This is a genomic window from Lachnobacterium bovis DSM 14045, from assembly GCF_900107245.1.
In the GTDB taxonomy this organism is placed as follows: domain Bacteria; phylum Bacillota; class Clostridia; order Lachnospirales; family Lachnospiraceae; genus Roseburia; species Roseburia bovis.
Map to the genome: position 1 here is coordinate 1 of NZ_FNPG01000004.1, position 57,671 is coordinate 57,671.

Consider the following 57,671-nt stretch of genomic DNA (forward strand, 5'->3'; position numbering starts at 1 on the left):
CTTTAATTACATCATAAAAAGGTGTAATACAGTTATTACATTTACGGGTTTTTGATTTTTCAAATCCATTAATATATTTATCTACGGTTCTACGATCTATACCTAATTCTCTGCTTATTTGGCTTTTATTTACTTTCAAAATGCCTTCCTCCATAAATGGTTTTAATTTATATAAATCATTAACTGATTCAATCTTTAAATCTGATATGATATCTGATTTTATAATCATTGTGAGTTCCTCCTGTTTAACTCATATATCATATCATTTGTACATTTTTATTTAATATTTTTTGTACATAAATAAGTATAACTTTATACGCTGCAACGAGAGGATGGATATCAGTCTTGCGTAACGGGCGTTATAGCCCAAGGGTGTCCCCGATAAACCATTTACCCTCTCATTTTAGCTTAATAATGAAGTTGGAAAACTGAATGATAAATATTTTATATATCCAACAATTACATTGTAGTAGGGTGTCCATCGTGAGGTGGAATCTGAAGGAAGGTGGAGGCAAATCTCTGGTCTGACGAACAGAAATCACATCAGGCTATAGTTAAGGATAAGGTTGCATTACAAACTGAAGTCCAATAACTACTCGGAATTAACTGTAGTAAATGTGGCAGATATATGGAGAGAAAGAAATGTGTGGTACCAAGGGAGGTCTTGTCAGCAAGTGGAAACAGAGTATGAAACTTGTAGTAACAACGAATGGCAAGAAGTCAGCAGAGGTCATAGTACCATTGTGGTTGCAAACACGGTGGGAAGGACTGAACTTTAGGAGATGTGAGTAAATGAATGTAACCAATGATGGATTTAAGGACAGACAACTTCATATTGAGGACTATCTGCAAATGGTATCTGCGGAACAGGGAGAGTATGCAGAAGTGTCCGCCCATCAGAGGATTACTGAAAACAACGACATCATCACAGATTTTCAAACGGACAAGCTGTTGGAAAAGATTTTATCTAACGACAATCTAAATCAAGCATTTAAGAAGGTAAAATCAAACAAAGGAGCAGGAGGAGTTGATGGGATGAAAGTAGATGAACTTCTGTCTTTTCTCAAAAACAATGGAAAGCAACTTAAACAACAGTTATTGGAAGGGAAATATAAACCTAATCCTGTCCGAAGGGTAGAAATACCAAAAGAAACAAAAGGCGAGTTCAGAAAACTTGGAGTACCAACAGTTGTAGACCGCGTCTTTCAACAGGCAATTACACAGGTACTTTCACCTATTTATGAGGAGCAGTTTTCAGAAAATAGTTTTGGCTTTAGCCCACGTAGAGGTGCTCATGATGCACTAAAGCAATGCCAGGCAAATGTTAATGACGGATATGTATACGTGGTAGATATGGATTTGGAGAAATTCTTTGATACAGTATGTCAGAGTAAACTTATTGAAGTATTATCACGAACCATCAAGGATGGAAGAGTCATTTCACTAATCCACAAATATCTCAATGCTGGAGTGATTAGCAGAGGGATATTTGAAAAGACAGAAGTAGGAATGCCACAAGGTGGACCGCTAAGCCCATTGCTCAGTAACATAATGCTGAATGAATTAGACAAGGAATTAAAGCATAGGGGACACCGATTTGTTCGTTATGCAGACGACTGTATGATTTTCTGCAAAAGCAAGAAAAGTGCAGAAAGAACCTTGGAAAACATCATACCATTTATTGAAGGGAAACTTTTCTTGAAGGTGAACAGAAATAAAACGTGTGTGGAACATATCAGCAGAGTTAAGTACCTTGGTTATAGCTTTTATAGGTATCGAGGCAAATGCAGATTTAGAGTTCATCCAAAATCTATCGTAAAGATGGATGAAGGAAAAAATCCGAGAATTAACAAAACGTAGCAATGGATGGGGAAATGAATATCGTGCATTAAAACTAACTCAATTTATAAGAGGATGGGTAAACTACTTTGGATTGGCGGATATGAAGAAGCTACTTCAAGAAACAGATGAATGGCTAAGGCATAAGATAAGGACAATCTACTGGAAACAATGGAAGAAGGTTAAAACAAAATTCAAGGAACTCAAAAAGTTAGGCGTGGAAGAAGAAAAAGCGTGGATATGCGCAAACATGCGAAATGGCAACTGGTATTGTGGTAGTTATTTTATATTACAGACTGCGTTTAACAACAAGAAACTCCATGAACTAGGATACCCAACATTCACGGAGTTTTATTTGAAAATATGTGAAAACTAGAGAAGCGCCGTATACGGAACCGTACGTACGGTGCTGTGGGAGGTCGGTAGATAAAATAATTATCTACCTCCTACCCGATTAATTATTTATTAAGAAAAAATATAAGCTATAAAACAATGCTGGTTGGTTATTCTTAACAAATAAAAGGTGGTATACAATGGAAATTGGTTAAAAAATCAATTCGATGATGCAAATGTAAAAATTATAGTTGCTAAAATGATGTAAATGCACACAAAAATGTTGACATAATAGTGCAAATGCACTATTATATATTTAAGGTAAATGGAAAGGTAATAAAAAGAAATCAAAAAGGTTTAAGGAAGGGGAAAATGAAATGAGTAAAAAAATTATGAAGGCTGTTTTGTCATTAGGGCTTGCATCATCTTTTATCATTACAGGAAGCTTTAATATAGTTAAAGCTTCACAGGCTAATGACTTCGCTCAAATGACACCAGATCAACAAGAGGCAAATTATGGAAATAAGATGTTTTTTAAACCAGTGGATCAAAATGGAATTAAATCATTTGTCGGAGATCCAATGCCTTATTATGAGAATGGAAAGTACTATATGTACTACTTAAAAGATGGAGGAGATAGTTTTAGACACTCAATTTATTTAGCTACTACTAAGGATTTTGTGAATTATGAGGAATATAAAAAACCAATTATTGAAACAGAGGGAATAGGACAGGAAGAATGGATTGGCACAGGATCAATGGTAAAAGTTAAAAATGAGTATTTATACTTTTATACAGCACATGCTAATACAGATGCAACAGGCTTTAAAGAGACAATACGTGTTGCAAAAGGAAATAATCTTACAGATTTAAAGAAAGATAAAAAGTTTGAAGTTACACCACCAGAAGATATTCATCAAAAGAATGATTTCAGAGATCCTCAGGTGTATTACGATAAAAAAACTAAAAAATTATCGATGACAGTTACAGCATCAAAAGACGGTGTTGCGAGAATTTTGAAATATTCAATTAGCGAAAACTTGAAAGAAGTTAAATATGATGGAATTATATTTACAGAACCTACTGGAGTATTTTGGAATCTAGAATGTACAGATACATTCAAATTGGGTAATCGTTGGTATATTACTTATTCTGCACAGGATGATACATTGTGGTATGCTTCATCAGATTCTCAATTTGGACCATATAGTGAGCCAAAGAGATTAGAAGGTAAACTATTCTACGCAGCAAAACATGTTGAAGATGGTAAGAATACATACATGGTTGGTTGGTCAAGACGTTCAGATCAAACAACATCAATGGATGTAAATGCATGGGCTGGCAATCTTGTTGTGCAGCAGTTGAAGGTAAATTCAGATGGAAGTTTATATTTAGCACCAGTAAAAAATTATGTTAGTACATTAAAAGCTGGACAAAGAAGTAAATTTAATCATTTTACACAGACATCAGAAACATATATGATAAGAGGATCATTTTCATATAAATCACTTGGTAATTTTGGCTTGAGTTTTGGATATAGCGACGATGCAAATCAAAATAAGTTAATTACAATTAATCCAAAGGATAATACATTAGAGTTGAATTATGAAAATGGTAAGAAGCTTATAACTAAAGTAAATGCTCCATTAAAACCAGGCAAAAAATATTCATTCACATATATTAATGATGGTTCAACAGGCGTATTTTATATTGATAAAATAGCAGCGTTAACAGTTAGATTACACGGAGTAACAGGAAAAAATGTATATCTCTACACAAAAAATGATTCTGTGAAATTTAGTGGTATGGAAATATATAGAAAAAATTAAGGTATAGATAAGATACAAGCAAGTAATACAATACATCGCAAAACTTCCCCAACGTCAGAATAAAATGGCGTTGGGGTTTTTATAGTGTGCGCCTTGCGGCGCACGTTTCTAATGCAATGTCATTAACTTTAGAGTATTTCTTACAAAAATCAAAGTTTTTAATGATGGTAAGGAAGATGATTGTATGGAAAAAATATTTTTGGGCATGCAAAATAGGCAGGAATATACTCCCTGCCTGTTGCAGATATGTATTAGTTGAATTAAGACAATCTATAATTAAAACTCATAACAGAACGATTTTTCTTCTTGCGTCGGATTGCCTTTCTGTTTGGACGAATAGGTGTCAAATATTTAGACAAAAGATTTTTGATTGTTTTGCAACTAATCTTTCTCTTGATAAATAGTCTAGATGCATGAATTGCTATTGAAAAACTAGATTTATAATTATGTTTTCGTGTCAAGCATTCTAGTTTATGACTACTCATTATTAAAGATACAAAATTATAAAGCAAAAGGTGTGCATATATTTCTTGATAGATTAAATCTGTCTTGCGGGCGTGAAAATTTAATAGACCAAGTGGATATTTAAGGTCTCTAAAAGAAGTTTCTATTCCCCAGCGCATAGAGTATAGCTTTTTAATTTCAGAAAGCGAAAATGTTTCGGCAGGTAAATTTGTAATGATTGTTTCATAGGTATCTTCGCCGAGCTTAATTTTTAGAATTCTAAAAGGAAGATGATAAAACATAAGAACATTGCGCTCACCTGTAGGATTGATGAAAAAATCAAGGTTTTCGGGATGAGATATACGTTTATAGGTGTTTTTATTTTGTAAAGTTTCCAGTGATCTTTAGTTCTTCCAGCAGACAAATGTAGATTGATAAAAATGTCGTATTCATTGTCTTGTGGCAAATCAAGACCATTAGCTATACCGCCGCTACTAGTAGCATCTTTGACTCGAAAAAGGAATTTCCCCCCTTTTTCTTGTATGTGAGCAAGTGCATTATAGGATTCGTATCCTCTATCAGCAATAATAAGAGTATCCATAGTGCCTGCATTACGATCAACCATGTCAATGAGAGCCTGGTTTTCATTTGAATTACGACTTTTCTGAATGATGGTATCAACATATATTTTGCCACATACATCGTATAGGGCATTTAAATGTAAAAGGTTATAAGGCCTTTGATCATTTATTCTAGGAAAATAAGAATTTTTGTCTTTAGGATTAGTTGGTACGTGTAAATCAGAACCATCAATAGCTAAAACGCGGTAGCTCTTGTATGTTGCATTAGGATTTGAACTGTTGGTAAAGAATTTGAAGATATCCTCAAAAGCAGTTGGAGTAGTATCTGAACAGTTGAAAAAGGATAAGAGTTCGTTGTTTATACTACCTCCAGACATTTGGAGAATTGAGTTAATAGTAGCTTTAAAAGAAAGCTTACGCGTTCTAGAGTGGTCAGTAGGATTTTTTACATAAGATGCTTTGTTAAGTAAAACTTGATCAATAGAATCAAATAAATTTCTACGTAGTGTGTTAGGTTTTAAATATTTCATGCGGTTCCTCCTGTGAAAAAAAGAATGTACTTAATCACAAGGGATTTTTTGCTAAGTAATTAGCAAAAAATCCGCACACTATGAAATATTTGTCAAGCATATTATATGCAGATGATGGTGTGGTACACTGCAAAACAAAAGAAGCGGCTCTTTACATAAAAGAGTGTCTGGCTAAAAGATTTGCAGAATGTAAACTTGAATTACATCCGACCAAAACTAGAATTGTGTATTGTAAAGATAAGGACAGAACAAAGGATGAAGACGTAACAGAGTTTGATTTTCTTGGCTATACTTTCAAGGCTGTACACATCATGTGTAAGGATGGGAAAATGCGTTCAAACTTTATCGCATCAGTCAGCAAAGTGTCAGCTAAGACATTCAGAGACAAAATTAAATCTCTAGAAATTCATAAGAGAACTGGATGCAAAATCGACATAATTGCGGAAATCCTAAACCCTATGCGAAGAGGCTGGATTAATTATTTTGGGAAATTCAATCCATCAGCCATGAAATATACACTTCAATGTATAGAACGTAGGCTAGTAAAATGGGCAATGTGTAAATATAAGAACCTTCGTGGGCATAGAAGACGGGCAGAAAAATGGCTCACGTCTGTAAGAAAACGAGAGCCAAGATTGTTTGCACACTGGAGCAAAATGTATTCGTATTGTTAAATGATAAGAGCCGTATGAAGGGAGACCTTCACGTACGGTTCTGTGAGAAGTTTGAGGTGAAAATCCTCTTACTTACTCGACTGGGAGGTCGGTAGATAAAATAATTATCTACCTCCTACCCGATTATCTCTTTATAAATTGCCAGAAATTATCGAAAAACATATATATTGTAAAATGGTTAAAAGGAAGGAGTATATCATGGGGGATTTATATAGGGAGTTAGAATTAATTGAAAAAATTAAGGGATTAAAAGAAGCAGGTGTAGATTTAGATAAAAATGATAATGAAAAACAACAAACAGCTCTGCATATTTTAGTAAAAAAAGATAATTTGGTAGGAATTAGGGTTATGCTTAGAGAAGGTGCAAATCCAGAAAAACAAGATATATATGGATGCACACCTTTGTGTATTGCAGCAATAGATGGGAATTTAAATGCTGTAAAAATATTGATTGATCATGGAGCTAATCCTAATATTATTTGTAAACGTCTAGTAAGGGATGAAAATTGTGAAAAAAAATCAGACACATTAGAGGGATTAGAAACAAAAGAGGAATATATAGAAGACAATCTCTTTTGTCATGTAATAAGTTTAGCAAAACAAAAAGACAATTCACCAATTGTTCGTAGCAGGTACTTATCTATTGCAAAAATAATGGTTTTTAATGGCTTAGATTTAAAAGATTTAAAAAACAAAGAAGCTGCTAAAGGTTACAAAAGCATACAAGGACTGTTTGTATGATTTAGCAGCAATATGCAATAAAAAGTATTCAATATAGAGTGTTATTGAATTTGATGGAGGATAAAATGATTCCTAGAGGATGTCAAAATTCCTTCGTTTTGTAGCTTGCTTATTTCGTTTGAGAGAGCACTCCTGTCAACAGAAAGATAATCAGCCAACTGTTGACGATTAAATGGAATGGTGAAAGATGGATTTTTTGCTTTATTCGATTCTACAGACAAATAAGCAAGCAATTTTTCTCTTATAGTTTTTTTTGACATAAAATCGATTTTTTGTGTAAGATTAATATTTTTTTTAGCAATAGTCGTAAGCATGTTTTGAATAAGTCTTGAGTGATATGAACATACAGATGAACAAACAGTAATAATTTTTTTAATATTCAAAAACATAATTTGACATTCTTCATTTGCAACGACACTTGATTCGGCTGGCATATAAGATATAGCTGCATAAGATTCTCCAAAAATTATTCCTGGAGTCAATTCTGTTATAATTGTGCGATTTCCCCAATAATCTTCTCGTATTACCATTGCCGTTCCGCTTAATATGATACCGATCTGATGTATATTATCACCAGAACGTAAAATAAATTCATTTTTTGAATATTTAGCTATTCTAGCTGATAAACAACCTAACATATTTTTTATTTCATCTACTGAAATACCTGAAAAAAGTGTTGTATTTTTTAACAAAGGTAAGTATTTTTCCATTTGATTCTCCTTTTGATATTTATTTTTTCAATCGATATACTATATGATATTATCGGCTGAAGAACTAATTGTTTGTTGTACTTACAACAGAAATGTTATAAAAAAAATAATACACTACATTGAGAGCTTAAACAAGTTACAAAAATTATTAAAGGAGATTAAAAAATGGATAATAAAATGTTTTGTTTTCAATGTGAACAAACTGCAAGATGCTCTGGATGTACGAGTAGTGTAGGAGTATGTGGAAAATCATCAAAGACAGCTGAACTACAAGATAATTTAGTAGGTGATTTAATAGCATTAGCTTTGACAGTAAATCAAGGTAAAGATTTAGAAGATAATATCTCAGACGAAGTTATAAAAACAGTTTTAGAGGGACTTTTTACTACTATTACAAATGTTAATTTTAATGATGAAACATTGGAAATAATGATAGAAAAAGTAAAAAATTTAAGAAAAGAAGTTGCAAGAGAGAGTAAAGTAGAAGAAGCACAAGCCTATGATATGAAGAAAATCTGGTATGCTAATGAAGATATTAGATCACTTAAATCACTTATTTTATTTGGAATAAAGGGTATGGCTGCATATGCTTATCATGCTTGGGTAATTAATTATAGAGATGATGAAGTGAATAAATTCTTTATAGAAGCATTATGTGAATTAAGTAAAGATAATTCGCTAGATAATCTTTTAAAAACTGTTATGAAAACAGGAGAAATCAATTTAAAATGTATGGCATTGTTGGATAAGGCAAATACATCTACTTTTGGTAAACCTCAACCGGCAAAAGTGTCATTAACAGTGGAAAAAGGACCATTTATTGTAGTTACAGGTCATGATTTAAACGATTTAAAACTTCTTTTGGAACAAACAAAAGACAAAGGAATCAATATTTATACGCATGGAGAGATGCTTCCAGCACATGGTTATCCTGAATTAAGAAAATATGAACATCTTAAAGGAAATTTCGGAACTGCTTGGCAAAATCAGCAAAAAGAATTTGCAAATGTACCAGGAGCATTTCTTTTTACAACAAACTGTTTGATGCCAGTTAAAGATAGTTATGCTGATCGAGTATTTACGACAGAAGTTGTATCATATCCTCAAATGATTCATATTGGAGAGGAGAAAGATTTTACTCCAGTAATCAATAAAGCTCTTGAGTTGGGTGGATATGAAAAAGATATGGAGTTTACTGGTATTAATGGTGGACATGAGGTGATTACAGGCTTTGGTCATGATACTGTCATATCTGTCGTAGATAAGGTTATTGATGCTGTTAAAGCAGGGAAAATTAAACATTTCTTCTTAGTAGGAGGATGTGACGGGGCAAAAGTCGGCAGAAATTATTATACCGAATTTGTTAAAGCTACTCCAAAAGATACAGTAATTTTGACACTCGCTTGTGGAAAATATCGATTTAATGATTTAAATTTAGGCGAAATTGAAGGGCTCCCAAGAATTATGGATATGGGACAGTGTAATGATGCTTATAGTGCAATTCAAGTGGCGGTAGCTCTTGCAAATGCATTTGGCTGTGGTGTAAATGAACTGCCGTTAACTTTAAATATTTCTTGGTATGAACAAAAAGCTGTGTGCATATTATTAAGTTTATTGCATCTTGGAATAAAGAATATTTTATTAGGACCAACTATTCCAGCATTTATTTCAAAGAATGTATTGAATATATTAGTTGAAAATTATAATATTGCACCAATTAGTACTCCAGAAGAGGACTTACGAAAAGCATTAACTAAATAAGAAAAAATATAGAATCAATAGCCGTTCTCAACGTTCTAGTGTCGGGCTATTTGATAGTGCTGTGGATTGTTGAACTCCTCCTACCACTTTGATGGTTAAAATAAGGTTACAACCACAGCATTTTTTGTTTTTATGAGGTGGATTATATGGTATATGTAGGAATTGATGTAGCAAAAGATAAACATGATTGCTTTATAAAAAAAACAAATGGTGAATATATAGAAGTTTTTACCATATCAAACAATTTAGAAGGTTTTAGAAAGCTTTATACGACAATTCTAAAATTTAACATTCAAAACGAAGATATACAGGTTGGACTTGAAGCTACTGGACATTATGGGTACAATCTAATTTCATTTTTGCTCAAACAGAATATGGTTGTGTATGTTATAAATCCATTGCATACGAATTTGTATAGGAAAAGTATGAGCCTTAGACTAACAAAAACGGATAAAGTAGACGCTTGTACGATAGTTTCTATGCTTATGTCTAATGTGAATTTAAAATCATATACGGATTTGAATTTTATAAATGATGATCTTAAATTATTAACACGTTATAGATATGAAAAGGTAAAGGAAAGAGCAAAATTAAAAACATCAGTTTCAAGATTGATTTGTATCTTATTTCCTGAATTAGAAAAAATAGTTCCAACGATTCATAGTGCTTCAATATATGCAATGCTTTTGCAATATCCAGATGTATCATCAATTGCTAATGCTCATATCACTAAATTAACGAATATTCTTTCTACAAATTCAAGAGGACATTATGAAAAAGAAACAGCACTAAAAATAAGAGAAACAGCAAGAAAATCTATTGGATTAAATATGCCTGTAAAATCTTTAGAACTTCAACACACAATAAAATTAATTGAAGAACTTGAAATGCATATAAAAGAAACAGAAGAAAAAATTAAAATCATTATGGATAAATTAAACTCTCCGATTTTAACAATCCCAGGAATTAATTACAGATTAGGAGCTATGATTTTGGCTGAAATAGGGGATTTTTCGAGATTTAGTTCATCAGATAAAATTTTGGCTTATGCAGGTTTATCACCATCTACGTATCAATCGGGACAAATAGAACAATCTTCTTATGCTCATATGGAAAAAAGAGGCTCAAAATATCTTAGATATGCAATCTTTAATTCAACGAAATTTGTTTGTCAATGGGATCCTGTTTTTAGTGAATATTTAGCAAAAAAGAGAGCAGAAGGAAAGCATTATAATGTTGCAATATCTCATGCCGCAAAAAAATTAGTAAGAATAATATATCATTTAGAAAGAAATAATGAAGAGTATATGAGAAGAATTAAAAAATAATAAAAACAACGAATGACAAATTTTAGTTAAAATCATATAAAAAAATTATATTAACTTACATCGTGTTAAATATATTTATAAAATATTATACATATATATACTAAGTAAAGAATATATAAGTTTAAGGAAAGATAGACGAAAAAAATAATAAAAATATTCTAAATGTCATTGACATATTACAAATATTAGATTATACTAACAGCAGATAAAAACTTATAACACAAATTAGAATCAATAGAAAAGAGGGATGAGTATGCCTTTAACGATGGTTGATGTAGGTTCGGAATATGAAATAGTTCGAATTGGTGGAAAAAATGAAACTAAAAAATTCTTAAACAAGCTTGGATTTGTTCAAGGAGGAAAAGTTTCGGTTGTTTCTAAAATAGAGGGCAATCTTATAGTAAATGTTAAGGATGCGAGAGTTGCATTGGGTAAAGACATGGCAAATAAAATTATTGTTTAATTAATTTAAATATAAAAAGGAGCTTTTAAATGAGAACATTAAGAGATGTTGGCATTGGAGAAAATGTCAAAGTAAAGAGAATTACTGGAGAAGGCCCAGTGAAGAGAAGAATTATGGACATGGGGTTAACAAAAGGCACTGGCATATATGTAAGAAAAGTTGCACCACTTGGAGATCCTATTGAAATAACTATTAGAGGTTATGAGTTATCAGTTAGAAAAAATGACGCTGAAATGGTACTGTTAGAAGACTAATTGTATAATTTTTTGAATTTTAGATGAGGCAAAGATAAAATAATTTTTTTTGCCATATTAAGATGACAATTATAGTGGGAATAAAAGTAAAATATATAAATATAAATAAAACACAAGACAAATTATACAACAGATAATAATTTATTAAAATAAAATGTAAGGAGATTAGTAGGATGGCTTTAAAAATTGCATTAGCAGGAAATCCTAACTGTGGTAAGACCACATTATTCAATTTATTAACAGGCTCAAATCAGTATGTTGGAAACTGGCCAGGTGTTACAGTTGAAAAAAAAGAAGGAAAGCTTAAGAGACACAAGGACGTAGAGATAATTGATTTACCAGGTATTTATTCCTTGTCACCATATACTCTTGAAGAAGTTGTGGCTCGAAATTATTTGATTAATGAGAAACCAGATGCAATCCTTAATATCATTGATGGAGCTAACATTGAACGTAACTTGTATTTAACAACACAGCTTATTGAATTAGGAATTCCTGTTGTTATGGCAGTTAATATGATGGACGTTGTAGAGAAAAAAGGCGATATAATCAATGTAGATAATTTATCTAAAAATTTAGGTTGTGAAGTAGTTACCATTTCAGCTTTGAAAAATGAGGGAATTAAAGAAGCAGCAGATGTGGTAGTTAAAATTGCTGAAAAACAACAAAAAAATACTTTGACGCATAGATTTGCAGATGATGTTGAAAAAGAAATAGATGAAGTTATTAACAAACTTCCAAATGGAGTAGCACAAGAACAAAAAAGATTCTTTGCTATTAAATTACTAGAAAGAGATAGTAAGATAAATGATTTAATTTCTAGTACTCCGAATGTGGAAAAAGAAATTAGTACCTTAGAGGAAAAGTTTGACGATGATACAGAAAGTATTATTACTAATGAAAGATATGAATATATTTCATCTATAATTGGAAGTTGTGTAAAAAAATCTAACAGTAGAAAAGAATCTGTTTCTGACAAAATAGATAGAATTGTAACGAATAGATTTTTGGCGTTACCAATTTTTGCAGTAATTATGTACATTGTATATGGAGTTTCCGTAACTAAGTTTGGCTCACCAATGACGGATTGGACAAATGATTGCTTTTTAGGAGATGATGGTTGGAATTTGTTACACTTTGGACCACATATTCCTGGTGTACATGGCTTTATAGGAGAACTTTTAGATAAATCAGGTTGTGCTTCTTGGTTAGCAGGTCTTATAAATGACGGTATTGTACAAGGTGTTTGTTCAGTATTAGGTTTTGTGCCTCAAATTATGCTATTGTTCTTCTTCCTAGCATTATTAGAATCATGTGGATATATGTCAAGAGTCGCATTTATTATGGATAGAATTTTCAGAAAATTTGGTTTATCTGGTAAATCATTTATTCCAATGTTAATTGGCTCAGGTTGTGGTGTCCCTGCTGTTATGGCGTCAAGAACAATCGAAAATGAAAGAGATCGTCGTATGACAATTATGACTACAACATTTATTCCATGTAGTGCCAAGTTGCCAATTATAGCTTTAATCGCTGGAGCATTTTTCCATAATAGTGCACTTGTTTCAGTAAGTGCGTACTTTATTGGAATTGCTGCTATTGTTTGCTCAGGTATTATACTTAAAAAGACAAAAATGTTTGCAGGTGATCCAGCACCATTCGTAATGGAATTACCAGCGTATCATATGCCAACTGTAGGAAATGTGTTTAGATCAATGGGAGAAAGAGGATGGTCATTCATTAAAAAGGCTGGGACAATTATTCTTCTTTCAACAATTTTTATTTGGTTTACTCAGTCATTTGGTTGGGATTCAAAAGGTCATTGGGGAATGCTTGAAGCAGAACAAATTGATGGGTCGATTTTAGCAAGAATTGGTTCAGTATTTGCTTTTATTTTCAAACCACTTGGATTTGGTAATTGGAGAATGGCTGTAGCCGCACTTACAGGTTTGGTAGCTAAAGAGAATGTTATCGCAACTATTGGTATGACATATGGAATTGCAGATTTAAAGAGTGAAGCAGGTGCAGATTATTGGAACCAGTTAGCTGCTTCAATTCCAGCAGTTGCAGGTTTTGCATATTTAGTATTTAACTTATTATGTGCTCCATGTTTTGCAGCTATGGGTGCTATAAAACGTGAGATGAACAACACAAAGTGGTTCTTCTTTGCAATTGGTTATCAGTGTTGTTTAGCATATGCTGTCGCATTAGTAATCTATCAGTTAGGTGGAATTTTCACAGGTAATGTAAGCTTTGGATTTGGAACAGTTGTAGCAGTTGCTTTAGTAGCTTGTTTCATTTACTTATTATTTAGACCATATAAAGAAAGTAACGAACTTACAGTAAAAACAAAATCACTTGCTAAATAAAACATTTTTCTTGCAATATATTATTAAGCTATAAATTATATATTTTCATAACAAGAGTTCTTATCTTGAGTTTTATCAAGGATAAGAACTCTTATTTTTTAAAACAATATAAATGCAATGGTTGAAATTACGAAAAAATTATTATATTTACAGCAAATTGACTATCAATATGTGTATTTCGTCACATTGACAAAGAAAATTAATAATCTTTGTTAGTTTGCCTATGGAAAATAGAGTGATAAATGTTTATCATATTATTTGTAAAGGAAAACGCAATATAAGTTGCAAAAGAAAATTAACTATAGGTTTAGGGAGGAATTAAGGAATGGCAAGTTTATCACTAAAAAATATTTACAAGGTATATCCAAATGGATTTGAGGCAGTTAAGGATTTTAACCTAGAGGTTGAAGATAAAGAGTTTATCATTTTCGTAGGACCATCTGGTTGTGGTAAATCTACAACATTAAGAATGATAGCAGGTCTTGAAGATATTTCATCAGGTGAATTAAGAATCGATGGAAAAATCGTAAATGATGTTGAACCAAAAGATAGAGATATCGCAATGGTATTCCAGAACTACGCTTTATATCCACATATGACAGTATTTGATAACATGGCATTTGGTCTTAAATTAAGAAAAGTACCAAAGGATGAGATTAAGAAAAAAGTTGAGGATGCAGCAAGAATCCTTGATCTTGAGAAATTATTAGATCGTAAACCAAAGGCTTTATCAGGTGGACAAAGACAACGTGTTGCTATGGGTCGTGCAATCGTTCGTAATCCAAAAGTATTCTTAATGGATGAGCCACTTTCAAACTTGGATGCTAAACTTCGTGTTCAGATGAGATCAGAAATTGCTTCATTACATAACAGATTAGGTGCAACAATTATCTACGTTACACATGATCAGACAGAAGCTATGACATTAGGAACAAGAATTGTTGTATTAAAAGATGGTGTTGTTCAACAAGTAGATTCACCACAAAAATTATATAATGAGCCAGATAACTTATTCGTAGCTGGTTTCATAGGTTCACCACAGATGAACTTTGTTGAAGCAGCTGTTTCAGTTAATGGAGATAAAGTTACAGTTTCAACTGGTGATTGCAAATTCGAATTACCACAAGAGAAAGCTAAAAAAGTTATCGCTGGAGGATACGCAGGTAAGAACGTTATCATAGGTATCAGACCAGAAGATATTTATGAAGATGAAGAATCACTTGTAAAATATGCGGACAGCAAATTCACTGTCGATGTTACAGGATATGAATTATTAGGTGCTGAAGTATTATTATACTTCACATTAGCAGGTGCTAACATGTCTGCTAGAGTAGGCTCTGATACTAAAGCAAGAATGGGAAGTAAAATTCAGTTAGCTATCAATCCAGAAAAAGTTCATATTTTTGACAAAGATTCTGAATTGACAATTACTAACTAGTTATGTAAAATTAAATAGTTGTAAATTATTAGACTGGGTGTGATATTTACACCCAGTTTTATTTTATAGCGCGTAAAGCTAATAATAGGCTTCATTTGAAGCCCTTTCCCAAGAAGTTCATTTCATAAAGAGATGTTCAGTGGTATTCGGATACAAAGGAGTTTTTATATGTTTACAAACCAAAAATTACAAAATACATTAGATGAAATTAAAGAAATAACAAAAAAAGACGTGGCATTATATACACCTAAAGGAAAATTAATTGCTTATACAACTAAATTTTTAAATGAAGTTGAAGATATGGTTAATGAGTTTTCACATTCTATGGCTGAAAGTCAGACAGCAAAAGAATATCATTTTTTTAAGGTAATTGTAGAAGGTGAAACAGATTATATTTTAATTATGGCAGGTGGAGGAGAAGACACATATATGGTTGGTCGTCTTGCAGTTTGTCAAATTAGAAACTTGGTTGTAAGTGCTGCTGGACAGTACGATAGAAATAATTTCATTCAAAATGTCTTATTAGGTAACATGTTAATTGTGGATATTTTTAGTAAGGCAAGAAAGCTTCACATAGATCAGGTTCCTAGAGTAGTTTTTGTTATTGATACAAAAGATAAAGGCATTGATGATGCAATGGAATTAGTGAAGAATTTATCTAATGTTAAAACAAAAGATTTTGTGACAAGTGTAGATGAACATAATATTGTTTTAGTTAAAGATGTTTCAGATATTAAAGAAAGTAAATTAGAGGATGAGTTAAGAAACATTGCTAATCTTTTAGTTGACACCTTACAAATGGAAGCGATGATAGATGTTCGTGTTGGTTACGGAAATGTAATCAATCAGATTCCAGAAATCACAGATTCTTATCAGGAAGCTAAGATGGCACTTGAAGTAGGAAGAGTATTCTTCTTTAAAGAACCAACTATTTCTTATGGTAAATTAGGAATCGGTAGATTAATTCACCAATTACCAATGAGCTTATGTGATATGTTTATTAAAGAAGTTTTTGGCAATAAGATTCCAGAAATCTTAGATGATGAAGAATCAATGTCAACAATTATGAATTTCTTCTCTAATAATCTTAATATTTCAGAAACTGCAAGACAATTGTATGTACATAGAAATACATTAGTTTATAGACTTGAACGAATTGAGAAAGCAATAGGGCTTGATATTAGAAAATTTGATGATGCTATGACTTTTAGAATAGCTGTAATGGTTATAGCTCATATCAAAGATCAAAAAAGGAGTTAATGTAAAGTATGGCAAGAAAACAATCATACGATGCAAGTAGTATTTCGGTCTTAGAAGGTCTTGAAGCTGTTCGTAAACGTCCAGGAATGTACATTGGTAGTGTTTCAAGAAAAGGATTAAATCATTTGATTTATGAAATAGTGGACAATTCTGTTGATGAACACTTAGCTGGAGCGTGTGATACAATAAAAGTCACATTGGAAAAAGATGGTTCATGTACAGTAGAAGATAACGGTAGAGGTATACCGGTTGGAATGCATGCTAAAGGCGTGTCTGCTGCAAGGGTGGTTTTTTCTACATTGCATGCAGGTGGTAAATTTGACAATAATGCATACAAGACATCAGGTGGTTTACACGGTGTTGGTTCGTCAGTTGTTAATGCATTATCAACACATATGGATGTGTGGATTAAAAGAGAAGGATCAATTCATCATGATGGCTATGAAAAAGGACATCCTGTTGTAGAATTAGAAAACGGTTTATTACCAATTGTAGGTAAAACTAAAGAAACCGGTACTAAGATTAATTTTTTACCAGATGGTACAATTTTTGAAAAAACAGAATTTAAAGCTGAAGATGTAAAAAACAGAATGCATGAAACAGCGTATTTAAATCCTAATTTGACTATAATTTTTGAAGATAAGAGAAAAGATGATGTTGAACATATAGAATTTCATGAGCCAGAAGGTATTGTTGGTTTTGTAAAAGAATTGAATAAAAATGGCGAGAAATTGCATGATATCATTTATTATAAAGGTGAAAGCGATGGAATTATGGTAGAAGTAGCTTTTCAGTATACTAGTGAATTCCATGAAAATATATTAGGTTTTTGTAATAATATTTATAATGCAGAGGGTGGTACACATATTACAGGCTTTAAGAGTATGTTTACTACAGTAATTAATAATTATGCGCGTGAACTTGGTATTTTAAAAGATAAGGATCCTAATTTTACAGGAGTAGATGTGAGAAATGGAATGACTGCTGTAGTTTCAGTTAAACATCCTGCTCCAAGATTTGAAGGACAAACTAAAACAAAACTAGATAATCAAGATGCATCAAAGGCAACTAGCAAAGTTACTAATGATGAAATTCAGCTATTTTTTGATAGAAATTTAGATACATTAAAGACAGTTATTTCGTGTGCGGAAAGAGCAGCTAAGATTAGAAAGGCTGAAGAGAAAACAAAAACAAATCTATTAACAAAACAAAAATTTTCATTTGATTCAAATGGTAAGTTAGCTAATTGTGAAAGCAGAGATGCTAAAAAGAGCGAGATTTTTATTGTAGAGGGTGATTCAGCCGGTGGTTCAGCTAAAATGGCTAGAAATAGATTATATCAAGCAATTATGCCTATAAGAGGTAAAATTTTAAACGTAGAGAAGGCAAGTATTGATAAAGTTTTAGCTAATGCAGAAATCAAAACGATGATAAATGCTTTTGGATGTGGTTTTTCAGAAGGATATGGAAACGATTTTGATATTACCAAATTAAGATACGACAAAATAATTATTATGGCTGATGCCGATGTTGATGGAGCACACATTGCAACGTTATTATTGACATTATTTTATCGATTTATGCCGGAGTTGATTTTTGAGGGACATGTGTACGTGGCTATGCCACCATTATATAAAGTTATTCCATCACGCGGAGAAGAAGTATATTTATATGATGATGAGGCTTTAGCAAAATATAGAAAAACTCATAAAGGCAATTTCACTTTACAAAGATATAAAGGTTTAGGAGAAATGGATGCCCAGCAATTGTGGGAGACAACATTAGACCCTAAAACAAGAATGTTAAAAAGAGTTGAAATAGAGGATGGTAAATTGGCATCAGAAGTGACAGCAATGTTAATGGGAACTGATGTGCCACCTAGAAAAGCATTTATTTATGAACATGCAAGAGATGCTCAATTAGATATTTAAAAAAAGAGGTTAATTAAGAATGGATGCAACAAATATTATACAAACAGAATACTCTGAATTAATGCAAAAATCCTACATTGACTATGCAATGAGTGTTATTGTTGCAAGAGCTCTTCCTGATATTAGAGACGGTTTGAAGCCGGTACAAAGACGTACACTGTATGATATGTATGAATTAGGCTTAAGATATGATAAACCATATAGAAAAAGTGCTCGTATAGTCGGTGATACAATGGGTAAGTATCATCCACATGGTGATTCTTCAATTTATGATGCGTTAGTTGTTATGGCACAAGACTTTAAAAAAGGTATGCCATTAGTTGATGGTCATGGTAACTTTGGGTCAATAGAAGGCGATGGAGCAGCTGCGATGCGTTATACTGAGGCTAGACTTCAGAAAGTTACTCAGGAAGTTTTTTTATCAGATATAGAAAAAGATGTAGTTGATTTTGGACCTAATTTTGATGAAACAGAAAAAGAACCTATAGTGTTGCCTGTTAAAATGCCCAATATTCTTATTAATGGTGCTGAGGGTATTGCGGTTGGTATGGCGACTAATATTCCACCACACAACGTTAATGAAGTTTTAGATGGTGTTGTTGCTTATATGAAGAATCCTGATATAACGAATCATGAAATGATGAATTATATTACAGGTCCTGATTTTCCAACAGGCGGAATTATAGCTAATAAAAAAGATTTATTGAATATTTATGAAACTGGATCTGGTAAAATCAAAATTCGTGGAAAGATTGAAGTTGAGCAGGTTAAAGGAAATAAAGAGCGTTTAGTAATTACTGAGATTCCATACACTATGATTGGTGCTAACATTGGTAAGTTTTTAAATGATGTATATTCACTGGTTGAATCAAAAAAGACGAATGATATAATTGATATTACTAACCAATCATCTAAAGATGGTATTAGAATAGTATTAGATTTAAAAAAAGGTGCGAATGTAGAAACTCTTAAAAATCTTTTATATAAAAAGACTAAACTAGAAGATACATTTGGCGTTAATATGCTTGCTGTTGTTAATGGCAGACCTGAGACTCTTAGCTTAGTATCAGTTATCAAGCATCATGTAGATTTCCAATATGAATTGGCTACTAGAAAGTATACAAATCTTTTGCAGAAAGCTAGAGATAAAAAAGAGATACAAGAAGGTTTAATTAAGGCATGCGATGTAATTGATTTAATTATTGAAATTTTGCGTGGTAGTAAAAATATTAAAGATGCAAAAGCATGTCTCATTAATGGAGATACTTCAAAAATAAAATTTAAATCAGAAATATCTAAGATTCAGGCTGGTGAATTACATTTTACAGAAAAACAAGCTAGTGCAATCTTAGATATGCGTTTATATAAATTAATAGGTCTTGAGTTAGATGCATTAAAAAAAGAATATGAAGAAACACTTAATAATATCGCTACATATGAGGATATTTTGGAAAACAGATCTTCTATGGCAAAGGTTATTATTAAACAGTTAAATACATATAAGAAAAACTATGGTAGAGAACGTAGAACTGTAATTGATAATTTAAAAGAGGCTGTTGTAGTAGAAGAGAAGATAAAGACAAAAGATGTTGTATTTTTAATGGATAGATTTGGCTATGCTAAAACAGTGGATGTATCTGTTTATGAAAGAAATAAAGAAGCAGCAGATTCTGAAAACAGAATAATTTTAACAGTAAAAAATACGGATAAGTTGTGCTTGTTTACAGAACAAGGTCAAATGCATTTGTTAAAAATTATAGATTTGCCTCATGGTAAGTTTAGAGACAAGGGAAGTCCTATAGATAATTTAAGTAATTATGACAGCAAAGAAGAACGATTAATTTTTGTCGATAGTATTTTAAATCTAGCAGACAAAAAACTTTTATTTATTACTAAAAAATCAATGATAAAAGTTGTAGATGGTAAAGAATTCGATGTTACGAGAAGAACTACATCGGCGACTAAACTCAATGATGATGATATTTTGTTAAATATTAGTATTTATGATGAAAATAACACAATTGTTATGCGCTCAAGAAAAGAAATGTTTTTACGTTTTGCATGTAATACAATTCCAGAAAAGAAAAAAGGTGCTGTAGGCGTTAGAGGCATGCGTTTAGCGGATAATGACGAAATAATAGAAACATATTTTGTTTCTGATGATTCTGATACTATTTCAGTTGATGTAAAAGGAAAAGAAGTTGTTTTGAATCGTCTTCATGTCGCTAATAGAGATACCAAGGGTGTAAAAAAATAATAATACAGTTAAAGAAAAGTTCTAATAATTAGCCACAATAGCTAGAATGAAAAGTTATATCAAAAAGATTTATAATTTTTACTCTGGCGATTGCTGGCTTTTTTTATAAAAAATAAATAGTTCTGTTTATTAATATATAAAATGTGGTAAAATGAAAGAGAGATTTTATAGCGTATGAAAATTTTGTGGGGAGCAAGGTTGACAGCATTATGTATTGCGCGGAAAGGGTTAAACATGGATAATATTAGTATTAATAAACTTAAAATTTTTGCATCTTCAGGACGTTTTTATTATGTAAGTGCACAATTATTTCAAGATAATAAAAAAGTAGCGGCAGAAGATGACATAGAGGATTCTACCAATTATAAAATGGTTTGTGATACCATAATAAGTGAGTTTGCTAAATCAGATTTTAATTTGCTAGAAACAATAACAGATAGAATTAGTAAAGAAATTCTATTACGATTTCCTCTTGTTAAGAAAAATATAATAGAGGTTGAGTATAATAATTCTAAAAGAGACATCTTGTTTGAAAAGGTTGTAACTAGCATTACTAGAAAATGGAGCAGGGTGTATGTGTATTGCCAGACTCATTTTCAAGGAGATATTTCTGAAAATCGAAAGAAATTCTTAGATACAATTGATAGGATATCAGAACATGAACTGATAAAAAATGTCAAACGTTCAACTTTAAATCTATTGAAGTATGAAGGAATGATACTAAATACAGCTGTTGAATTTGATACTATTTTAGAATTAGATTCTTTGATTTCATATCTCAAATATATTGAAAATCAGGCAAAGGTTAAGAATAAAATTGATATTGAGTTTAACATCGTTTTCTTTGATGATTTAGTATATGATGATGAAAATATAGTGATTCCATATGTTGGAATGGAAGATAAGATATATATGCTGAAAGCAATATCAGAGCTTAATCCTAATAAACATCATCCGATTTCAAAGGTGACAGTTGGAGAATTATATGGAGAAAAACTAGATATAATCAAACGAAAATTTGATAATCAGGATAATCCTAAATTAGATTATCTGCAGCAATCAGAGGAAGTTTACAAAGTAAAGCCAGATGAAGGTTATATTGTAAATCAAACCGTAGACAATGAAGAAAGTTATTTCGAAAACCTAGATACAGATTATGTTATGGATGATGAAGGTTATGAGTTGAGTCAATCAATAGACCATGGTACTACTTGTGACACTAAGCAAGAACCTGTGTGCAAAGTGACACAAGAGACAGAATATGACGAAGTTGAAGAAAGAAAACAGGAACAAAAAAATGTTTTAGAGCGAAAAATAGCTGAGGCTAAGAATGTTTTGTACACAAGTAAGAGCCTTACTTCAAATTCAGTGAATCTTATTGTTAATAGAGAAAAAGATTTGAATTCTAAGTCAAAATTAGTTTTGTTTGATTTAGATGGAACTTTGATTGATACGTCAGAGGGAATAACTAAGAGTGCTAGATATGCACTTAATCATTTTGGAATATGGGATACAAAATTAGAAAACCTCAAATTCTTTATTGGGCCTCCATTGAATCAGACTTTTAAAAATACTTATGGGTTTGACGATGATAAAACAAAAGAGGCTATAAAGATATTTAGGGAACGATATTCAAAGGTTGGATTGTTTGAAAGCAAAACTTTTAAGAATATAGGGAAATGTCTTAGAGAATTAAAAAGAAATGGCTATAGTTTAGCAGTTGCTTCTTCAAAACCGGAAAACTCATGTCGTCAAATACTTGAATATTTTAATTTATTTGAATATTTTGATGAAGTAGTAGGAGCAACGTTTGATGGCCGAATAAATACTAAAGAGGAAGTATTAGAGGAAGTATTTAGAAGATTTAAAAATACTCCAAGAAAAAATATGTGTTTAATAGGGGATACTATTTTTGATGTAAAAGGAGCAAAAAGCAAAGGAATTCCTTGTATTGCAGTATCATATGGCTTTGGAGATACAAATGAATTAGAAGCATCAAATGTATTTGCAGTTTGTGATAATGCAGAGGATATACCAGAAGTTTTGAAAAAATTATGGAATTAAGTTATAAAGAAAAAATAAGAATATTGTTTAGAGAAGCATTTATACCGTTACTGTTTTATCATGGAATATTTTTCTTTACAGTTACAATTGTAGGATTTATTCTTTTTGGAGGTATTGAAAAAAACTATATGATTTGTCACATGGCAGGAGCAGGTGTTACTGCTTTTGCTATGTATCGAACATATAATAATGATATTTGGTGGTCAACTAAATCCGATAAAAAAAATATAAAAGAATTGTTTCTTTTAATAGTTGCAATAATACTGATAGCATTTAGTTTGAATGATTTGTTAATTAATTCACCACTTATTACTATGTCAAAATCATATAAAAATACTAGCAAGATTTTTTATACTGGCGGATTAATAATTGAAATTATTGGAAATGCTTTTTTGACACCATTAGCAGAAGAAATAGTATATAGAGGTATTGTTTTTAATAAATTAAATTTATACTTAAAAAAACATAATTCTATAATAATTTCGGCATTGATTTTTGGACTGGTGCATGGAAATATTGTTCAGTTTGTATATGCTTTTGTTTTTGGCATAATTTTTGCATTATTAGTCGAAAAGAAAAAAGGTATACAAATATCGATTATATTACACATGTGTGTTAATTTATTTGGAGTTTTGAGAACGAACTTTAAATCTTTAAATATTTCTTTTTCTTCAAACATCAAAATAGATTTGTTAATAAAGACTGTGTTACTAATTGGCGGATTTTATACAGTTTTTGCTTTTATTAGAGCAAAAAAATAACCGATAAATAGACATAAGAGAGTATATTAATTTACTTATGTCAGTTTAGATGTTATAGAATAAAAGGAGCGGAAAATGGTTGTAGATGCGTGGGTTGTGTTAAGTGCATATACAGTATTGTTATTGGTTTTGATATTGATATTTCAAAGAGGAATGCTACATACAGATTCAGCAAAACAATTCGTAAGACTTATTACGCTTACGCTAGTTCTTCTTGTGTCTGAAGTGTTTGGAAGAATAGGTGAAATATATCCTAAAAACTTTTTATTTATGGCAAAGATAGGATATTTTATAATCTTTTTGTTTGATCCTTTAGAATATTTAGTGGCAATGGATTATATTAATAAATGGATGGAAAGAGCAGATTCAAAAGGATGTATAGTATTTAGAAGAGCATTTGAAGTGTTTGTTTATGGAAATATGTTTTTGGTGTTTATGTCAACGATTTTTGATAATCATTGGTTTTATTATTTTAAAGGAAATAATTATTACAGAGGAATGTTTTTTTATGTGCGAGCAGCCTTGGTTATGATATATTGTCTTCTTTTGGATTTATATGTTTTTATTTACCGAAAAAGGATAAATATATTCTATCGAAAAGCTATTTTGATGTTGCCTGTGTTGTCATTATTTGGAGTAATAGGTCAGGTGTTAATACCAGATTTAGAGATGACTTATGCAATGATTACGGTAGGATGCCTTTGTGTTTTTTTCTATTTGCAGGGAAAAGATGTAAATATGGATTATTTGACCGGAGTACTGAATAGACGTGGAATTGATATGAGCCTAACAGATGCTATAAATCAATTCTTGAACAAAGAAATAAAGTTTTCTGCAATTATGATAGATATAGATCATTTTAAAAGTATAAATGATAATTTTGGACATTTAGAAGGAGATAGAATTCTTACAGAAGTTGCAAAGATATTACGATTATCTGTAAAAAATGAAGGAACGATAGGCAGATATGGCGGCGATGAATTTTGCATTATAATAAATATTGATGATAAAAAAGTTTTAAAAGAGAAGGTAACAGCTATTCAGAAAAAAACAAAAGAAATCAAAGGAGAGATTGAAGTCTCAATTAGTTGTGGATATAGTGTTTATGAGCCAACACACTACGTTAGTGGCAAAGAGTTTATTATGGAAATTGATGAACTTATGTACCGAGAAAAAATAGAACATCATTTACAAGATCGAAGAAGAAGAACAGAAGAAAAACCCCAATAATTGTATTGAAAATTTTGATTTCATGGTATATACTAAAAAAGTGCATGTATTTTAGTTTGTTTTTAAGAATACATGTATACAAAGAGATGAATATACTTTTTAGTATAAAGATAAGGAGATTTCAAAATGAGTAAAGTTCGTACTAGATTTGCACCTAGTCCTACAGGAAGAATGCATGTAGGTAACCTTCGTACAGCTCTTTATGCATATTTGATTAGTAAGCATGAAGGCGGAGATTATATTTTAAGAATAGAGGATACTGATCAGGAACGTTACGTTGAAGGTGCGGTTGACATTATTTATAGAACTATGAAGAAGACAGGTTTAATTCATGATGAAGGTCCTGATCTTGATGGTGGTTGTGGTCCGTATGTTCAAAGTGAGAGACATGAAAAAGGTATTTATTTGGAATATGCTAAGAAACTTATTGAAAAAGGTGAAGCATATTATTGTTTCTGTACTAAAGAACGTCTTGAAAGCTTAAAACAAAATGTAGCTGGAAAAGATATTATGGTATATGATAAACATTGTTTAAGCCTTACTCCAGAAGAAGTTCAGGCAAAATTAGATGCAGGAGTTCCATACGTTATTCGTCAGAATAATCCAACTACAGGTACTACTACATTTAAAGATGAGATTTATGGAGATATTACAGTAGATAATTCAGAATTAGATGATATGGTGTTGATTAAATCTGACGGATATCCAACATACAATTTTGCAAATGTTGTAGATGATCATTTAATGGGAATTACACATGTTGTTAGAGGTAATGAATATTTATCATCGTCACCTAAATATAATAGATTATATGAAGCATTTGGTTGGGAAGTACCAGTTTATGTACATTGTCCTTTAATTACTGATGAAAATCATCATAAATTATCAAAGAGATCAGGACATTCTTCATTTGAAGATTTGATAGAGCAAGGATTTTTGACAGAAGCAGTTGTAAACTTTGTTGCTTTATTAGGATGGAGCCCTTCTGATAATCAAGAAATTATGTCTTTACAAGAATTAATTGAAAAATTTGATTATCGTCATATTAATAAATCACCTGCTGTTTTTGATTATACTAAGTTAAAATGGATGAATGGAGAGTACATCAAAAAATTAGACTTTGATAAATTCTATGAGATGGCTTTACCATATATCAAAGAAGTTGTTACAAAAGATTATGATTTAAAGAAAATTGCAAAAATGGTTCAGACAAGAATCGAGATTTTTCCAGATATTAAAGATCATATTGATTTCTTTGAAGAATTACCAGAATATGATGTAGCAATGTATACTCATAAGAAGATGAAAACAAATTCAGAGAACTCATTAGAATTGTTACAGAATATTCTTCCAATTCTTGAAGAACAGGAAGATTATAGTAATGATGCTTTATATGAAGTTTTACTTAAATACGCTAAAGATAACGAATTAAAAACTGGATTCGTTATGTGGCCAATTCGTACAGCTGTATCTGGAAAACAGATGACACCTGGTGGAGCTACACAACTTATGGAAGTATTAGGTAAAGAAGAGTCAATTAGAAGAATTAAAAAAGGTATAGAGATGCTTTCTAAATAATAAGTACTTTAAAAAAAATAAGGATATAAGAACTAAAGAGGTTAATTCATGAAAGAAAATACTTCTCAGCAAAAGGCCATTCTGCATAAGGATGGCCCTATGCTTGTTCTTGCAGGTCCAGGATCAGGCAAGACAACGGTTATTACACAAAGAACTAAGAAATTGGTTACAGATTATGGAGTAGATCCATCTAAAATATTAGTTATTACTTTTACGAAAGCAGCTGCAATAGAAATGAAAGCCAGATTTCAAAAATTAATGGGCAGTACAGTTGCTAATGTTACATTTGGAACGTTTCATGCAGTGTATTTTACTATTTTAAAGTATGCATATCATTATAGAGCTTCAAATATTATAACTGAAGAAGAGAGATATAATGTTATGAAGCGTATTATTTCAAATTACAATTCCCTTGAATATGATGATATTAATGAATTTATAAAAGATATATATAGCGAAATTGGAGAAATAAAAAATTCAAGATTAGATATCAATCATTTTTATTCAAAAATTTGCGGAGAGGAAATCTTTAGAGAGATTTTTTTATCTTATCAAAATGTTTTGCAAATGAATAAAAAAATAGATTTTGATGATATGTTGTCTATAACGTTTGAACTTTTAGATCAGAGAAAGGACATTTTAGCAGCATGGCAATCAAAGTATAAGTATATTCTAGTGGATGAATTTCAGGATATAAATAAAATTCAATATGATATTTTAAAGATGTTAGCTTTGCCTGAAAATAATCTTTTTATTGTAGGTGATGATGACCAGTCTATATATAGATTTAGGGGGTCACGCCCAGAGATTATGTTAAATTTTCCCAAAGAATTCAAGAATTCTAAAAGAGTATTATTGGATACTAATTATAGATGTCAAAGCGCTATTGTAGATGCATCATTAAATCTAATAAGCTATAATAAAGAGCGATTTCAAAAGAAAATCATTGCACATAATCCTAAAAAAGAAGATATACATTATGCTATTTACGAAAATCAGGCAGATGAAAGCAAGAATATAATAAATATTATAAAAAAACATATAGCAGATGGAAAATCATATGATGATATTGCAATATTATTTAGGACGAATACTCAACCAAGAATGCTTATAGGCAAATTAATGGAGTATAATATTCCATTTAGAACTAAAGATAATGTACCTAATCTATATAATCATTGGATTGCAAGAGATATTTTTACTTATATAAAATTGGCACATGGAAGTAGAGATAGAGCTGATTTTTTTCAGATAATGAATAGACCAAAACGCTACATTAGTCGTGATTCAATACTAAGTAAAACAGTAGATTTTGGAAAATGGAAAGCCTTTTATAATGATAAAGATTGGATTGCAGAAAGAATTGATAGATTAGAATATGATTTAAAAATGTTGCAAATGATGAAGCCTTATGCTGCAATAAATTATATTCGAAAAGGTATTGGTTATGATGATTTTATTAAAGAGTACGCTGAGTATCGTAAGATAAATGAAGATGACTTAATTGAGACGTTAGATGAGTTGCATCAAGTTTCAAAGGAATTTGAGACTTATAATGAATGGAATGAGTATATCGAAGAATATACAAAACAGATAAAAGATATTTCAAATCAAAAAAATCAAATAAAAAATGCTGTAACTCTTGCAACGCTTCATTCATCAAAAGGATTAGAATTTGACACAGTCTTTATAATTGATGCGAATGAGGGAATTATGCCATTTAAGAAGGCTGTTTTGCCACAGGAAATAGAAGAAGAGCGTAGAATGTTTTATGTCGGAATGACTAGAGCTAAAAACAATTTGTATTTGAGTTCGGTAAAATACTATAGTAAAAATAATAATGATGTCTCAAGATTTATAAAAGAATCTAAAAGAAAACACATAGAAAAACAAACCGCAGAAAACATAAATAAAAAAAATAATCCCCAGTATTAGCCAAAACAACTTATTCCTGCTAATACTGGGAAAATAAAATGATTCATATTAATTATTCATCACCAAGAAGTATTTCACTTTCAAGAGAATCTAAATGCTTAAGAGCTGCCATATATTCCTCATCTGTTTCAACATTCTCGATAGAAGGAATTCCATTTTCATCTTCAGCATATCTATAGATATAGAAAATTCCTTCTGAATTTTCATTTCCATCTTTATCAAGAGGTATTAAAGCAATGTAATCTTGACTTTCCATTTCAAAAATTGTTAAAATTTTACATTCAATGTCGCCGTCATCAGTTCCAATTGTAACTCGAATATTATCGATTTCGTCTTCTGTTACGGGTGTTACTTTTTCTTTATCTGACATAAAATTTTCCTCATCTTTCATATAATGTAACTTTTATAATTGTATCAAAAAAGTAAATAAAAATCTAGAGGATTTAAACAATAGCGTGAATATAAATTTCAAGGTTGTCCTCAAGATTTATGATTTGACCGTCGTTTAACTGGATTATTGGTCTAGTCAGATTTGTATTTAAAAAAATTATTCGACCAATTTTGTTGTTACTAAGTAATACTTCACAATTTATGTAGGAATTTGCAATTCTTTCTAAAAAAATTAAAATATACTGTGTTTTATATTTTTTTAAACCATTTTGTTCAAAAGTTGCAATTACATCAAATGGACACATTCCACTTCGATATACTCTATTTTGTGTCATGGCGTCATATACATCAGCAATAGAAATGATAGCGGCAAAATCTTCAATCTCATCCCCTCTTAATTTTGAAGGGTAACCTGAGCCATCATAACGTTCATGATGCATTAATGCTGCATTAACGATTCTAGGGTCTAAATCCTTATTTATTAATGCTTCGTAGCCAAAAATAGGATGTTGTTTTATAATCTCAAATTCATTAGGGGTAAGTTTTCCAGGCTTAAGGATTATTTCTGAAGGAATCTTACATTTCCCAATGTCATGTAACAAACCAGCTAGTGTTAAAATATTCAAATCCTGTTCTTTTAAGCCTAACCAAGATCCTAAAAGTCTTGCAATCATTGAAACATTTAAAGAATGAGCATATGTTGAGTCATCTATTTGATGCATTGAATGAAGTTTTCCTAAAAGATCATAAGCTGTAGGGTTAAGGTTAAAAAGGGACATAACTTCATTTAATAAAAGCTCTTGATTAACAGGCCTATTTTTTAAGATAATATCATTTAATTCATCTTTTACAACGTCAATTGCATCAGAATATTTTGCCTTGAATACTTTAAATTCTTTAGAATTTATTATTTTTTCAATGTGGGAATGTTCAATATGTTCTTTGTGCATTATTGAATCTTTTATATTTTGAGGCAAATCCCCATCTATAATTTCAACTTCTTTAATATTATAAAAGCGAAGTTGAGAAATAACTTGTTTTGTGACAATAGCCCCCTTGGGAACGAGTAATTGTTGCATTTTTGAAAAAACATCATCTGCAATTATCATGTTAATTTCAAGTTTATTTACTGGAATTATATTCATAGTTCCTCTCCTCCTAGAACAAAAATGCTAAAAACATATTAATAAAAAGGGTGTACAATATTTTGAAAAAAAGATATAATAAAAAAGTGTGACTTTATAGTATATTAAATAAATTGTTCTATACAAAAGTATCGAATAATTCCATGCTAATAATTAGATAGGTTATAAAATAAAAAATAAGCAGGTGAAATGATTTGTTAACTGTAAGAGAAGGAAATTATGCCATAATGGGCGTTACGCAAAAAGAAAATAAAGTATATATTACATTTGAATGTGAAAAAGAGGAACAATGTAGAGTTGTACTTTTAAATCGTCAAACTAAAAAAAAGGAAACCATAGAAGTCTCTGACGAATTTGTTTTAGGATCATTACGTTCGATAGAAATAGAAGGTATAGATATGAAAGATTATGACTACTATTTTGAAATTAATGGACAAAAAATAATAGATCCTTATTCAAGAAAAATCGTAGGTCGAGAAAAATGGAATAATTCAGCAAGAAGAAAACGTTCATATGAAGTGTTTTCGTCGGTAGATAATAGTAGTTTTGATTGGAAAAAAGATAGACAGCCTGAAATTCCTAAAGAAAAGATGGTAATGTATAAATTACATGTTAGAGGCTTTTCAATGGATACTAAAAAGGAATATGCAGGCACTTTTTTGGCTATTAAAGATAAAATATCCTATTTGAAGAATCTAGGTATAACTACTGTAGAATTTATGCCGGTTTACGAGTTTGAAGAGATGAAAATATCGTCAGTAAACATGGCAAAGCTACCAGATTATGTTAAATGGACTAATAAGCCAGATGATGTTATTGTTGAACCTAAAAAAGAAAAGAAAAATTTAGGTGTTAATTATTGGGGATATGTACCGGGTAATTATTTTGCTGTAAAATCTTCGTATGCAAAAAAAGCAGATGATGCTTCAAATGAATTTAAAGAATTGATTTATGAATTACATAAAAATAATATGGAATGTATAATGGAGATGTTTTTTGAAGGAGACTTAAATCATAATTTGATTTTAGAATCATTAAAGTATTGGGTGAGAGAGTTTCATGTGGATGGATTCCATCTTTTAGGAAATAATTTACCAATTCCAGCGATTGCTCAAAATGTGATGCTAAGTAGAACAAAGATTTTTTATGACAATATTCCAGGTAATATTCTAGATAATCAAAAGAAATATAAACATTTATATTTATATAAAGATGAATATTTATATCAGGCAAGAAAAATATTGAATCATATAAATGGAGATATGGGTGAATTTATTAATCAACAAAAGAAACAAAACGCCAATTATGGTTTTGTTAATTATGTTGCTAGCAATAATGGTTTTACATTAGCAGATGTGTTTATGTATAATGATAGGCATAATGAAGCAAATGGTGAGAATAATTCTGATGGCAATGCATGGAATTTTAGTAATAATTGTGGCTATGAAGGCTTATCGCAGAAAAAATATATAAGATTTATGCGTCAAAAACAATGGAGAAATGCGTTGGTAATGCTGTTTTTAGCTCAAGGGGTTCCATTGATTTTGTCAGGCGATGAAATACAAAATTCTCAAAAAGGAAATAATAACGCGTATTGTCAGGATAATTCAATAGGTTGGGTAAATTGGCGTAATAATAAGATGCAAGCTAAAGATATTGAGTTTGTTAAGGATATTATAGATTTTAGAAAAAAACATCCTATTATCTCAAATCCTACACCATATTATTTTAATGATTGTTTATCAAAAGGAATGCCAGATGTATCATTTCATGGAGAATCAGCATGGGTTACAGGCATCGATAAACAAATGATGGCAATGGGTGAATTATATTATGGAGAATATGATGTTGATGGTAAAAAAGAAAGTATTTATGTTGCATACAATTTCTTTTCAGGGGTAAGCTCATTAGCTTTGCCTACATTACCAGGTGATAAACAGTGGCATTTAGTGATGGACACTTCTTCAGAAAAGACTCCATTTTTAAAAGAGCAGGTTAAATTAAAAAATCAGCAAAAGATAATGATTAATGCTCAATCTATTAAAATTTTAATAGGAAGATAGTAAATGAACGTATTTAAACATTTTAAAACAATTACAAAACATAAAATATTAGTTATGAAGGGGTGTTTTAAATTAGGCTTGATAAAGCAGGGACTTCTTCATGACTTGTCAAAATATGGATTAACGGAATTTAGAGTTGGGGCTAAGTATTATAAAGGATACATGAGCCCTAATAATGCAGAGAGGATGGACAAGGGATATTCGTCAGCTTGGCTACATCATAAAGGACGAAATAAACATCATTTAGAGTATTGGATTGACTATGGGGTTTCGGATGATAAAAGAGCAGGAAACATGGTTGGAATGAAGATGCCAATTAAGTATGTTGTTGAGATGTACGTAGATAGAATTTCTGCATCTAAGAATTACTTGAAGGACAAATATACTGATAAAAGTCCATTAGATTACTATGAACGTGGTAAATCGCATTATTTGATTCATGAAGATACAGCGAGCCTTTTAGAATATATGCTTTTTATGAATTATAAGAAGGGTGAAGATTATACATTTAAGTATATCAAACAAAATATTTTAAAAGGCAAAATAAAATATGAAAAAAAGACTTTAGATGAACTAAAGTCTAAATTGTAATTTCAGATATTATTTTTTGCATATCAGTTGGTAAAGGTGCAACAAAATCCATTTTTTCACGAGTTATAGGGTGAACAAAGGAAAGTTTATAGGAATGAAGAGCTTGTCGATTCATAAGAGTATTATGTGGATTATATAAAAAATCTCCAATTAGGGGATGATTTATATATTTCATATGAACTCGAATCTGGTGAGTTCGTCCAGTTAGTAATTTAAGCTGAACTAAAGAAATGTCAGCTTTTTTGTTGTATCGTAACCTTTTATAAAGTGTTTTAGAATAGTCTCCTTTTTCAAAATCAATACATCTTGTAATAATAGACTCTTTTTCACGAGCAATTGGTGCCTCTATTTCACCAGAATTATCAATTTCACCTTCACAAATGGCAACATATATTTTTTGAATTTCGTGTTTTTTTGTTTGAGCGTTTAGTATAGATGCAGCAAGTCTGTTTTTGGCAATTATACAAAGCCCAGTGGTATCACGATCGAGACGAGTAATACACCTAAATACAATGGATTCATTTTTTGAATTAAAATAATATGTTAAAGCATTAGCAAGAGTATTATCATAGTTTTTTAAAGAAGGATGAATAGGCATAAAAGCAGGCTTGTTAATAACTAGTATGTCTTCATCTTCGTATATTATATCAAATAAAAGTTTATTAGGAATAATATTATTGTCATTCGTTTCACTTAAAGTAACAGTAAGAATGTCATTTAATTGTAATTTGTTTTTTACGTATGCCCATTTACCATTTATAGTTATACTTTTTTCATATTTTTTTAAATGGGTGATAATTTTTCTGGTATAGCCCAGTTCTAATAAGAATTTTTCAACAGTATAGTTAATATGTGAAAAATCGATGTTATATTTTAATACGCGAAGCATTAGTTCCTCCTTAATAAATGTTTTGTCGAAAACACATATATTATAGCAAGTTATAGTTTTTTTTGAAAGAAGAAAAAATAAAAAAAGGGTTATAATTTTAAAACAAATGTGATATACTATTGTGGTCTTTAATTAAACTAGGTCTAGTTTAATTTTCCTATTAAATTATAAAAATAAGTCAATATCAATTTTAAAGTAAATTATCTTTTTTATACGATTCCTTTTAATTTAAAAAAATAATCATTTTTTGGTTATAAATAATAAAAAGGATAAATTTGCATTTAAAATAAAAAGGATAAATTTGCATTTAGATAAGATTAGACTAAGAAAAGAGGTTTTATGTATAGTAGAGTAGAAAGTTCTATGTTATTTGGCATAAAAACGATGGAAGTATGCGTAGAAGTTGATATTTCTAATGGTATGCCAATGATTGATATGGTAGGGTATCTTGGCTCAGAGGTAAAAGAGGCAAAAGAAAGAGTAAAAACAGCTCTTCATAACTGTGGTATTTCATTGCCTCCTAAAAGAATTACAATTAATCTTTCTCCAGCAAATATCAAAAAATCTTCAACAGGATTTGATTTACCGATAGCAGTTGCACTATTAACGTCACTTGGGGTTTTAGATAAAGAAAAAGTTGAAGGGCATATATTTATAGGAGAACTTAGTTTAAATGGTGATTTGATGCCTATAAATGGTATTTTGCCTATGATTGTGGAGTCACTTGATAGCAATAAAACGTTTGTAGTTCCCAAAGGAAATGAAAATGAAGCAAAACTGATTTCAGAATCAAAAGTATCTTCTTTTACAAATCTAAGAGAAATCATACAATTTTTTAATATTGAACCGTTGATTTCAAAAGCTTATACTTCTAAAAAAAATTCTCAAAAATCATCCCCAAATAATTCATTAAAAGATTCTAAAGAAAAGAATAAAATGGAAACTAATTTAAAATCCTTTTTGGGAGAAACGAAAAATATTACTATTATTAACAACCAGAATAGTAACAGTGAATTGCCTGATAATGAAGAAAAAAAGATGGATTTTAGTGATATAAACGGTCAAAGAATCTTAAAGAGAGCGTGTGAAATAGCAGCTAGTGGAATGCATAATATGCTGATAGTTGGCCCTCCAGGAACAGGAAAAACAATGATTTCTGAAAGAATGTCAACTATAATGCCACCACTAAATGATGAAGAAAAACTCGAAGTGTCAAAAGTATACAGCGTATGTGGATTATTAAAAAATAAAAAGAAACTTTTAGAGGATAGACCTTTTAGAAATCCTCATCATACAATTACAAAAGCTGCGCTTGCGGGTGGTGGAATTACGCCAATTCCAGGTGAGATATCGCTAGCACATCAAGGAGTGTTATTTTTAGATGAATTTACAGAATTCCAAAAATCTACAATCGAAGTATTACGACAGCCATTAGAAAACAAAAATATAAATTTAACAAGAATGAATTATAACGTTACGTATCCTGCTGATTTTTTACTTTTGGCTTCAATGAACCCATGTAATTGTGGATATTATCCTAATATGCAAAAATGTAGATGTACACCTAGTACATTAAAGAGATATTTAAATAAGCTTTCTCAGCCGATTCTTGATAGGATTGATCTTACTGTTTTTGCTCCTGAAGTAAAATTTAGTGAACTGGTAAAAAAACAAAAAAATGAGACTTCTTATGATATTAGACAAAGGGTTATAAGGTGTCAGCAAATTCAATATGAAAGATATAAAGATGAACCGTTTTATCATAATTCTCAAATTCCTGCTAATAAGCTTGAAAAATATGTTCCTTTAGATGACGAACAATTAGGATTTATGAATAAAATTTATGAAAGAGATAATTTGACAGCAAGAACATTTCACAAATTATTACGCGTAATTAGAACTATTTCAGACATGGATGGGTCTGAAAAAATAAAAATGGAACATGTTATGGAGGCACTTTGTTATAAAGGCTTGACAAAAGAGTATTATGAAGGAGGAATGTAAAAGTGAAATATGCATTATGGTTGTCAAATATAAAAGGAATTTCAAGTGGGAAAATAAGAATCATAAGAGAATTTTACAAAAATGCAGAAACGATATATAATCTTACAAGAGATGAGTTAAAAAAGATAAAGGGTCTGACAGAAAAGGATGTTTCAAATATTTTATCTAGTAAAGATAATTGGAATTTAGATTCTAAATTATATCAGTTATATGAAAATGGTGTTTCGTTTGTTTCACAGGAGCAAAAAGAATATCCCAAAAATCTTAAAAATATTGTTGATGCACCGTATAGTCTCTATTATAAAGGGAATTTACCAAACTCGAATAGTAAGTCGGTTGCTATAGTTGGTGCGCGTACAAGAAGTCAATATGGAAGTCAGGTGACTACTAGACTTTCTAAAATGCTTGCAGATGAAGATATTAATGTCATTAGCGGATTAGCTAGAGGAATTGATGCTGATGCTCATACAGGAGCGTTAATGTCTAATAAGACAGGAAAAACATTTGCTGTTTTAGGTTGCGGTGTAAATGTTTGCTATCCTAAACAAAATAAATACATATACGATAAAATAATTGAAAAAGGTGGCGGAATTATTTCGGAATATCCACCTGATACTAAACCGCTTAGAACATTGTTTCCATCTAGAAACAGGATAATTGCAGGGCTTAGTGATTGCACGGTAGTGATAGAGGCAAGAGAAAAAAGTGGATCATTAATAACGGCCGATTATGCAATGGAACAGGGAAAAGATGTATATGCGCTTCCTGGAAGAGTAACCGATGAATTAAGTTTTGGTTGTAATTACTTGATAAAACAGGGCGCAGGTGTTATAGTAAGTCCCGAGGATTTTCTTAAAGAATTCAATAGTTTTTATGAAAATTTATGCTCTCAAATAAATTTTTATGAAAAATTACTTGAAAAAGATGAATTGTTGGTGTATAGTTTACTAGATTTTACCCCAACCAATTTGGGAACAATAATTGAAAAATCATCGATGAATCTCTTAGAAATTCTGGAGATTTTAGAACATCTTAAGCAAAAAGGCTATGTAAAAGAAATTATTTCAAACTATTTTGTTCGTTGTATTTAATATTTTTTTGCTAAGATGTACTTGAATTTTATGAGTTAGGAGTATATGGGTATGGCTAAATATCTGGTAATAGTTGAGTCACCTGCAAAGGTAAAGACAATAAAAAAATTTCTTGGAAAGAATTATGAAGTAATGGCATCAAATGGGCACGTTAGAGATTTACCTAAGAGCCAGCTTGGAGTTGATGTTGAAAATGATTTTGAACCAAAGTATATAACAATTCGTGGAAAGGGCGAAATTTTGGCTAAACTTCGAAGAGAAGTAAAAAAAGCTGAAAAGATTTATCTCGCAACTGACCCTGACCGCGAGGGAGAAGCTATTTCATGGCATCTTACCCAAGCGTTAAAACTTGAAGGCAAAGAAGTATATAGAATTAGTTTTAATGAGATTACTAAATCTGCTGTTAAGGCTGCATTTAAGAATCCTAGGAGTATTGATACAGATTTAGTAGATGCACAGCAGGCAAGAAGAATTTTGGATCGTATTGTAGGGTATAAGATTTCTCCACTTCTTTGGGCTAAAGTTAAAAGAGGATTAAGTGCAGGTAGAGTTCAATCTGTTGCTCTTAGAATAGTTTGTGACAGAGAAGAGGAGATTAATGCATTTATCCCTTCAGAGTATTGGAATTTAGAGGCTAATTTATCTGTTGAGGGTGAAAAGAAACCTTTAGTAGCTAAACTTTTTGGTAAAAATGATGAAAAAATAAATATTTCTTCCAAGGATGAAATGGACCAGGTATTAAAAGATATGGAAGGGAAGAAGGTAGAAATCCTTAACGTAAAAAAAGGCGAAAGGATTAAAAAAGCTCCACTCCCATTTACAACTAGTACAATGCAACAAGAAGCATCAAAGGCGCTAAATTTTCCTATTCAAAAAACTATGAGAATAGCGCAGCAGTTGTATGAAGGTATTGATGTAAAGGGGCAGGGTACAGTTGGTCTTATAACATATTTAAGAACAGATTCTACACGAATTTCTGATGAAGCGCAGGAGACAGCAAGAGAGTTTATCTCTGAAAACTATGGTGATAAATATTTATCAGCAGGTGAAATTAAAAAAACTTCAAAGGTTAACGTACAGGATGCTCATGAGGCAATAAGACCATCAGATATTAGTCGAGTACCATCAGAAATTAAAGAATCTCTTACAAGAGATCAATTTCGTTTATACAATTTGATTTGGAAACGTTATACAGCTAGTAGAATGTCTAATGCTAAATATGAGACAACAACAGTGACAATTGGAATTGGCGAGTATCGTTTTAGAGTATCTGCATCAAAAATTGCATTTGATGGATTTATGTTGGCTTATACGGAAGCTGACGAAGAAAAAGTAAAGAGTAATGTAATGCTTAAGTCAATTGATGAAAATTCCAAGCTTATATTGAATGAATTTGAGCCTACTCAGCACTTTACACAACCACCAGCACACTATACTGAAGCATCGTTGGTTAAAACATTAGAGGAATTAGGTATTGGTAGACCTAGTACTTATTCTCCAACAATTACAACAATCATTGCTAGACATTATATAACAAAAGAACAGAAAAATTTATATGTAACAGAGATCGGAGAGGTTGTAAATTCAATTATGAAGGAGTCTTTTTCTTCAATTGTTGATGAAAGATTTACAGCTAATATGGAAGCTTTGTTAGATAATGTCGCAGTTGGTAAGATTGCGTGGAAAACGGTTATAGAGAATTTTTATCCTGATCTAAAAAAAGCAGTAGATGAAGCGGAAGAACAACTTGAAAAGGTTACGATTGAAGATGAAGTGACCGATGTAGTATGTGAAGAGTGTGGACGAAATATGGTTGTTAAATATGGACCACATGGTAAATTTTTGGCGTGTCCAGGTTTCCCAGAGTGTAGAAACACAAAGACGTATTTTGAAAAAATTGGTGTTTCATGTCCAAAATGTGGAAAGGACGTTGTCATCAAAAAAACTAAAAAAGGTAGAAAGTATTATGGCTGTATTGATAATCCAGAATGCGATTTCATGAGTTGGGGTCGACCAGTTAATGAAAAATGTCCAAAATGCGGTGGTTATATGGTTGTAAAGGGCAAGAAGATTGCATGTCAGGATCCACAGTGCGGTTACATAATGGATAAACCACAAGAAGAATAAGAAATACAGAAAGGAACGGGATATATGAGCGTTCAATTATTAGACAAAACAAGAAAGATAAACAAATTACTTCACAATAACAGTTCATCAAAGGTTGTATTTAATGATATTTGTGATGTACTAACTGGAGTGTTAGAATCTGACATTTTAGTAATTAGTAAAAAAGGAAAAGTCTTGGGATCAAGTGTATGTAACGGTGTTGACGAAATTAAGGAATTAATTGTTGATGAAGTTGGAGGATATATTGATCCAGCATTGAATGAACGTCTTCTCGGAATTCTTTCAACAAAGGAAAACGTTAATTTAGAGACACTTGGATTTGGAGAAGAAAGCAAAAGATATCAGGCAATTATTACACCTATTGATATTGCAGGTGAGCGTTTAGGAACTTTATTTGAGTATCGAAGTGATAGAGAATATGATATTGATGATATTATTTTAACAGAATATGGTGCAACAGTAGTTGGACTTGAAATGTTACGTTCAGTTAATGAAGAACATGCCGAAGAAGAGAGAAAAGTTCAGATTGTTAAATCTGCAATGAGTACATTATCTTATTCTGAGAAAGAAGCTATTGTTCAAATTTTCAAGGCTTTAGATGGTACAGAAGGAATTCTTGTAGCAAGTAGAATTGCAGATGAAGTTGGAATTACACGTTCTGTAATTGTTAATGCACTTCGTAAATTTGAAAGTGCAGGTGTTATCGAGTCTAGATCATCAGGAATGAAAGGTACATATATCAAAGTTATTAATGATGCCATTTTTGATGAATTAAGCAAAGGTGATGATGATAAAAAGAAAATTTATAGCTAATATTTTACTTTAAATTATATAACTTGAAATTTTATATTTGAGATAAATTTTTTTATTAAGTATTTATACTAAATGTTTATATTATAATGAATCCTATATCAATTCAAAATATCGTGCATCGAAAAAATGTACGTGTTTAGGAGTTGATATAGGATTTTTTGACGTTAAGACATTTAGAAAAATATATTATTTTTTACATAAAATTTACCGATAGAGTATCTATAATAGAGTGAAAAAGGAGGGATTTTGTGTTTGATTCGACATCATTTAATTATATAAATGTTTTAACCAAAGCAGCGGATGCAAGTAATAGGAGAAAAGATATAATTTCTAATAATTTAGCAAATGTTAGCACACCAGGTTTTAAAAGAAAAGATTTAGATTTTGAAAGCGTTTTGAAGAGAGAATTAGGAAACTTTAAATATACATCTTTAGACAGTAAGATTAAGGATACAAGATTATATAAACTAAATCCTGTGGTATATACAGACAGATCACAGTTTTCATACAGATTAGATGGCAATAATGTTGATATTGATACAGAAAATGTAGAATTAGCATCTGAAACGATTAAATACCAAACTTTAACACAAAGTATAAGCTCTGAATTTAATCGAATGAGATATGCGATGGGAAAATCATAAATTTTTAGTTAAGAATATATAAAATAAACCGAAATTATTTAAAGGAGGTATTAAATGGGATTATTTCAAGCTTTTAATATAAGTGCTTCTGGTATGACAGCTCAAAGATTTAGAACTGATATTATAGCAGAGAATATAGCAAATATTAATACTACAAGAAATGAAAATAATGTGCCATATAGAAGGAAAATAGTTACTTTTCAAGAAAAATCAGTTACACCATTTAGTGAATATTATTCAACCTCTAGAAATAAATTGGTGGGAAATGGAGTAAAAGTTACTTCAGTTCAAGAGGATAGAACAACAGATTTGGTACAAAAGTATGATCCTTCAAATCCTGATGCAGATGAGAACGGTTATGTTTATTATCCTAATGTTAACACCGTAACAGAGATGACTAATCTTATAGATGCAACTCGTGCATATGAAGCAAATGTCACAGCGTTTCAGGCATCAAAGGCAATGGCACAAGCAGGATTACAGGTTGGAGGAAGATAGTGACATAGTAAATATTATATGAATATAATGATGTAATAAATTAAGGTAACTTAAAAATAAATAGAAAGGGCAAAAATAAATGATGAATATTGGAGCAGTGACAGGTGTAACCTCGGATTATGTTATTGATTTTGCAAAGAAAAATGATTTATTAGGTTCCGAGTCGTTTCAGTCAGTTTTAGACACAGCGATGGAACAGATTGATGAAACAAACTTATTACAAAACAGAGCAGAATCAGAAGAAATAAGGTTCGCCTTAGGAAAAGCGGAAAACACACATGATTTAATGGTAGCGGAGACAAAAGCTTCGGTAGCTTTACAGTATACGGTTGAGGTAAGAGATAAAATTATAGAAGCATATAATCATATCATGCAAATGCAAGTTTAATTAAAGGGGTAATGTAAATGCCAGAACAAGTAAAAAAAATATTAGACCGGTTTCTCGAGTGGTGGAAGAAGTTTGAAACCAAACAAAAAGCTCTTCTTATCAGCATAATAGCGGTTATAGTCCTTGCTTTGGTAATATTGGGAGTAGTGGTATCAAGACCATCGTATGTGACAATTGTAACTTGTGAAGATACCAAAAAGGCTAGTGAGGTTAAAGAATTATTTGATAAAGATGGAAGCATTAATTATAAAGTATCGGATGACGGTTTGACCTTTAAAGTTGTTAAAGAAGATGAAGCTAATGCTACTATTTTGTTGGGAAAAAATGACATTCCATCAGATGGATATAGTATTGAGAATGTTACAAGTGGAAGTTTTTCGACAACAGAAGCAGATAAACAAAAAAAATATCAATTATATTTAGAAAAAAAATTTGCAGAACATCTTAAAACTATTTCACATGTAAAAGATGCAAAAGTTGATTTGAAATTGCCAAGTGATGATGGAACAATCAGTTCAAAAAAAGAACAAGGATATGCATCAATTGTTTTAGACTTATCGAAGGATTTAGATGAAGATCAAGCATATGGAATAGCGCAGTTTGTCGCAACGGAGTTAGGAAATGAAGATACATCTAATGTTATGATTATTGATACAAAAGCGAATGTTTTGTATGCGGGAACAGATTCAGAAAACCAGGTTGGAGCAGCTAGCTCTAAATTATCATATCAGCAGAAACAGGAAGCTAAGATTAAAAAAGATATAAAAGACCTTTTGGTAAAATCTAAAACTTATTCGAATGTTGAAGTTTCTTTGGGATTGAAACTTGATTTTGATGATACAGAATCGGTACAACATAATTTTTCTGCACCTGATGGACAAACAAATGGTATGGTAGGTTCAGTTAGTGAATATGGTTCTGAATCAACAGGAGGTCCGGCAGCAGAGCCAGGAACAGGTTCAAACGATGATACGACATATCAGACGCAAGATGGTAATACTACATCATCAACTATAAGTGATAAAACAACAAATTATCAAAATAATGAAGAAATAATCAAAAAGAAAAATTCAGGTGGAACAATAAAATATTCTGAATCAACAGCATCTATTAAAGCAACACAGTATGTTGTATATGATGAAAAAAAGATGAAATCATCTGGAGAATTAAAAGGACAATCATTTGACGAATTCGTTTCAAAAAATTCAAAAGCTAAAACTGTTAAAGTAACTAAAAACATGAAAACTTTAATTGCAAAAGCAACAGGTTTAGATGAAGCAAATATTGAAATTCAAGTTTTGCAGCAACCTGAATTCGTTTATGATGATTCAAGTATTAGTGTAACTGATATTTTACAAATTGTTTTAGCAGTACTGATATTTGCGTTATTAGGTTACGTTGTATTTAGAAGTACTCAAAAAGCTAAAGAAGTTGAAGAAGTTGAGCCGGAAGTATCTGTTGAAAGTTTGTTGCAACAGACTGAAGAAGCTGAAAAAGATAATCTTGAAAATATTGGTTATCAAGAAAAATCAGAGACTCGTAGGCTTATTGAACAATTTGTAGATGATAACCCTGAGGCAGTAGCATTGTTGCTACGAAATTGGTTGAATGAGGACTGGGAGTAGAAGATTATGGATGAATCATTAACAGGAGTACAAAAAGCTGCTATTTTGTTAATTGCATTGGGTCCAGAAAAATCAGCAGCAATTTTTCAACATTTAAAAGAAGAGGAAATAGAAGAGTTAACTCTAGAAATAGCAAATACAAGAAGTGTCTCAGCTGAAACTAAAGAAGATGTGCTAAATGAATTTTATCAGGTTTGTTTAGCACAGCAGTATATTGCCGAGGGTGGTATTGGTTATGCAAAAGAGCTTCTTGAAAAAGCACTTGGTGATGACAAAGCTCAGGATGTTATTTCTAAGCTTACGGCATCGTTACAAGTTCGTCCATTTGAATTTGTACGAAAAACAGATCCAAGTCAGCTATTAAACTTTATACAAGACGAACATCCACAGACAATTGCGATGATTTTGTCATATTTGACACCATCGCAGGCAGCTTTAGTGCTAGGAGCATTACCTCCTGAAAAACAGGCTGATGTTGCAAGACGTATTGCGTTGATGGATAGAACGTCACCAGATGTAATTAAGGAAGTTGAGAAAGTGTTAGAAAAGAAATTGTCATCTTTAGTAAATCAAGATTACACTATCGTTGGTGGTGTAGATGCTACAGTAAATATTTTAAATACAGTAGATCGTGCTACAGAAAAGCACATTATGGAGACTCTCGAAATCGAAGAGCCAGAATTGGCAGACGAAATCAGGAAAAAGATGTTTGTATTCGAAGATATCTTGTTGCTTGATGATCGTGCAATTCAAAGAGTACTTCGTGATGTTGAAAATGCGGATCTTGAGCTTGCACTTAAGAGTTCAAATGAAGAAGTGCAAAATGTTATCTTCAAGAATTTATCTAAGCGTCTTGCATCTATGATTAAAGAAGATATAGAATTTATGGGCCCTGTTCGTATGAAGGATGTTGAAGAAGCACAGCAGAAGATTGTAAATATTATTAGAAAACTAGAAGATGCTGGCGAGATTGTAATTTCAAGAGGAGGAGGAGACGATATCGTTGTCTAATATTGTAAAACAAGGGTTTATCGTCAATCAACCTAGTGATATTAAAGTTATAGATTCTGATAAAAATTTAAAAGAGCGTTTTGGAGAGATAATTTTATCTCCTGAAAAGACTGTAAGTGCTACCACTAGTAGTGGTAGCTCTTCTTCAAAAGGGACAGAAGATATTGCATTAGATACAGATTTAATCATTAAAGATGCGCAAGAAAAAGCAAAAAGTATTATAGAAAAAGCAAATAGTGAATCTGATGCAATTATTGCAAGTGCAAAAGAAGAGTCAATAAAAATATATCAAGAAAATAAGAAACTAGGTTATGAAGAGGGCGTTAAACAACTAAATGATGAAATAGATAAAAGAAGAGAAGAACTAGAAGCAGAATATCTTTCCAAAAATACTAAGTTGGAACAATCTTATGCCGAACGAGAAGAAAGTATGGAAAAAGACATAGTAGATGTTGTAGCTCAAATATTTGAAAAGGTATTTAGAATACAGTTTGCAGATAAAAAAGAAATATTGCTTTATTTGGTAAGAAATACAATTTTAAATGTTGAACCAGATAAGGAATTTAGAATAAGAGTATCGACAGCCTATAGGTCATATTTTGAAGAACATATTTCAGAAATCCAAGATAAAGTAGGAAATGGAGTAAATCTTGAGATACTTAATGATTCTAGTTTAAACGATTCACAATGCCTGATTGAAACTAATACAGGTGTATTTGATTGTGGAATTGATACGCAATTGTCAAATCTTATTAAGGATATTAAATCCTTAGCTTAAAGTTTAGCTAGCAAAATAGAAATATTTGATTTTTAAAGAGTTAGATTGTAACTGGTTAAATTATAAGAGCTAAATTATAAAGAGGCTTGGGGGTTGATTCATGTTAAAAGAAACAGAAAAATATTTACAACTTTTAAATAAACAGTTTTATGATTGTTATGGAAAAGTTGCAAAAGTAGTTGGACTTACAATTGAATCAGTTGGACCTGAGGCAAAATTAAATGATCTTTGTCGTATATATTTAGATGATAGCGGGAACAAGTCGGATTACGTCATGGCTGAAGTGGTAGGATTTAGAGATATGCGACTTATTTTGATGCCTTTTGATAATACAGAGGGTATATCTGTTGGTTGTGTTGTAAAAAATACTGGAAAACCACTTATGGTAAAAGTAGGAGATAGTTTGTTAGGCCACACTGTTGATGGAATAGGAAGACCTACTGATGAAGGATATGATTCCGAAAGTTGGCAGGAATATCCTGTAGATTCATTGCCACCAGATCCAATGAGAAGAACGATTATACATGATATTCTTCCATTGGGTGTAAAAGCAGTCGATGGTCTTATAACCGTTGGTAAAGGACAACGTATTGGTATTTTTGCAGGTTCTGGTGTTGGAAAAAGTACATTACTTGGAATGTTTGCACGTAACACTAGAGCGGATGTTAATGTGGTTGCTTTGATTGGAGAGCGTGGACGTGAAGTTAGAGAATTTATAGAACGAGATTTAGGCGAAGAAGGTATGAAACGATCCGTTGTCGTTGTTGCTACTTCGGATAAACCTGCTTTAATTAGAAATAAAGCTGCAAAAACTGCTACAGCAATTGCAGAATATTTTAGGGATCAGGGTAAAGATGTTCTTTTAATGATGGATTCTTTAACTCGTTTTTCTATGGCGCAAAGAGAAATGGGATTAGCTTCAGGCGAACCACCGGTAACAAGGGGATATCCTCCATCCGTATATTCGGAAATGCCTAGAATTTTAGAAAGGGCAGGAACTTCTGATAAAGGGTCTATAACAGGTCTATATACGGTTTTGGTTGATGGAGATGATTTTAATGAACCAATTACCGATACTGCAAGAAGTATATTAGATGGACACATAATGCTAAATAGAAGATTGAGTCATAAGAACCATTATCCTGCAATAGACATTTTGCAGAGTATTTCAAGGGTTATGGGCGCGATAACATCAGATAGGCATAAAGAATTGGCTGGAAGATTAAAAACGGTTATGGCGACGTACAACGAAGCAGAAGACCTAATTAATATTGGAGCATATAAAGAAGGCTCTAACAAAGATATTGATTATTCAATAAAAAAAATAAAAATTGTAAATGAATTTCTTTGTCAAAAAACAAATGAAAAGTTTTCATTTGAAGATGAACTTAGCTTGCTTGCAGGAGTTTTTGATGAAGAATATGTTGTGGATGAAGAAAGTACAAATAATAGTATTACAGATATAACGTAATTAAAGAGTTAATAAATGGTTGGTGATGTCAATGGCTAAATTTATTTATTCAATGGACAATATTTTAAATATAAAAAGAAAACTTGAAAATCAGGCAAAGATTGCGTTTGCTCAGGCAAATACCAAATACAATGAAGAAGATCAAAAACTAAAAGATTTATGCCTAAAAAAAGTAGAGTATGATGCCATATTAAGGGATTCCTTGAATGGAGAAAAAAAGCTAGATTTAGCCGAACTGACAAAGTGTAGAAATAACATTAATGTTGTAAAAAAGATGATACAATTTCAGGTTATAGAAGTAAATAATGCAAAAAGAATTCGCGATGAGCAGCGTTTATTATTGCAAGAAAAGATAAAAGAAAGAAAGACACATGAGGTTTTAAAAGAAAAAGCTTTCGAGCAATTTAAACGAGAGTTGATGAAGGAAGAAGCAAAGGAAATAGATGGATTAATCAGTTATACGTATTCAAATAATAATGATAAATAGGTTGATGATGATTAAGTGTAAGATAATTAAGCGTATGGAGGGGTTTTATGGCAGATGCAGATGTAATGGATAAAGAAGAATTAGACGAAAAAGCAAAGAAGAAAGAAGAAAAGGCAAAGAAAAAAGAAGAAAAAAAAGCAAAAAATAAAGATGGCGAACAATCAAATGAAAATGAAGAAGATAAGCTTTCAAGTAAAATTTTAGTTTTTTTCATTACAATTTTAATTATTGCTATTTGGCTTGGAATAATAGGTATCCTTATAAAAGCTGATGTTGGTGGATTTGGTTCGACAATATTAAGACCATTAATAAAGGATCTTCCTTATGCCGAGAAAATTTTACCAGAAGAGGTGAATAAAGGAACTGAGATTGATAATGCTTATAAATTTGAGTCAATGGATGCGGCAATTAAGAGAATAAAGGAACTTGAAGCTTCAAATGATGAAAAAAGTGAATCATTAAAGAAAAAAGACGAGACTATTTCTAGTTTACAATCGCAGGTAAGTGAGTTACAAAAATATAAAGATAATCAGGAGGCATTTCTTAAAGAAAAGGAAAATTTTTATAAAGAGGTTGTTTACACTGATAACGCACCCGATATAGAGGAATATAAAAAATACTACGAAAGTATAGATGCGGAGAACGCAGAGACTTTGTATAAGCAGGTTATCGAACAACTTCAATCTGATGAAAAGGTTAAGGAATATGCAAAAACATATTCAGCTATGAAACCTAAAGAAGCAGCGGCAATTTTTGATACAATGACTAATCAGTATGATTTGGTTGCGGAAATATTAAATAATATGGATGCCCAGTCTAGAGCTAATATTTTAGGTAAAATGAATTCAAAAAATGCAGCAGCTTTAACAGCAATTATGGAACCTAAATCTAAATAATGTAAAGTTAATCTCGCTTTTAAGTAGTATTGTGATAGAAAGGAGGCTGACCTATTGGCAGATGCAAAAGTTTCAGCTGCATCAAAGGGTCTTGGCGTAGATGCTATGATGGCACAAGCTACTGCAAATACTAGTGAGACAAAAAAAAGCTTTGGTGTATCTGAACAGTTTCAAAAGTATATGCACCAAAGCTTTTCTAGTAAAAAGACTGATGTGGCAAGCAATTTGGCGGCTAATAAAAATGACAATAAGATTAAAATATCAAATCAGAAAAAACTAGTGATAAAAGAAGCTAAGGTTTGTAGTCTTGATGATAAATTAAATCGAGCATCAACAAAAGATATTTTAAATCAGGTAAGTGACATAATAAGAGACATTGTAGAAGAACAATTTGAAATAGCGGATGATGAAATGGAAGAAGCTCTTTCAAATTTAGGATTTGGTGTATTAAATCTTTTAGATGTAAAAAATTTAGCAGATTTTGTTTCAGAAATTTCAAACAGTGGTGATATTACTAATTTGTTATTAGGAGAAGATTTTAGAAATTTATTATTAACTATGCAAGACATTTCAAAGCAAATTCAAGATATTATGGGAATCACTTCAGATGAAGTTGGTCTAATTCCTGAAAAAATAGTATCTGAGTATACGTTAGCTAATTATGTTGATAATAATACAGATGTAAATCATGAGGATAATCAAAAAATTCTAAAACAGGGTGAAGATGTTGGTGGAAAAGCTGTTTCTACTCTTTCGAGTGAAATAAATACGAGTGAAAATGGGGATAATAAAAGCAAAGTTGTTGATGACAAAAATCTAAATATAGAAGTTGTAAAAGAAGAAAGTAAAGCTGAATCAGATGAAAATAAAGACAATTCAAATTTAGGAAAAAACTTAAATAAAGATTCAACAATTGAGGCTGGACAAGTAAAAGATAATACTGAAAAAGAGAATAAGAATTCATTTGAAAAAACAAAAAATAATATATTGAATAAATCAAATGAAGATGGAACACTGAGTGCACATATTAATACCAATAAAGTTGATGTATCAACTCCACAGGTTAATGTTACACAGTATATGCAGGGAGATAGAACACTAGTTTTAATCGAAAGAATTGCTAATAATTTAAAAATTGTTATGCAGGAGCATGCAACAACTATGGAAATGCAATTAGAACCAGAAAACTTAGGCAAGTTGTTTTTACAGGTTACAGCTAAAAATGGTGAGATTCATGCACAGATTTCAGCTCAAAATGAAGCAATAAAGAGTATAATTTCAAATCAGTTAGTTGCACTAGAAGAAAATTTAAAGAATGCCGGTTTGAAGGTTGAAGCTATTGACGTTACAGTTGCATCACATAATTTTGAACAGAATTTAGAACAAAATAGTAAAAGAGATGAGGAAAATGCTAATATTTTACAGGGTAACTTAAAGACTATTAGAAGAAATATTAATTTAGATAGTCTTGAAGACTTAACAGGTCTTATGTCTGAAGAAGAAATGTTAGTAGCACAGATAATGAAGGATAATGGTAATTCTGTTGATATGACTGCATAGCTTATTCTATGTTTGTTAAATATGTTTAATTGAAAATGTATAAGGAGTGATGGTATGCCAACAGCAGAGATAAGAAATGGTGTAGTAGTAAATAGTAATAATCAGCCTGAAAGTAAAATTACGTCGTCAAAATCAAAAGAAGTAACACAAAACAAATTAGGATATGATGCATTTTTAAAACTATTGTGCGCTGAAATGCAATATCAGGATCCGCTAGAACCAACAAGTAATACCGAATATGTTGCTCAACTTGCTACGTTTTCTCAGTTAGAAGCAATGCTATCTATGCAAAACACTACAACCACTAATATGGCTAATTCTTTAGTTGGAAAGATTGTTACTGTAGAAGATGAAGAAGAAGGTAAATTAGTTGAAGGTGTAGTTGATTATGTCAAATATATTGATGACAAAGCATATGTATCAGTTGACGATAAATTATATGAGATAGATAAGGTTAAACAGGTTGTTGATTCAGATTATTATGAGGCTAAATGTTTAGCAGAAGCATTAACAAAGCAAATTGAAGATCTTCCAGTGAAAGAAAACCTTACACCAGCATATAAAGACGCAGTAAATCAAACTTATAAAATATATGATTCAATGAGTGCGTATGCTAAAACATTTGTAGATAAAAGTTTAATTGAAAAATTACAAGAATTAAAAGAAATAGTTGATAAATTCAAAGTTACTACTGAGGAAACAGATGACAAAACACAAGAAACTGAAGAAACAGATGATAAAGAAGAAGTAAGTGACGTTGAAGAAACAACTGATCAGTCTGAAACAGGAACAGATGGAAATAGTTAGGTATTAGATTTTATTTTTAAGTCATAAAGGAGGGATTTGGCATGGCTTATAACAAAATAGCAAACCAATTCACTTCCATTGAACAATTATCGCAACAGTATTTAAAGAATAAATCTTTACCTGAAAAACAGGAAAAGAATAATCTTGATTTTGCGGACATCTTAAAAAAGAAGCAGGATGCGACTGGAGATGTTTCGTCTGAGTTAAAATTCTCTAAACATGCTTCAAATAGAATGACTTTAAGAAATATGAATTTATCAGCAAGTCAGAGCAAACGTTTAGAAGAAGGCGTTCAAAAGGCAAGTGAAAAAGGAATTAACGAGTCTTTAGTTTTAGTAGATTCGATGGCTTTTATTGTAAATATTAAAAATAAGACAGTTGTAACGGCTATGAATCAAGAAGAATCAAAAAGTAATATTTTTACGAATATTGATGGTGCAATTATTATGTAAAGCTGGACCTTATGGAAGCTTTTTATTCCCGAAAGATAGAAGGAATAGTGTGCACCAGATAGAAATTAGGAGGTCACTGCATTATGATGAGATCAATGTACTCTGCTGTGTCAGGTCTTAAGACACATCAGACAAGAATGGACGTTATAGGTAACAACATTGCAAACGTTAATACAGAAGCTTTTAAAGCATCTTCTGTTAGATTTACTGAGATTATGTATCAGACAACTGCAAGCGCATCTGGTGGAGATGCTGCAAATGGAGTCGGTGGTGTAAATGCAAAACAAATAGGTTTAGGTGTAACAACAGGTTCGACAAAAATCAATATTACATCAGCAGGTGCAGCAGAAACAACAGGTGATCCTTTTGATATTAAATTGACAGATAGTCAGACAACTAACTTTTTTATAGTTTCTGATGGTAAAAATAGATTTTTTACAAGGGCAGGTTCTTTCTACATTGATGGAAATGGTTTCCTTTGTATGAGTTCAACAGGTTATACAGTACAAGGATGGCAGACAACAGTAGATGCAGATACAGGTGAAGTTAGTATTTTAAAAGATACTGTTTCTCCATTGCAATTAATGTCACCTAATACCAAAAACTCTGCTCCAGAAGCAACAACTGATGGTCATGTTCTTGGTATCTTAGATAAAAATGATACAAATGTTACTGATCCTGATAAAGGATATACAATGAATCTATCAATTTATGATGATTTAGGATATTCATATACAGCTAAATTTACTGTTAAAGCAACTGATGCAGAGGGTGTTTATTATATAGCTTTAACAGACATACAGGATTCAAATGGTAAAACAGTTGTAGATAATAGTGGAAATCCAGTGTATGATCCAGAAAATCCTGCAACAAGCAGATTAGGAGAATTCTTTAAACCACAATATTTAGTGTATGATGGTTCTAAAGGTACTTTTACAGGAATGACTGAGGTTACAGCAGATATAACTGATGCAGCAGCTGTAAGAGCAGCTGGTAAAGATGCGAGAACTACTGTCGAAGGACAAGACGTAAAGGATAGAGTAAAATCTATAACATTAGAATTAAAAGGTAAGTTAAAAGTTGATGGAAGCGGAGTACCAGAGTTAGATGCAAATGGTAATAAACAATATGATGCAGGTTACATTAATGCTGCAGAAGGTAGAAACTTTGCAAATGTAAATATAGATTTTTCATCAATGCAAAATTCAAATAATGGAGGTGTTTCTACTCTTTCATTAAAAAATGGTACTTCTGCCGGTGTTGGTACAGGTAAGAAATTAGGTGCTCTTACAGGTATTACAATTGATCAGTCTGGTTTTGTATATGGGGCTTATAACAATGGTAATACAGTTCTTTTAGGACAGATTCCAGTAGCACAATTTGCAAATGCATCAGGTTTGGAAAAAATAGGCGAGAACTGTTACAAAACAACATTAAATTCGGGCGATTTTGATGGAATTGGTGTTGCAATTAATGCAGATGGTTCCAAGATGACATCAGGACAAATTGAAATGTCAAACGTTGATTTATCTGCACAATTTACTGATATGATAGTTACTCAAAGAGGTTTCCAGGCCAACTCAAGAGTTATTACAACATCAGATACACTTTTAGAAGAATTAATTAATTTAAAACGTTAAGTTAATCTAAAATAGATTTGATATTTAGCCGAAAAATAATGTGAAAATTATTTTAGGCTATTCAATTAGGACTGGTTAACTTACAAATAAATAGGGGGATGATGTTTGAATCATTCCCCTTTATTTCTATCAGAAGCATTAAAGAATTAAAGCTAATCGTAGATACAAAAAATAATATGTAGTTTAATTGCGTGACTAATTGGCTGAGAATAATAAGTTTACAAAAAATAAATAGACATAGTGGGTAGCATCTAGTAAAATTAAAGTATCAGGAAATGTAATAAAAATACAAAAAATTATTAGAAAAAACTACCCGACTGTCTTAGGAATGGAAGGTGTATAGTATTGGATATAGCATCTCTAGCAGGAATTGTACTTGGTTTAGTAATGGTAGTTTTCGGTATCATTAGTTCCGGTGGCGTGGCCGCATTTGGTAACTTTATTGATGTACCGTCTGTTATTATCACAATTGGTGGTTCTCTTTCGAGTACACTGGCCGCTAATAAATTACCGGATTTTATTAATGGTTTAAAAGGTATGGGTCTTATTTTTAAAGAAAATACACAAGATCCTGGCGAAATAATAAAAAGTATAATTGACATGTCTAACGTAGCAAGAAAAGAAGGCTTATTAGCGCTTGAAGAGGCCGCTAACAATATCGAAGATCCTTTCTTAAAAAAAGGAATTATGTTGGTAGTTGATGGTACTGATCCAGAATTGGTACGTGGTATTCTTGAAACAGATATGATGTGTTTACAGGAAAGACATAAAACAACCATTTCATTTTGGGATAAATGGGGTGAAATGGGACCTGCTTGGGGTATGATTGGTACACTAGTAGGTCTTGTAAACATGTTAAAGAACTTATCAGATTCATCAACAATTGGTCCTTCAATGGCGGTAGCTTTGCTTACAACATTGTATGGTTCATTAATTGCTAACTGGATTACAAATCCGGTAGCGTCTAAGTTAAAAGTAAATGATTCTCTTGAGGTTACTATGCGAGAAGTTACTGTAGAAGGTCTTCTTTCTATTCAGGCTGGTGAGAACCCAAGAGTTATTGAGGAAAAGCTTAAATCATTCTTAGCTCCTTCACAAAGAGATAGTGTAGGTGCGAGCGGAGGTGGAGGTGAAGAGTAATGGCAAAGAAAAAAGAAGAGGAAGCTCCTAAAGGTTCGCCAGCATGGATGGCTACATTCTCGGATCTTATGAATTTGCTATTATGTTTCTTCGTTTTACTTTTCTCAATGTCTAGTGTAGATGCAGCAAAATTTGAAATGGTTATCTCTTCTTTGCAAAGTAGTTTTAGTATATTACCAGCAGGAGGAGCTAGTATTGGAAATGGAAACATGGTATCGGGAGGTGTTGCACAGTTAGAATTTCTTGATACCTACTATAATGCGATGGCAAATTCCAAAGCATCAGAAAAAGCAGATAATGAAAATCAGACTCAGCAAAAAAAATTAACAGAAAATAATAACACTGGTACAGAGACTCCTGAAAAAAATTCGACGACAAAAACAGAAACACAGCAAAAAAAAGAAACAGCTGTAAAGGAATTTAAACAGCAGGCCCTTGATCAATCAGAAGAAATGGCAGAAGAAATACAAAAGATTATTGATCAAGCGGGAATGACAAATAATATTCAAGTTGATTTTAATCAACAATATGTACAACTAAATGTACAAGGCGCTTTGCTTTTTGATTCAGGTAAATCTGATGTCAAAGCAGAAGCAGCTCCAATCCTAGATAAAATATCACAGATATTAGGATTATATACACAAAACACGATAGATATAGAAGGACATACTGATAATGTTCCTATTTCATCAGCGAAGTATCCAAATAACAATGTGCTTTCGATGTATCGTGCATTAAGCGTTATGGATTATGTTTTATCAAAAACAAATTTAAATCCGGCAAATGTTAAATCGTCTGGAAGAGGCGAAACAGTGCCAGTTGCAGATAACGGCACACCAGAAGGAAGAGCCTTTAACAGACGTGTAGAGTTTAAAATTTATAATTCATTGAGTTCAGATATTAAGTAATTGGGCAAAATTAACGAAAGTACTATTGATAAAAGATATTAATTTTTCAACGAGAGGTAGAGAACATGAAGAAGAATCTTATATCAGTTATAATATTGGCTTTAGTTTTTGTAAATGTAGTATTATCTGGTCTTATGGTATTTTCAATTTTACCAGAAACACAAAAAGCTAATAAATTAATTGAACAGGTGAGTAGTGCGATTGATTTAGAGTTAAAGAATGGAAGTGGGGCATCTGTGTCTGATGTGCCAATTGAAAATGTTGAGACTTATCAATTAAAAGATGGAGATAAGACTACTATGACGATTAATTTGGCAAAAGGATCAGATGGCAAGAGTCATTTTGCAGTATTAGGTATTTCTTTGTCATTGGATAAAACAAGTGAAGGCTATACAAAATATGGTCCAACTGCTTTAGATGAAAAGAGTACAATTATTCTAAATGATATCAATGTTATTGTTCGCAAATATACAATTGAACAGTTTAATGCTGATACAGATGCTGTAAAAAAGGCTATTTTAAAAGATATTCAGGATATGTTTGGAAAAGATTTTGTTATAGGAGTTAATTTCTCAACAGTACAGACTGAGTAAGAGAAGGTTATACGAAAGAAGTGCAAAATTTATAAATAGGTGGTGAGATTATTTGAGTGACGTATTATCCCAAAGTGAAATAGATTCGTTGTTAAATGCATTAAGTTCTGGAGAACTTGATGTTGACGAAATAAAGGAAAATGATGAAAAACCTGTAAAAGATTATGATTTCGCGCGACCATCAAAGTTTTCCAAAGAACATTTGAGAACACTTGAGATGATATTTGAACATTATGGTCGCTTATTATCAACGAACCTTCCTGTATACCTTCGTAAGGCAGTTCAGGTATCTGTTGTCAACTCAGAAGCAGTTACTTATTCTGAATTTGCAAATGCACTATCGAATCCGGTTTTATTAGGAATTGTAGATTTTTCACCATTACAGGGTAGTATAATATTAGAATTAGCTTCTAATTTAGGCTATGCGATGGTGGATAGAATGCTAGGAGGAAGAGGAGAGCCACTTGATAAACAGCGAGATTTTTCAGAAATTGAGTTATTGATTATTGAAAGAATTTTAGTTGTTTGTGTAAATCTACTATGTGAGCCATGGGAGAACGTAGAGGATATTCATCCAAGATTAGAAAGAATTGAGACTAATTCTCAATATGCACAAATCATTTCGCCAAGTGAAATGATTGCTATAGTAACACTTAATATTACTATAGGAGATGTAGAGGGACTTATGAATATATGTTTGCCTTACATCACAATTGAAGATATTATGGATAGATTGAATACCAAGTATTGGTTTTCAAATATACAAAATCACGATGAGACAACATATGCAGGTGATATTGAAACTTTAATTTCAAAAGCCCAGATTCCTATGCGAGTCATCTTAGGACAATGTAATCTTTCTGTACTTGATTTTGCCACATTACAGGCAGGCGATATAGTCAGGTTAGATCGAAAAGTTGATGACGAACTAGACGTTTATGTTGGGACTATTAAAAAGTTTACAGCATTACCTGGTGCGTCAGGAGATGCCTATGCAGTAAGGGTCACTTCAGTGGTTAGAGAGGAGTAGTATTTTATGGACGGAGTATTATCCCAAGATGAAATCAATGCATTAATTAATGGCGGCGGCGATTCTTCTGGAAGTGAAGGCGGTAATGAACCCGAAGATACATCTGCTGAAGGTGGAGGGGGCAACACTTTAACAGAAGACGAAAAAGATGCCATAGGAGAAATTTCAAACATAAGTATGGGCTCTGCAGCAACTACTCTATTTGCTCTTGTAAATAGAAAGGTTGAAATTTCAACACCTATTGTTTCTTATTCTACTTGGAACGATATAGAGGAAGACTACGAGAGACCATGTGTTTTTATTAGAATTGCATATACAGTTGGATTAGATGGAAGTAATATTCTTGTTTTAAAGGAACGAGATGTTAAAATCATCACAGATTTGATGATGGGTGGAGATGGATTAAATGTAGAAGGCGAACTAGGTGAGCTACATCTAAGTGCTATTAGTGAGGCTATGAACCAGATGATGGGTGCCGCATCAACTTCACTTTCTTCGATGCTAAATAGGATGATTGATATTAGTCCACCGGTTGCAGATCTTATCAATCCACAAGATGATGTTGATGAAGCTTCAATTGATGAGTTTTTGACACATCCGTTTGTATTAATAAAATTTAGAATGCAGATTGGTGATTTGGTTGATAGTGAGATTATGCAGCTATATCCATTTGAATTTGCAAGAGAGATGTGTAAAGGTGTATCCGCTAATATGGAAGAGGAAACTCAATCTGCAGCGGCAGCTCAAGCTGCTCCACCACCTGCTGCAGCACCACAGCAAGCACCTCCACAGAATTCTCAACCAATGGGAGGACAACCAATGGGACAGGTTTATAATCAGCAACCTGTAAATGTTCAACCAGCTCAATTCCAGAGCTTTAGTGGGGGGCAATTTCAACAGGTGCAGCCAGAAAATATTGATTTAATAATGGATGTTCCGCTTAACGTAACAGTTGAGCTTGGCAGAACTAATAAAACAATTTCAGAGATTTTGGATTTAAGTCCAGGTAAGATTATTGAGCTAGATAAGATTGCTGGAGAGCCAATAGATGTGCTTGTAAATGGAAAGTACGTTGCAAAGGGCGAAGTGGTAGTAATCGAGGAAAGCTTTGGAGTAAGAATTACAGAAATTATAAATACCGTAAATCCAATCAAAAATAGTTAAAGAACAGGAGATATGAGATTATGGCAAAAAATGTATTAATTTGTGATGACGCAGCGTTTATGAGAATGATGATTAAAGATATCCTTTCAAAAAATGGATATACAATCGTTGGCGAAGCTGAAAATGGAGCAAAAGCCGTAGAAAAATATGAGGAAACAAAACCTGACCTCGTACTCATGGATATTACGATGCCAGAGATGGACGGTATACAGGCTCTAAAAAAAATAAGAGAAGGCAATCCAGATGCATGTATTATCATGTGTTCAGCAATGGGACAGCAGGCAATGGTTATAGAGGCAATTCAGTCTGGCGCAAAAGACTTTATCGTTAAGCCTTTCCAGCCAGAGCGTGTATTAGAAGCAGTTAAGAAAGTTATTGGTTAGAAAAAACAAATTAAATATAAAACGAAATTGGCAGGCGCAAGTTATTGCGTGTGTTGTGCAAAGAATGTTTGTTTATTTGATTAAAAGGGGGACTACAGCTGTTTATAATAGGATGGACTATATAAGCAGTTTGTAGAAATCACCCTTTTAAGTATTGTTAGAAAGTAAAGATTTTTAAAAACTATGAGAGTTTAATATAAGGGAATGAGGTTTATGAGTACAATTGAAAGTTTTATTCAATTAATAGGAGTCCTGCTGATTTTTTTGATTGTATTAGCTATGGCATATTATGTTACAAAATGGCTTGCAAAGTATGAAAAAATACAAGGGCATAACAGTAATTTAGATGTGGTTGAAGCGACTAAAATTGGAACAAATAAAGCTATTTGTTTAATCAGAATTGGGGAAAAGTATATTGTTGTAGCAATAGGAAAAGATAATGTTACATATCTAACAGAAGTAAAAAAAGACGAATTAACAGACTTATCATTTTTAGAAAGAAAAGAGATACCAAAACCAGAAGATTCATTTCAAGAAATATTAGCAAAAATAAAAGAAAAAATACCAAAAAAGCAGGAATAAAATTATGAAAAAGATGAGGATAATAAAAAGGAAAGTTGTAATTGTATTTTTTTTAGTAGTCTCTTTTTTGTTTTTTTGTTTTACATTAGATAGCAAAAAAGTTAAGGCTGGTGAAATAAACAATTATCAAAAATATAATACTTTTGTAATTTCGGCGATAGATAATTCTTCTAGCGATATTAGCAAATTAA

Annotated in this window: 52 protein-coding genes and 1 pseudogene (1 of these 53 running past the window's edge); 46 read left to right on the forward strand and 7 right to left on the reverse strand. The window is 31.5% G+C overall.

Annotated features, from left to right (window positions below; genetic code table 11):
• Positions 1–229: pseudogene (locus tag BLV79_RS00020) on the reverse strand (helix-turn-helix domain-containing protein); the annotation flags it as partial.
• A gap of 623 nt (positions 230–852) precedes the next feature.
• Between BLV79_RS00020 and ltrA the strand changes: the two are divergent.
• From ltrA to BLV79_RS00035, 3 genes are all read left to right on the forward strand, one after another.
• Complete coding sequence (gene ltrA, locus BLV79_RS00025; protein WP_330389887.1) at positions 853–1,860, forward strand: group II intron reverse transcriptase/maturase; 1,008 nt, start codon at positions 853–855, stop codon at positions 1,858–1,860.
• Complete coding sequence (locus BLV79_RS13215) at positions 1,826–2,215, forward strand: group II intron maturase-specific domain-containing protein (protein WP_074714735.1); 390 nt, start codon at positions 1,826–1,828, stop codon at positions 2,213–2,215. The genes ltrA and BLV79_RS13215 overlap by 35 nt, the downstream gene beginning before the upstream one ends.
• Before the next feature lie 334 nt (positions 2,216–2,549).
• On the forward strand, positions 2,550–4,001 hold the full coding sequence (locus BLV79_RS00035; protein ID WP_074714737.1) for a glycoside hydrolase family protein: 1,452 nt from the start codon (positions 2,550–2,552) through the stop codon (positions 3,999–4,001).
• A gap of 260 nt (positions 4,002–4,261) precedes the next feature.
• Here the strand turns inward: BLV79_RS00035 and BLV79_RS13125 are convergent, their stop codons facing one another.
• Positions 4,262–4,747 (reverse strand): transposase, encoded by a 486-nt coding sequence (locus BLV79_RS13125; protein WP_200795859.1) that lies wholly within the window; start codon positions 4,745–4,747, stop codon positions 4,262–4,264.
• Positions 4,717–5,556 carry a transposase gene (locus BLV79_RS13130; protein WP_083354379.1) on the reverse strand — a complete coding sequence of 280 codons (840 nt, stop codon included), beginning with the start codon at positions 5,554–5,556 and terminating at the stop codon, positions 4,717–4,719. The genes BLV79_RS13125 and BLV79_RS13130 overlap by 31 nt, the downstream gene beginning before the upstream one ends.
• 80 nt (positions 5,557–5,636) lie before the next feature.
• Here BLV79_RS13130 and BLV79_RS00045 point away from each other — a divergent pair, with 80 nt between their 5' ends.
• Together BLV79_RS00045 and BLV79_RS00050 are read left to right on the forward strand one after the other, a co-directional pair.
• Complete coding sequence (locus BLV79_RS00045; RefSeq protein WP_074714738.1) at positions 5,637–6,230, forward strand: group II intron maturase-specific domain-containing protein; 594 nt, start codon at positions 5,637–5,639, stop codon at positions 6,228–6,230.
• 198 nt (positions 6,231–6,428) lie between these two features.
• Positions 6,429–6,971 (forward strand): ankyrin repeat domain-containing protein, encoded by a 543-nt coding sequence (locus BLV79_RS00050; RefSeq protein ID WP_074714740.1) that lies wholly within the window; start codon positions 6,429–6,431, stop codon positions 6,969–6,971.
• Between the two features lie 41 nt (positions 6,972–7,012).
• Here the strand turns inward: BLV79_RS00050 and BLV79_RS00055 are convergent, their stop codons facing one another.
• Positions 7,013–7,681 carry a Crp/Fnr family transcriptional regulator gene (locus BLV79_RS00055; protein ID WP_074714742.1) on the reverse strand — a complete coding sequence of 223 codons (669 nt, stop codon included), beginning with the start codon at positions 7,679–7,681 and terminating at the stop codon, positions 7,013–7,015.
• Between the two features lie 165 nt (positions 7,682–7,846).
• Here BLV79_RS00055 and hcp point away from each other — a divergent pair, with 165 nt between their 5' ends.
• From hcp to BLV79_RS00130, 14 genes are all read left to right on the forward strand, one after another.
• Positions 7,847–9,442, forward strand: coding sequence for a hydroxylamine reductase (hcp, locus tag BLV79_RS00060; RefSeq protein WP_200795861.1), 1,596 nt, complete (start codon positions 7,847–7,849; stop codon positions 9,440–9,442).
• A gap of 146 nt (positions 9,443–9,588) precedes the next feature.
• Positions 9,589–10,770 (forward strand): IS110 family RNA-guided transposase, encoded by a 1,182-nt coding sequence (locus BLV79_RS00065; protein WP_074714744.1) that lies wholly within the window; start codon positions 9,589–9,591, stop codon positions 10,768–10,770.
• A 253-nt stretch (positions 10,771–11,023) separates the two neighbouring features.
• A complete protein-coding gene (locus BLV79_RS00070) occupies positions 11,024–11,233 on the forward strand; it encodes a FeoA family protein (protein WP_074714745.1) in 210 nt (69 codons plus the stop codon).
• 29 nt (positions 11,234–11,262) lie between these two features.
• The gene (locus BLV79_RS00075; RefSeq protein WP_074714747.1) at positions 11,263–11,487 is read left to right on the forward strand and encodes a FeoA family protein; all 225 of its coding nucleotides are present in this window, start codon (positions 11,263–11,265) and stop codon (positions 11,485–11,487) included.
• A gap of 173 nt (positions 11,488–11,660) precedes the next feature.
• On the forward strand, positions 11,661–13,856 hold the full coding sequence (feoB, locus tag BLV79_RS00080; RefSeq protein WP_074714749.1) for a ferrous iron transport protein B: 2,196 nt from the start codon (positions 11,661–11,663) through the stop codon (positions 13,854–13,856).
• A gap of 325 nt (positions 13,857–14,181) precedes the next feature.
• The gene (locus tag BLV79_RS00085; protein WP_074714752.1) at positions 14,182–15,294 is read left to right on the forward strand and encodes an ABC transporter ATP-binding protein; all 1,113 of its coding nucleotides are present in this window, start codon (positions 14,182–14,184) and stop codon (positions 15,292–15,294) included.
• Between the two features lie 168 nt (positions 15,295–15,462).
• The gene (locus BLV79_RS00090; protein WP_074714757.1) at positions 15,463–16,554 is read left to right on the forward strand and encodes a PucR family transcriptional regulator; all 1,092 of its coding nucleotides are present in this window, start codon (positions 15,463–15,465) and stop codon (positions 16,552–16,554) included.
• An 8-nt stretch (positions 16,555–16,562) separates the two neighbouring features.
• Positions 16,563–18,485 (forward strand): DNA gyrase/topoisomerase IV subunit B, encoded by a 1,923-nt coding sequence (locus BLV79_RS00095; RefSeq protein WP_074714759.1) that lies wholly within the window; start codon positions 16,563–16,565, stop codon positions 18,483–18,485.
• A gap of 19 nt (positions 18,486–18,504) precedes the next feature.
• Positions 18,505–20,742 carry a DNA gyrase/topoisomerase IV subunit A gene (locus BLV79_RS00100; protein ID WP_074714762.1) on the forward strand — a complete coding sequence of 746 codons (2,238 nt, stop codon included), beginning with the start codon at positions 18,505–18,507 and terminating at the stop codon, positions 20,740–20,742.
• Between the two features lie 174 nt (positions 20,743–20,916).
• Positions 20,917–22,806, forward strand: coding sequence for an HAD hydrolase-like protein (locus tag BLV79_RS12380; RefSeq protein WP_083354381.1), 1,890 nt, complete (start codon positions 20,917–20,919; stop codon positions 22,804–22,806).
• Positions 22,797–23,567 carry a CPBP family intramembrane glutamic endopeptidase gene (locus BLV79_RS00115; RefSeq protein ID WP_074714764.1) on the forward strand — a complete coding sequence of 257 codons (771 nt, stop codon included), beginning with the start codon at positions 22,797–22,799 and terminating at the stop codon, positions 23,565–23,567. Before BLV79_RS12380 ends, BLV79_RS00115 begins: the two co-directional genes overlap by 10 nt.
• Positions 23,568–23,642: 75 nt before the next feature.
• The gene (locus BLV79_RS00120) at positions 23,643–24,797 is read left to right on the forward strand and encodes a GGDEF domain-containing protein (RefSeq protein WP_074714766.1); all 1,155 of its coding nucleotides are present in this window, start codon (positions 23,643–23,645) and stop codon (positions 24,795–24,797) included.
• A gap of 126 nt (positions 24,798–24,923) precedes the next feature.
• The gene (gene gltX / locus BLV79_RS00125; protein WP_074714769.1) at positions 24,924–26,375 is read left to right on the forward strand and encodes a glutamate--tRNA ligase; all 1,452 of its coding nucleotides are present in this window, start codon (positions 24,924–24,926) and stop codon (positions 26,373–26,375) included.
• 48 nt (positions 26,376–26,423) lie between these two features.
• Entirely contained in the window at positions 26,424–28,310 is a 1,887-nt protein-coding gene (locus BLV79_RS00130; protein ID WP_074714772.1) for an ATP-dependent helicase, read from the forward strand.
• A 52-nt stretch (positions 28,311–28,362) separates the two neighbouring features.
• On the opposite strand, the gene BLV79_RS00135 is transcribed toward BLV79_RS00130, so the two are convergent.
• Complete coding sequence (locus BLV79_RS00135; RefSeq protein ID WP_074714775.1) at positions 28,363–28,680, reverse strand: DUF1292 domain-containing protein; 318 nt, start codon at positions 28,678–28,680, stop codon at positions 28,363–28,365.
• A gap of 73 nt (positions 28,681–28,753) precedes the next feature.
• Positions 28,754–29,845, reverse strand: a complete 1,092-nt coding sequence (locus BLV79_RS00140) for an HD-GYP domain-containing protein (protein ID WP_074714778.1) — start codon at positions 29,843–29,845, stop codon at positions 28,754–28,756.
• 194 nt (positions 29,846–30,039) lie between these two features.
• On the opposite strand from BLV79_RS00140, the gene BLV79_RS00145 reads away from it, so the two are divergent.
• Positions 30,040–31,908, forward strand: a complete 1,869-nt coding sequence (locus BLV79_RS00145) for an alpha-amylase family glycosyl hydrolase (protein WP_242871402.1) — start codon at positions 30,040–30,042, stop codon at positions 31,906–31,908.
• Positions 31,909–31,911: 3 nt separating this feature from the next.
• Positions 31,912–32,499, forward strand: coding sequence for a DUF5662 family protein (locus tag BLV79_RS00150; RefSeq protein WP_074714784.1), 588 nt, complete (start codon positions 31,912–31,914; stop codon positions 32,497–32,499).
• Here the strand turns inward: BLV79_RS00150 and BLV79_RS00155 are convergent.
• Positions 32,489–33,388 carry an RluA family pseudouridine synthase gene (locus BLV79_RS00155; RefSeq protein WP_074714786.1) on the reverse strand — a complete coding sequence of 300 codons (900 nt, stop codon included), beginning with the start codon at positions 33,386–33,388 and terminating at the stop codon, positions 32,489–32,491. The genes BLV79_RS00150 and BLV79_RS00155 overlap by 11 nt on opposite strands.
• Before the next feature lie 339 nt (positions 33,389–33,727).
• Here BLV79_RS00155 and BLV79_RS00160 point away from each other — a divergent pair, with 339 nt between their 5' ends.
• The 25 genes from BLV79_RS00160 to fliP all read left to right on the forward strand — a co-directional run.
• On the forward strand, positions 33,728–35,392 hold the full coding sequence (locus BLV79_RS00160; protein ID WP_074714789.1) for a YifB family Mg chelatase-like AAA ATPase: 1,665 nt from the start codon (positions 33,728–33,730) through the stop codon (positions 35,390–35,392).
• 2 nt (positions 35,393–35,394) lie between these two features.
• The gene (dprA, locus tag BLV79_RS00165) at positions 35,395–36,483 is read left to right on the forward strand and encodes a DNA-processing protein DprA (protein WP_074714792.1); all 1,089 of its coding nucleotides are present in this window, start codon (positions 35,395–35,397) and stop codon (positions 36,481–36,483) included.
• Between the two features lie 51 nt (positions 36,484–36,534).
• Positions 36,535–38,610, forward strand: a complete 2,076-nt coding sequence (topA, locus tag BLV79_RS00170; protein WP_074714795.1) for a type I DNA topoisomerase — start codon at positions 36,535–36,537, stop codon at positions 38,608–38,610.
• Positions 38,611–38,634: 24 nt separating this feature from the next.
• The gene (gene codY / locus BLV79_RS00175; protein ID WP_074714798.1) at positions 38,635–39,423 is read left to right on the forward strand and encodes a GTP-sensing pleiotropic transcriptional regulator CodY; all 789 of its coding nucleotides are present in this window, start codon (positions 38,635–38,637) and stop codon (positions 39,421–39,423) included.
• A gap of 248 nt (positions 39,424–39,671) precedes the next feature.
• Positions 39,672–40,067, forward strand: a complete 396-nt coding sequence (gene flgB, locus BLV79_RS00180; RefSeq protein ID WP_074714800.1) for a flagellar basal body rod protein FlgB — start codon at positions 39,672–39,674, stop codon at positions 40,065–40,067.
• Positions 40,068–40,121: 54 nt separating this feature from the next.
• Positions 40,122–40,565, forward strand: a complete 444-nt coding sequence (gene flgC / locus BLV79_RS00185; protein WP_074714802.1) for a flagellar basal body rod protein FlgC — start codon at positions 40,122–40,124, stop codon at positions 40,563–40,565.
• 82 nt (positions 40,566–40,647) lie between these two features.
• The gene (gene fliE, locus BLV79_RS00190) at positions 40,648–40,953 is read left to right on the forward strand and encodes a flagellar hook-basal body complex protein FliE (protein ID WP_074715337.1); all 306 of its coding nucleotides are present in this window, start codon (positions 40,648–40,650) and stop codon (positions 40,951–40,953) included.
• Positions 40,954–40,970: 17 nt separating this feature from the next.
• Entirely contained in the window at positions 40,971–42,578 is a 1,608-nt protein-coding gene (locus tag BLV79_RS00195) for a flagellar M-ring protein FliF C-terminal domain-containing protein (protein ID WP_074714804.1), read from the forward strand.
• A 6-nt stretch (positions 42,579–42,584) separates the two neighbouring features.
• Entirely contained in the window at positions 42,585–43,589 is a 1,005-nt protein-coding gene (gene fliG, locus BLV79_RS00200; RefSeq protein ID WP_074714807.1) for a flagellar motor switch protein FliG, read from the forward strand.
• Positions 43,582–44,367: a FliH/SctL family protein gene (locus BLV79_RS12960; protein WP_074714809.1), complete on the forward strand. Its 786-nt coding sequence runs from the start codon at positions 43,582–43,584 to the stop codon at positions 44,365–44,367. The genes fliG and BLV79_RS12960 overlap by 8 nt, the downstream gene beginning before the upstream one ends.
• A gap of 100 nt (positions 44,368–44,467) precedes the next feature.
• Positions 44,468–45,838, forward strand: a complete 1,371-nt coding sequence (gene fliI, locus BLV79_RS00210) for a flagellar protein export ATPase FliI (RefSeq protein WP_074714812.1) — start codon at positions 44,468–44,470, stop codon at positions 45,836–45,838.
• Between the two features lie 31 nt (positions 45,839–45,869).
• Entirely contained in the window at positions 45,870–46,325 is a 456-nt protein-coding gene (fliJ, locus tag BLV79_RS00215) for a flagellar export protein FliJ (protein ID WP_074714815.1), read from the forward strand.
• A gap of 47 nt (positions 46,326–46,372) precedes the next feature.
• Positions 46,373–47,221 (forward strand): MotE family protein, encoded by an 849-nt coding sequence (locus tag BLV79_RS00220; RefSeq protein WP_074714818.1) that lies wholly within the window; start codon positions 46,373–46,375, stop codon positions 47,219–47,221.
• A gap of 54 nt (positions 47,222–47,275) precedes the next feature.
• A complete protein-coding gene (locus BLV79_RS00225; protein WP_074714820.1) occupies positions 47,276–48,781 on the forward strand; it encodes a flagellar hook-length control protein FliK in 1,506 nt (501 codons plus the stop codon).
• A gap of 54 nt (positions 48,782–48,835) precedes the next feature.
• The gene (locus tag BLV79_RS00230) at positions 48,836–49,588 is read left to right on the forward strand and encodes a flagellar hook capping FlgD N-terminal domain-containing protein (protein WP_074714823.1); all 753 of its coding nucleotides are present in this window, start codon (positions 48,836–48,838) and stop codon (positions 49,586–49,588) included.
• 41 nt (positions 49,589–49,629) lie between these two features.
• Positions 49,630–50,040: a TIGR02530 family flagellar biosynthesis protein gene (locus BLV79_RS00235; RefSeq protein ID WP_074714825.1), complete on the forward strand. Its 411-nt coding sequence runs from the start codon at positions 49,630–49,632 to the stop codon at positions 50,038–50,040.
• A gap of 83 nt (positions 50,041–50,123) precedes the next feature.
• Entirely contained in the window at positions 50,124–51,680 is a 1,557-nt protein-coding gene (locus tag BLV79_RS00240; protein WP_074714828.1) for a flagellar hook protein FlgE, read from the forward strand.
• Positions 51,681–52,025: 345 nt separating this feature from the next.
• Positions 52,026–52,820, forward strand: a complete 795-nt coding sequence (locus BLV79_RS00245; RefSeq protein ID WP_074714831.1) for a motility protein A — start codon at positions 52,026–52,028, stop codon at positions 52,818–52,820.
• On the forward strand, positions 52,820–53,728 hold the full coding sequence (locus tag BLV79_RS00250; RefSeq protein ID WP_074714834.1) for an OmpA/MotB family protein: 909 nt from the start codon (positions 52,820–52,822) through the stop codon (positions 53,726–53,728). The genes BLV79_RS00245 and BLV79_RS00250 overlap by 1 nt, the downstream gene beginning before the upstream one ends.
• Before the next feature lie 65 nt (positions 53,729–53,793).
• Entirely contained in the window at positions 53,794–54,321 is a 528-nt protein-coding gene (locus tag BLV79_RS00255) for a flagellar basal body-associated FliL family protein (RefSeq protein WP_074714837.1), read from the forward strand.
• 52 nt (positions 54,322–54,373) lie between these two features.
• Positions 54,374–55,351 carry a flagellar motor switch protein FliM gene (gene fliM, locus BLV79_RS00260; RefSeq protein ID WP_074714840.1) on the forward strand — a complete coding sequence of 326 codons (978 nt, stop codon included), beginning with the start codon at positions 54,374–54,376 and terminating at the stop codon, positions 55,349–55,351.
• A 6-nt stretch (positions 55,352–55,357) separates the two neighbouring features.
• On the forward strand, positions 55,358–56,515 hold the full coding sequence (gene fliY / locus BLV79_RS00265) for a flagellar motor switch phosphatase FliY (protein ID WP_074714842.1): 1,158 nt from the start codon (positions 55,358–55,360) through the stop codon (positions 56,513–56,515).
• 20 nt (positions 56,516–56,535) lie between these two features.
• Entirely contained in the window at positions 56,536–56,898 is a 363-nt protein-coding gene (locus BLV79_RS00270; RefSeq protein ID WP_074714844.1) for a response regulator, read from the forward strand.
• Positions 56,899–57,111: 213 nt separating this feature from the next.
• On the forward strand, positions 57,112–57,480 hold the full coding sequence (locus BLV79_RS00275; protein WP_159429305.1) for a FliO/MopB family protein: 369 nt from the start codon (positions 57,112–57,114) through the stop codon (positions 57,478–57,480).
• Between the two features lie 4 nt (positions 57,481–57,484).
• On the forward strand, positions 57,485–57,671 hold the beginning of the coding sequence (gene fliP, locus BLV79_RS00280) for a flagellar type III secretion system pore protein FliP (RefSeq protein WP_074714849.1). The gene runs 716 nt beyond the window's last position; 187 of the gene's 903 nt are visible here — the first part of the coding sequence; it begins with the start codon at positions 57,485–57,487; its stop codon lies off the right edge, out of view.

Excerpts from the sequence above, each read along its gene's own strand:
- ltrA (WP_330389887.1), top strand. The coding sequence starts at position 853 with ATGGTATCTGCGGAACAGGGAGAGTATGCAGAAGTGTCCGCCCATCAG.
- BLV79_RS13215 (WP_074714735.1), top strand. The coding sequence starts at position 1,826 with ATGAAGGAAAAAATCCGAGAATTAACAAAACGTAGCAATGGATGGGGA.
- BLV79_RS00035 (WP_074714737.1), top strand. The coding sequence starts at position 2,550 with ATGAGTAAAAAAATTATGAAGGCTGTTTTGTCATTAGGGCTTGCATCA.
- BLV79_RS13125 (WP_200795859.1), bottom strand. The coding sequence starts at position 4,747 with ATGTTTTATCATCTTCCTTTTAGAATTCTAAAAATTAAGCTCGGCGAA.
- BLV79_RS13130 (WP_083354379.1), bottom strand. The coding sequence starts at position 5,556 with ATGAAATATTTAAAACCTAACACACTACGTAGAAATTTATTTGATTCT.
- BLV79_RS00045 (WP_074714738.1), top strand. The coding sequence starts at position 5,637 with ATGAAATATTTGTCAAGCATATTATATGCAGATGATGGTGTGGTACAC.
- BLV79_RS00050 (WP_074714740.1), top strand. The coding sequence starts at position 6,429 with ATGGGGGATTTATATAGGGAGTTAGAATTAATTGAAAAAATTAAGGGA.
- BLV79_RS00055 (WP_074714742.1), bottom strand. The coding sequence starts at position 7,681 with ATGGAAAAATACTTACCTTTGTTAAAAAATACAACACTTTTTTCAGGT.
- hcp (WP_200795861.1), top strand. The coding sequence starts at position 7,847 with ATGGATAATAAAATGTTTTGTTTTCAATGTGAACAAACTGCAAGATGC.
- BLV79_RS00065 (WP_074714744.1), top strand. The coding sequence starts at position 9,589 with ATGGTATATGTAGGAATTGATGTAGCAAAAGATAAACATGATTGCTTT.
- BLV79_RS00070 (WP_074714745.1), top strand. The coding sequence starts at position 11,024 with ATGCCTTTAACGATGGTTGATGTAGGTTCGGAATATGAAATAGTTCGA.
- BLV79_RS00075 (WP_074714747.1), top strand. The coding sequence starts at position 11,263 with ATGAGAACATTAAGAGATGTTGGCATTGGAGAAAATGTCAAAGTAAAG.
- feoB (WP_074714749.1), top strand. The coding sequence starts at position 11,661 with ATGGCTTTAAAAATTGCATTAGCAGGAAATCCTAACTGTGGTAAGACC.
- BLV79_RS00085 (WP_074714752.1), top strand. The coding sequence starts at position 14,182 with ATGGCAAGTTTATCACTAAAAAATATTTACAAGGTATATCCAAATGGA.
- BLV79_RS00090 (WP_074714757.1), top strand. The coding sequence starts at position 15,463 with ATGTTTACAAACCAAAAATTACAAAATACATTAGATGAAATTAAAGAA.
- BLV79_RS00095 (WP_074714759.1), top strand. The coding sequence starts at position 16,563 with ATGGCAAGAAAACAATCATACGATGCAAGTAGTATTTCGGTCTTAGAA.
- BLV79_RS00100 (WP_074714762.1), top strand. The coding sequence starts at position 18,505 with ATGGATGCAACAAATATTATACAAACAGAATACTCTGAATTAATGCAA.
- BLV79_RS12380 (WP_083354381.1), top strand. The coding sequence starts at position 20,917 with ATGAAAATTTTGTGGGGAGCAAGGTTGACAGCATTATGTATTGCGCGG.
- BLV79_RS00115 (WP_074714764.1), top strand. The coding sequence starts at position 22,797 with ATGGAATTAAGTTATAAAGAAAAAATAAGAATATTGTTTAGAGAAGCA.
- BLV79_RS00120 (WP_074714766.1), top strand. The coding sequence starts at position 23,643 with ATGGTTGTAGATGCGTGGGTTGTGTTAAGTGCATATACAGTATTGTTA.
- gltX (WP_074714769.1), top strand. The coding sequence starts at position 24,924 with ATGAGTAAAGTTCGTACTAGATTTGCACCTAGTCCTACAGGAAGAATG.
- BLV79_RS00130 (WP_074714772.1), top strand. The coding sequence starts at position 26,424 with ATGAAAGAAAATACTTCTCAGCAAAAGGCCATTCTGCATAAGGATGGC.
- BLV79_RS00135 (WP_074714775.1), bottom strand. The coding sequence starts at position 28,680 with ATGTCAGATAAAGAAAAAGTAACACCCGTAACAGAAGACGAAATCGAT.
- BLV79_RS00140 (WP_074714778.1), bottom strand. The coding sequence starts at position 29,845 with ATGAATATAATTCCAGTAAATAAACTTGAAATTAACATGATAATTGCA.
- BLV79_RS00150 (WP_074714784.1), top strand. The coding sequence starts at position 31,912 with ATGAACGTATTTAAACATTTTAAAACAATTACAAAACATAAAATATTA.
- BLV79_RS00155 (WP_074714786.1), bottom strand. The coding sequence starts at position 33,388 with ATGCTTCGCGTATTAAAATATAACATCGATTTTTCACATATTAACTAT.
- BLV79_RS00160 (WP_074714789.1), top strand. The coding sequence starts at position 33,728 with ATGTATAGTAGAGTAGAAAGTTCTATGTTATTTGGCATAAAAACGATG.
- topA (WP_074714795.1), top strand. The coding sequence starts at position 36,535 with ATGGCTAAATATCTGGTAATAGTTGAGTCACCTGCAAAGGTAAAGACA.
- codY (WP_074714798.1), top strand. The coding sequence starts at position 38,635 with ATGAGCGTTCAATTATTAGACAAAACAAGAAAGATAAACAAATTACTT.
- flgC (WP_074714802.1), top strand. The coding sequence starts at position 40,122 with ATGGGATTATTTCAAGCTTTTAATATAAGTGCTTCTGGTATGACAGCT.
- fliE (WP_074715337.1), top strand. The coding sequence starts at position 40,648 with ATGAATATTGGAGCAGTGACAGGTGTAACCTCGGATTATGTTATTGAT.
- BLV79_RS00195 (WP_074714804.1), top strand. The coding sequence starts at position 40,971 with ATGCCAGAACAAGTAAAAAAAATATTAGACCGGTTTCTCGAGTGGTGG.
- fliG (WP_074714807.1), top strand. The coding sequence starts at position 42,585 with ATGGATGAATCATTAACAGGAGTACAAAAAGCTGCTATTTTGTTAATT.
- fliI (WP_074714812.1), top strand. The coding sequence starts at position 44,468 with ATGTTAAAAGAAACAGAAAAATATTTACAACTTTTAAATAAACAGTTT.
- fliJ (WP_074714815.1), top strand. The coding sequence starts at position 45,870 with ATGGCTAAATTTATTTATTCAATGGACAATATTTTAAATATAAAAAGA.
- BLV79_RS00220 (WP_074714818.1), top strand. The coding sequence starts at position 46,373 with ATGGCAGATGCAGATGTAATGGATAAAGAAGAATTAGACGAAAAAGCA.
- BLV79_RS00230 (WP_074714823.1), top strand. The coding sequence starts at position 48,836 with ATGCCAACAGCAGAGATAAGAAATGGTGTAGTAGTAAATAGTAATAAT.
- BLV79_RS00235 (WP_074714825.1), top strand. The coding sequence starts at position 49,630 with ATGGCTTATAACAAAATAGCAAACCAATTCACTTCCATTGAACAATTA.
- BLV79_RS00240 (WP_074714828.1), top strand. The coding sequence starts at position 50,124 with ATGATGAGATCAATGTACTCTGCTGTGTCAGGTCTTAAGACACATCAG.
- BLV79_RS00250 (WP_074714834.1), top strand. The coding sequence starts at position 52,820 with ATGGCAAAGAAAAAAGAAGAGGAAGCTCCTAAAGGTTCGCCAGCATGG.
- BLV79_RS00255 (WP_074714837.1), top strand. The coding sequence starts at position 53,794 with ATGAAGAAGAATCTTATATCAGTTATAATATTGGCTTTAGTTTTTGTA.
- fliY (WP_074714842.1), top strand. The coding sequence starts at position 55,358 with ATGGACGGAGTATTATCCCAAGATGAAATCAATGCATTAATTAATGGC.
- BLV79_RS00270 (WP_074714844.1), top strand. The coding sequence starts at position 56,536 with ATGGCAAAAAATGTATTAATTTGTGATGACGCAGCGTTTATGAGAATG.
- BLV79_RS00275 (WP_159429305.1), top strand. The coding sequence starts at position 57,112 with ATGAGTACAATTGAAAGTTTTATTCAATTAATAGGAGTCCTGCTGATT.